Origin of the sequence: Microbacterium sp. UBA7513 (assembly GCF_002478345.1) — a bacterium.
Lineage (GTDB): Bacteria > Actinomycetota > Actinomycetes > Actinomycetales > Microbacteriaceae > Microbacterium.
Map to the genome: position 1 here is coordinate 1 of NZ_DLNJ01000023.1, position 55,322 is coordinate 55,322.

53 protein-coding genes, 1 tRNA gene and 1 other RNA gene (1 of these 55 running past the window's edge) are annotated in these 55,322 nt (G+C 69.7%); 30 read left to right on the forward strand and 25 right to left on the reverse strand.

Going from position 1 to position 55,322, the window contains the following annotated elements; all coding sequences use genetic code 11:
* Both B2W79_RS13190 and B2W79_RS13195 read right to left on the reverse strand, forming a co-directional pair.
* A partial coding sequence (locus B2W79_RS13190) for a sigma-70 family RNA polymerase sigma factor (RefSeq protein WP_292790146.1) occupies nt 1-690 on the reverse strand: 690 nt, incomplete at its 3' end.
* Between the two features lie 167 nt (nt 691-857).
* On the reverse strand, nt 858-1,799 hold the full coding sequence (locus tag B2W79_RS13195) for a proteasome assembly chaperone family protein (RefSeq protein ID WP_071328697.1): 942 nt from the start codon (nt 1,797-1,799) through the stop codon (nt 858-860).
* A gap of 114 nt (nt 1,800-1,913) precedes the next feature.
* On the opposite strand from B2W79_RS13195, the gene B2W79_RS13200 reads away from it, so the two are divergent.
* From B2W79_RS13200 to sucB, 3 genes are all read left to right on the forward strand, one after another.
* Nucleotides 1,914-3,392 carry a leucyl aminopeptidase gene (locus B2W79_RS13200; RefSeq protein WP_292790148.1) on the forward strand — a complete coding sequence of 493 codons (1,479 nt, stop codon included), beginning with the start codon at nt 1,914-1,916 and terminating at the stop codon, nt 3,390-3,392.
* A gap of 5 nt (nt 3,393-3,397) precedes the next feature.
* On the forward strand, nt 3,398-4,771 hold the full coding sequence (gene lpdA / locus B2W79_RS13205) for a dihydrolipoyl dehydrogenase (protein ID WP_071328699.1): 1,374 nt from the start codon (nt 3,398-3,400) through the stop codon (nt 4,769-4,771).
* 66 nt (nt 4,772-4,837) lie between these two features.
* A complete protein-coding gene (sucB, locus tag B2W79_RS13210; RefSeq protein ID WP_292790151.1) occupies nt 4,838-6,613 on the forward strand; it encodes a 2-oxoglutarate dehydrogenase, E2 component, dihydrolipoamide succinyltransferase in 1,776 nt (591 codons plus the stop codon).
* A 15-nt stretch (nt 6,614-6,628) separates the two neighbouring features.
* Here sucB and B2W79_RS13215 read toward each other — a convergent pair whose 3' ends face one another.
* On the reverse strand, nt 6,629-8,011 hold the full coding sequence (locus B2W79_RS13215; RefSeq protein ID WP_292790153.1) for a hypothetical protein: 1,383 nt from the start codon (nt 8,009-8,011) through the stop codon (nt 6,629-6,631).
* Between the two features lie 201 nt (nt 8,012-8,212).
* Here B2W79_RS13215 and B2W79_RS13220 point away from each other — a divergent pair, with 201 nt between their 5' ends.
* Nucleotides 8,213-8,923, forward strand: coding sequence for a DUF4191 family protein (locus B2W79_RS13220; RefSeq protein ID WP_071328700.1), 711 nt, complete (start codon nt 8,213-8,215; stop codon nt 8,921-8,923).
* A 57-nt stretch (nt 8,924-8,980) separates the two neighbouring features.
* Here B2W79_RS13220 and B2W79_RS13225 read toward each other — a convergent pair whose 3' ends face one another.
* Nucleotides 8,981-10,168 carry a RimK family alpha-L-glutamate ligase gene (locus tag B2W79_RS13225; protein ID WP_060923121.1) on the reverse strand — a complete coding sequence of 396 codons (1,188 nt, stop codon included), beginning with the start codon at nt 10,166-10,168 and terminating at the stop codon, nt 8,981-8,983.
* A gap of 18 nt (nt 10,169-10,186) precedes the next feature.
* Between B2W79_RS13225 and B2W79_RS13230 the strand changes: the two genes are divergently transcribed.
* Nucleotides 10,187-10,675 (forward strand): ATP-dependent zinc protease, encoded by a 489-nt coding sequence (locus tag B2W79_RS13230; RefSeq protein WP_292790156.1) that lies wholly within the window; start codon nt 10,187-10,189, stop codon nt 10,673-10,675.
* A 3-nt stretch (nt 10,676-10,678) separates the two neighbouring features.
* Here B2W79_RS13230 and B2W79_RS13235 read toward each other — a convergent pair whose 3' ends face one another.
* Complete coding sequence (locus B2W79_RS13235) at nt 10,679-11,074, reverse strand: RDD family protein (RefSeq protein WP_071328701.1); 396 nt, start codon at nt 11,072-11,074, stop codon at nt 10,679-10,681.
* Between the two features lie 147 nt (nt 11,075-11,221).
* Between B2W79_RS13235 and glnA (B2W79_RS13240) the strand changes: the two genes are divergently transcribed.
* The 6 genes from glnA (B2W79_RS13240) (at nt 11,222) to B2W79_RS13265 (ending at nt 15,863) form a co-directional block, all read left to right on the forward strand.
* Complete coding sequence (gene glnA, locus B2W79_RS13240; protein WP_025103592.1) at nt 11,222-12,646, forward strand: type I glutamate--ammonia ligase; 1,425 nt, start codon at nt 11,222-11,224, stop codon at nt 12,644-12,646.
* Between the two features lie 325 nt (nt 12,647-12,971).
* Nucleotides 12,972-13,139: a hypothetical protein gene (locus B2W79_RS13245; RefSeq protein WP_292790159.1), complete on the forward strand. Its 168-nt coding sequence runs from the start codon at nt 12,972-12,974 to the stop codon at nt 13,137-13,139.
* Nucleotides 13,139-14,428 (forward strand): WXG100 family type VII secretion target, encoded by a 1,290-nt coding sequence (locus B2W79_RS13250; RefSeq protein WP_292790161.1) that lies wholly within the window; start codon nt 13,139-13,141, stop codon nt 14,426-14,428. Before B2W79_RS13245 ends, B2W79_RS13250 begins: the two co-directional genes overlap by 1 nt.
* Nucleotides 14,425-14,922 (forward strand): hypothetical protein, encoded by a 498-nt coding sequence (locus B2W79_RS13255; protein WP_292790162.1) that lies wholly within the window; start codon nt 14,425-14,427, stop codon nt 14,920-14,922. Before B2W79_RS13250 ends, B2W79_RS13255 begins: the two co-directional genes overlap by 4 nt.
* Nucleotides 14,923-15,192: 270 nt before the next feature.
* The gene (locus B2W79_RS13260; protein ID WP_292790164.1) at nt 15,193-15,582 is read left to right on the forward strand and encodes a hypothetical protein; all 390 of its coding nucleotides are present in this window, start codon (nt 15,193-15,195) and stop codon (nt 15,580-15,582) included.
* Complete coding sequence (locus tag B2W79_RS13265) at nt 15,579-15,863, forward strand: WXG100 family type VII secretion target (RefSeq protein ID WP_071329442.1); 285 nt, start codon at nt 15,579-15,581, stop codon at nt 15,861-15,863. The genes B2W79_RS13260 and B2W79_RS13265 overlap by 4 nt, the downstream gene beginning before the upstream one ends.
* Before the next feature lie 23 nt (nt 15,864-15,886).
* Here the strand turns inward: B2W79_RS13265 and B2W79_RS13270 are convergent, their stop codons facing one another.
* Nucleotides 15,887-16,279, reverse strand: a complete 393-nt coding sequence (locus B2W79_RS13270) for a VOC family protein (RefSeq protein ID WP_260040814.1) — start codon at nt 16,277-16,279, stop codon at nt 15,887-15,889.
* A 136-nt stretch (nt 16,280-16,415) separates the two neighbouring features.
* Here B2W79_RS13270 and B2W79_RS13275 point away from each other — a divergent pair, with 136 nt between their 5' ends.
* Together B2W79_RS13275 and B2W79_RS13280 are read left to right on the forward strand one after the other, a co-directional pair.
* Complete coding sequence (locus tag B2W79_RS13275) at nt 16,416-17,798, forward strand: serine/threonine-protein kinase (RefSeq protein WP_292790172.1); 1,383 nt, start codon at nt 16,416-16,418, stop codon at nt 17,796-17,798.
* 103 nt (nt 17,799-17,901) lie between these two features.
* Entirely contained in the window at nt 17,902-19,050 is a 1,149-nt protein-coding gene (locus tag B2W79_RS13280; protein ID WP_292790174.1) for an AI-2E family transporter, read from the forward strand.
* On the opposite strand, the gene B2W79_RS13285 is transcribed toward B2W79_RS13280, so the two are convergent.
* From B2W79_RS13285 to B2W79_RS13300, 4 genes are read right to left on the reverse strand one after another with little or no spacing between them, the layout of a single operon-like run.
* On the reverse strand, nt 19,051-19,971 hold the full coding sequence (locus B2W79_RS13285; RefSeq protein ID WP_292790176.1) for a diacylglycerol/lipid kinase family protein: 921 nt from the start codon (nt 19,969-19,971) through the stop codon (nt 19,051-19,053). It lies immediately after the preceding gene.
* Between the two features lie 48 nt (nt 19,972-20,019).
* Nucleotides 20,020-22,995, reverse strand: coding sequence for a bifunctional [glutamine synthetase] adenylyltransferase/[glutamine synthetase]-adenylyl-L-tyrosine phosphorylase (locus tag B2W79_RS13290; RefSeq protein WP_292790178.1), 2,976 nt, complete (start codon nt 22,993-22,995; stop codon nt 20,020-20,022).
* A 7-nt stretch (nt 22,996-23,002) separates the two neighbouring features.
* Entirely contained in the window at nt 23,003-24,340 is a 1,338-nt protein-coding gene (glnA, locus tag B2W79_RS13295) for a type I glutamate--ammonia ligase (RefSeq protein ID WP_071329447.1), read from the reverse strand.
* Nucleotides 24,341-24,342: 2 nt separating this feature from the next.
* Nucleotides 24,343-24,582, reverse strand: coding sequence for a hypothetical protein (locus B2W79_RS13300; protein WP_025103604.1), 240 nt, complete (start codon nt 24,580-24,582; stop codon nt 24,343-24,345).
* Between the two features lie 81 nt (nt 24,583-24,663).
* Between B2W79_RS13300 and ppgK the strand changes: the two genes are divergently transcribed.
* Entirely contained in the window at nt 24,664-25,410 is a 747-nt protein-coding gene (gene ppgK / locus B2W79_RS13305) for a polyphosphate--glucose phosphotransferase (RefSeq protein ID WP_136052455.1), read from the forward strand.
* Between the two features lie 74 nt (nt 25,411-25,484).
* Here ppgK and rnpB read toward each other — a convergent pair.
* The 4 genes from rnpB to B2W79_RS13325 form a co-directional block, all read right to left on the reverse strand.
* Nucleotides 25,485-25,841, reverse strand: an RNA gene (rnpB, locus tag B2W79_RS13310) — RNase P RNA component class A.
* Between the two features lie 24 nt (nt 25,842-25,865).
* Nucleotides 25,866-27,566, reverse strand: a complete 1,701-nt coding sequence (locus tag B2W79_RS13315) for a bifunctional 3'-5' exonuclease/DNA polymerase (RefSeq protein ID WP_292790183.1) — start codon at nt 27,564-27,566, stop codon at nt 25,866-25,868.
* 22 nt (nt 27,567-27,588) lie between these two features.
* Complete coding sequence (locus tag B2W79_RS13320; RefSeq protein ID WP_136052457.1) at nt 27,589-28,326, reverse strand: zinc ribbon domain-containing protein; 738 nt, start codon at nt 28,324-28,326, stop codon at nt 27,589-27,591.
* 37 nt (nt 28,327-28,363) lie between these two features.
* Nucleotides 28,364-28,747, reverse strand: coding sequence for a YchJ family protein (locus B2W79_RS13325; protein ID WP_292790186.1), 384 nt, complete (start codon nt 28,745-28,747; stop codon nt 28,364-28,366).
* A 100-nt stretch (nt 28,748-28,847) separates the two neighbouring features.
* Here B2W79_RS13325 and B2W79_RS13330 point away from each other — a divergent pair, with 100 nt between their 5' ends.
* A complete protein-coding gene (locus B2W79_RS13330) occupies nt 28,848-29,687 on the forward strand; it encodes an aldo/keto reductase (protein WP_292790188.1) in 840 nt (279 codons plus the stop codon).
* Nucleotides 29,688-29,697: 10 nt separating this feature from the next.
* Here B2W79_RS13330 and B2W79_RS13335 read toward each other — a convergent pair whose 3' ends face one another.
* Nucleotides 29,698-30,534 carry a helix-turn-helix transcriptional regulator gene (locus B2W79_RS13335; protein WP_292790190.1) on the reverse strand — a complete coding sequence of 279 codons (837 nt, stop codon included), beginning with the start codon at nt 30,532-30,534 and terminating at the stop codon, nt 29,698-29,700.
* 100 nt (nt 30,535-30,634) lie between these two features.
* On the opposite strand from B2W79_RS13335, the gene B2W79_RS13340 reads away from it, so the two are divergent.
* On the forward strand, nt 30,635-31,399 hold the full coding sequence (locus B2W79_RS13340) for an SDR family oxidoreductase (protein WP_292790192.1): 765 nt from the start codon (nt 30,635-30,637) through the stop codon (nt 31,397-31,399).
* A 34-nt stretch (nt 31,400-31,433) separates the two neighbouring features.
* Here B2W79_RS13340 and B2W79_RS13345 read toward each other — a convergent pair whose 3' ends face one another.
* The 3 genes from B2W79_RS13345 to B2W79_RS13355 all read right to left on the reverse strand — a co-directional run bounded on the left by B2W79_RS13345 (nt 31,434) and on the right by B2W79_RS13355 (nt 33,439).
* The gene (locus B2W79_RS13345; protein ID WP_292790194.1) at nt 31,434-32,387 is read right to left on the reverse strand and encodes an L-lactate dehydrogenase; all 954 of its coding nucleotides are present in this window, start codon (nt 32,385-32,387) and stop codon (nt 31,434-31,436) included.
* Nucleotides 32,388-32,451: 64 nt separating this feature from the next.
* Nucleotides 32,452-33,339: a TIGR01777 family oxidoreductase gene (locus B2W79_RS13350; protein ID WP_292790196.1), complete on the reverse strand. Its 888-nt coding sequence runs from the start codon at nt 33,337-33,339 to the stop codon at nt 32,452-32,454.
* Nucleotides 33,340-33,366: 27 nt separating this feature from the next.
* A tRNA-Val gene (locus tag B2W79_RS13355) sits at nt 33,367-33,439 on the reverse strand.
* Between the two features lie 153 nt (nt 33,440-33,592).
* Here B2W79_RS13355 and aceE point away from each other — a divergent pair.
* The 6 genes from aceE to B2W79_RS13385 all read left to right on the forward strand — a co-directional run bounded on the left by aceE (nt 33,593) and on the right by B2W79_RS13385 (nt 41,212).
* A complete protein-coding gene (gene aceE / locus B2W79_RS13360; RefSeq protein WP_292790198.1) occupies nt 33,593-36,319 on the forward strand; it encodes a pyruvate dehydrogenase (acetyl-transferring), homodimeric type in 2,727 nt (908 codons plus the stop codon).
* A 31-nt stretch (nt 36,320-36,350) separates the two neighbouring features.
* Nucleotides 36,351-37,547, forward strand: coding sequence for a PucR family transcriptional regulator (locus B2W79_RS13365; RefSeq protein ID WP_025103615.1), 1,197 nt, complete (start codon nt 36,351-36,353; stop codon nt 37,545-37,547).
* A 92-nt stretch (nt 37,548-37,639) separates the two neighbouring features.
* Nucleotides 37,640-38,560: an ACP S-malonyltransferase gene (locus B2W79_RS13370; RefSeq protein ID WP_071329457.1), complete on the forward strand. Its 921-nt coding sequence runs from the start codon at nt 37,640-37,642 to the stop codon at nt 38,558-38,560.
* A complete protein-coding gene (locus B2W79_RS13375; protein WP_292790200.1) occupies nt 38,557-39,558 on the forward strand; it encodes a beta-ketoacyl-ACP synthase III in 1,002 nt (333 codons plus the stop codon). The genes B2W79_RS13370 and B2W79_RS13375 overlap by 4 nt, the downstream gene beginning before the upstream one ends.
* Before the next feature lie 69 nt (nt 39,559-39,627).
* Complete coding sequence (locus B2W79_RS13380; protein WP_017202249.1) at nt 39,628-39,876, forward strand: acyl carrier protein; 249 nt, start codon at nt 39,628-39,630, stop codon at nt 39,874-39,876.
* A gap of 97 nt (nt 39,877-39,973) precedes the next feature.
* Entirely contained in the window at nt 39,974-41,212 is a 1,239-nt protein-coding gene (locus tag B2W79_RS13385) for a beta-ketoacyl-[acyl-carrier-protein] synthase family protein (protein ID WP_060921840.1), read from the forward strand.
* A gap of 87 nt (nt 41,213-41,299) precedes the next feature.
* Here the strand turns inward: B2W79_RS13385 and B2W79_RS13390 are convergent, their stop codons facing one another.
* Nucleotides 41,300-41,977: a YczE/YyaS/YitT family protein gene (locus tag B2W79_RS13390; RefSeq protein ID WP_292790209.1), complete on the reverse strand. Its 678-nt coding sequence runs from the start codon at nt 41,975-41,977 to the stop codon at nt 41,300-41,302.
* Between the two features lie 95 nt (nt 41,978-42,072).
* On the opposite strand from B2W79_RS13390, the gene B2W79_RS13395 reads away from it, so the two are divergent.
* The gene (locus tag B2W79_RS13395; RefSeq protein ID WP_292790211.1) at nt 42,073-43,476 is read left to right on the forward strand and encodes a PLP-dependent aminotransferase family protein; all 1,404 of its coding nucleotides are present in this window, start codon (nt 42,073-42,075) and stop codon (nt 43,474-43,476) included.
* A 138-nt stretch (nt 43,477-43,614) separates the two neighbouring features.
* On the opposite strand, the gene B2W79_RS13400 is transcribed toward B2W79_RS13395, so the two are convergent.
* Nucleotides 43,615-44,118, reverse strand: coding sequence for a DUF3145 domain-containing protein (locus tag B2W79_RS13400; RefSeq protein WP_025103621.1), 504 nt, complete (start codon nt 44,116-44,118; stop codon nt 43,615-43,617).
* A gap of 192 nt (nt 44,119-44,310) precedes the next feature.
* A complete protein-coding gene (locus tag B2W79_RS13405; protein ID WP_025103622.1) occupies nt 44,311-45,084 on the reverse strand; it encodes a hypothetical protein in 774 nt (257 codons plus the stop codon).
* 176 nt (nt 45,085-45,260) lie between these two features.
* On the opposite strand from B2W79_RS13405, the gene B2W79_RS13410 reads away from it, so the two are divergent.
* Genes B2W79_RS13410 through B2W79_RS13420 form a run of 3 tightly spaced genes read left to right on the forward strand, consistent with a single transcriptional unit; the run spans nt 45,261 to nt 48,855 of the window.
* Entirely contained in the window at nt 45,261-47,264 is a 2,004-nt protein-coding gene (locus tag B2W79_RS13410) for a DUF262 domain-containing protein (RefSeq protein WP_292790214.1), read from the forward strand.
* Nucleotides 47,261-48,517 (forward strand): alpha/beta fold hydrolase, encoded by a 1,257-nt coding sequence (locus B2W79_RS13415; RefSeq protein ID WP_292790215.1) that lies wholly within the window; start codon nt 47,261-47,263, stop codon nt 48,515-48,517. The genes B2W79_RS13410 and B2W79_RS13415 overlap by 4 nt, the downstream gene beginning before the upstream one ends.
* A 53-nt stretch (nt 48,518-48,570) precedes the next feature.
* The gene (locus B2W79_RS13420; RefSeq protein ID WP_126893090.1) at nt 48,571-48,855 is read left to right on the forward strand and encodes a hypothetical protein; all 285 of its coding nucleotides are present in this window, start codon (nt 48,571-48,573) and stop codon (nt 48,853-48,855) included.
* A 68-nt stretch (nt 48,856-48,923) separates the two neighbouring features.
* Here the strand turns inward: B2W79_RS13420 and B2W79_RS13425 are convergent, their stop codons facing one another.
* The 3 genes from B2W79_RS13425 to glgA all read right to left on the reverse strand — a co-directional run bounded on the left by B2W79_RS13425 (nt 48,924) and on the right by glgA (nt 51,289).
* Nucleotides 48,924-49,181 carry a type B 50S ribosomal protein L31 gene (locus B2W79_RS13425; RefSeq protein WP_017202258.1) on the reverse strand — a complete coding sequence of 86 codons (258 nt, stop codon included), beginning with the start codon at nt 49,179-49,181 and terminating at the stop codon, nt 48,924-48,926.
* Between the two features lie 120 nt (nt 49,182-49,301).
* On the reverse strand, nt 49,302-50,087 hold the full coding sequence (locus B2W79_RS13430) for an ABC transporter ATP-binding protein (RefSeq protein ID WP_292790218.1): 786 nt from the start codon (nt 50,085-50,087) through the stop codon (nt 49,302-49,304).
* Nucleotides 50,088-50,104: 17 nt separating this feature from the next.
* A complete protein-coding gene (gene glgA / locus B2W79_RS13435) occupies nt 50,105-51,289 on the reverse strand; it encodes a glycogen synthase (RefSeq protein WP_071329465.1) in 1,185 nt (394 codons plus the stop codon).
* 69 nt (nt 51,290-51,358) lie between these two features.
* Here glgA and B2W79_RS13440 point away from each other — a divergent pair, with 69 nt between their 5' ends.
* From B2W79_RS13440 to B2W79_RS13450, 3 genes are read left to right on the forward strand one after another with little or no spacing between them, the layout of a single operon-like run.
* Nucleotides 51,359-52,600, forward strand: a complete 1,242-nt coding sequence (locus B2W79_RS13440) for a glucose-1-phosphate adenylyltransferase (RefSeq protein WP_060921847.1) — start codon at nt 51,359-51,361, stop codon at nt 52,598-52,600.
* 48 nt (nt 52,601-52,648) lie between these two features.
* Entirely contained in the window at nt 52,649-53,284 is a 636-nt protein-coding gene (gene serB, locus B2W79_RS13445; RefSeq protein WP_071329466.1) for a phosphoserine phosphatase SerB, read from the forward strand.
* Nucleotides 53,285-53,322: 38 nt separating this feature from the next.
* Nucleotides 53,323-54,018, forward strand: coding sequence for an alpha/beta fold hydrolase (locus B2W79_RS13450; protein ID WP_292790219.1), 696 nt, complete (start codon nt 53,323-53,325; stop codon nt 54,016-54,018).
* A 15-nt stretch (nt 54,019-54,033) separates the two neighbouring features.
* On the opposite strand, the gene B2W79_RS13455 is transcribed toward B2W79_RS13450, so the two are convergent.
* Nucleotides 54,034-54,744: a beta-ketoacyl-ACP reductase gene (locus B2W79_RS13455; protein WP_060921849.1), complete on the reverse strand. Its 711-nt coding sequence runs from the start codon at nt 54,742-54,744 to the stop codon at nt 54,034-54,036.
* Nucleotides 54,745-54,884: 140 nt separating this feature from the next.
* On the opposite strand from B2W79_RS13455, the gene B2W79_RS13460 reads away from it, so the two are divergent.
* Nucleotides 54,885-55,322, forward strand: partial view of a DUF4190 domain-containing protein gene (locus B2W79_RS13460; protein WP_256209468.1) — the 5' portion only. It continues 36 nt past the right edge of the window; only the first 438 of its 474 coding nucleotides appear in the window; its start codon is at nt 54,885-54,887; its stop codon lies beyond the right edge, outside the window.

Sequence of the window (55,322 nt, forward strand, 5' to 3'; positions counted from 1 at the left end):
GGTGGCGTAGGTCGAGAACTTGAAGCCCTTGGTGTAGTCGAACTTCTCGACCGCGCGGATCAGACCGAGGTTGCCCTCCTGGATCAGGTCCAGGAACTGCATCCCGCGGCCGGTGTACCGCTTGGCGAGCGAGACGACGAGTCGCAGGTTCGCGCCCAGCAGGTGGCTCTTGGCGCGCTGACCGTCACGGGCGACCCACTGCAGGTCGAGACCGAGCTGGCTCGTCTTCTCGGCGGGGGACATCGCGGAGAGCTTCTCCTCCGCGAAGAGACCCGCCTCGATGCGCATCGCGAGCTCGACCTCTTCGGCCGCGTTCAGCAGCGCGACCTTTCCGATCTGCTTCAGGTAGTCCTTGACCGGGTCGGCCGTGGCTCCGGTGATCTGAGTGGAGTAGACCGGGACCTCTTCGTCATCCTTGGAGGAGATGACGATCGCTCCGGTCGGCAGCGGCTCGGTGAAGGTCGGCTTCGCGTCGTCCTCCTCCTCGTCGCCAGCGGCGTCGTCGGTCGCAGCGGCGTCGTCCTCTTCGACGACGTCGTCGGCCTTCTTCTTCTTCGCGGGGGCGCGCTTGGCCGCGGCGCGCTTGGGCGCGGGAGCCGCTTCGGTCGCTTCGACGTCCTCGACCTCGGGATCCGCGGTGATCTGATCGGCCTTCTTCGTCCGCGTGTTCTTCGTCGTGGCAGGAGTCACGTTTCGCCTTTCACGGGGCCGCTGGGAGACCCCGGGACATTTCGGACACTAGTAAGACCCTTGTCAAGTCCAGTGCTCGAAAACACTGATTGACAACGGGTCGGACTCCTAGTATCGCACACGTATGGCGATGAGGACGCATTCGCGCCCGATCCGTGCGGACGGATTCAGCCGCGCCCCGGCTTGTCCTCGTCGCCGGACGGACGCGAGGCGAGATAGCGCTCGAGCTCGGCCGCGAGTTCATCGGCACTGGGCAGGTCTCGTTCACTGAATCCGCCCTCGTCGTACGAGTCGTCCTCGGGGTCACGACCGGCCATGTAGGCGTCGTACCGCCGCTCGAGGTTGTGCACCATCTGCTGGAGTTCGTCGTTCGCGGCGACTTGCTCGTCCACGCGCGCGATGTAGTCCGCACGCCGCTCCTGCACCGCATCCAGCATGAGCACGAGACCGGTCGACGCCATGAGCTTCTCCGCCGCGGCACTGACCGCTTCCGGGTTCTCGGTCTCGGCGAGGTAGTGCGGCACGAGGAGGACGAAGCCGACGACGCGTTCCCCGCGCTCCGCGAAGCGGTACTCGAGTAGGTGACCCGCGGTCGCCGGGACCTGCGTGCGCGGACGCCACACGGAGTGCGACACCACGAGGTCGCGCCGGTTCCCGCTCACCGTCGTCCCGATGGGTCGCGTGTGCGGCACGGGCATCGCGATCGAGTGGACCCAGTGCAGTCCCGAGGCCTCGAACTCCGCAGCAAGATCCAGAACGGTCTCCGCGAAGGCGTTCCAGGCGAAGTCGGGCTCATACCCCGTGAGCAGCAGAAACGGGCGTCCCAGCGCATCCGTGGCGAGGGAGAGCTCGAGGCGGGGCGGGCGGAACTCGGCGAGGTGGTCCTGGTCGAACGAGATGACCGGGCGACGCGCGCGATAGTCGAGGAGCACATCGTTGTCGAAGATCGCGAGCGGCTGCGGCGACGTCGTCTCCCGCAGGTGATCGATGAGCCCAGACACCGCACTGCCGGCGTCGGTGAAACCGGTGAGCAGCATCACGAGAGGCAGGCCGTGGGGCACCGCGGGGGCGTTCGCGACGCGTTCGTGGATCTCTCCGGAGAAGGGCATGTCTCCATGCTACGAGCCGCACCCGGAGCCGGGCTCTGACGTGTCTCGCTGAGAGCGAACACACCCCGGCCGCCGGACCGACGACCCCGGCGCGGAGATCCTAGGATGGAGAGCATGACGCTTCCCGTGCTCTCGCACACCACCGATCAGTTCCCCGGAAGCGCTGCCGATGCCGCAGTGCTCGTCGTCCCCGATCTCTCCGAGTCGGCCGAGTCGCTGGCAGCTCACCCCGGTCTCGCCGATGTCCTGGCGGGCATCGGCTTCACCGGCGCCGCCGGTGCCTTCGCTCGGGTGTACGCACCGGAGCTGACGACCCTCCCATGCGCCGTCGTCGGCGTCGGTTCCACCGTCGACGACGCGTCCGTTCGGAGTGCAGCCGGCGTGGCGCTCCGCTCCCTGACCGGGTTCGACACGGTCGCGCTCGGCCTCGCCGCCGGGCTCGAGGAGCACGCGGGCGCCGCGGCGGAGGGCGCCGTTCTCGGCGGCTACCGCTTCGACGACTACCGCGCCGAGAACGGCAGGAAGAAGCGGGCGACGGCGGTCGTCGTCCACGCCCCGCTCGACGACGAGACGATCGCCCGCGCCCACGCCACCGGCGAGGCTGTCGCCCTCATCAAAGCCCTCGTGAACGTCCCCGCCGAGTGGCAGAGCCCCGCGCAGCTCGCGCAGAGCGCCGCCGACAGCGTCGCGGACCTGGATGTCACCGTGGAGATCCTCGACGAGACCGCTCTCGCGGAACAGGGCTTCGGCGGCATCCTCGGCGTCGGCCAGGGATCCGACCGTCCGCCGCGCCTCGTCCGCCTCGACTACGCGCCGGCGGACGCGCAGCGCCACATCGCCCTCGTCGGCAAGGGGATCACGTTCGACACCGGTGGGCTCTCCCTGAAGCCGGCCGCGTCGATGGTCGGCATGAAGTTCGACATGGCGGGTGCCGCGACCTCCCTCGCCGCGCTCCGCGCCATCGCCGCCCTGCGGCTTCCCGTGCACGTGACCGCCTGGCTCTGCATCACCGACAACATGCCGTCCGGCCGCGCCCTGCGCCCCGGCGACGTCATCCGCATCCTCGACGGCACCACCGTCGAGGTGCTGAACACCGACGCCGAGGGGCGCCTCGTCCTCGCCGACGGGCTCGTCGCGGCGAGCCGGGAGAACCCCGACGTCATCATCGACGTCGCGACCCTGACCGGCGCGATCGTCGCGGCCCTCGGCCACCGCCACACCGGCGTCTTCGGCGACGACGAGACGGTCGCGGAGTTCCTCGCCGCCGCCGCGCGCACGGGAGAGCCGGCGTGGCACATGCCCCTGCCCGCCTACATGGAGGAGACGCTCGACTCCCCCATCGCCGACATGATCAACGCCAACATGGGAGATCGGATGGGCGGCGCGTCCTTCGCCGGTCTCTTCCTGCGGCGCTTCGTCGGACGCACCTCGGAGGAGGACGACGCGCCGCGCATCCCCTGGGTGCACCTGGACATCGCGGGCTCCGGTGAACACGCGGGCGCCCCCTACGGCTTCACCGAGAAGGGCCCCACGGGGGCGATGGTCCGATCGATCATCGCCTTCGCCGAAGCAGCATCCCACCCGGAGGCATGACACCCATGACAACCCACACCTTCGACATCGTCGTCCTGGGCGGCGGCAGCGGCGGGTACGCCGCGGCACTGCGAGCCAGCGAGCTCGGCAAGTCCGTCGCACTGATCGAGAAGGACAAGGTGGGAGGCACGTGCCTCCACCGCGGGTGCATCCCGACCAAGGCGCTGCTGCACGCCGCCGAGGTGGCGGATCACGTGCGTGACGCCTCCTCCGTGGGCGTCACGGCCTCGTTCGGCGGGATCGACCCCGCGGGCGTGCGCACGTACCGCGAGGGCATCGTCGCCAAGAAGTACAAAGGCCTCGAGGGGCTCGTGAAGGCGCGCGGGATCACGACGGTCACCGGGCTCGGCCGCCTGAACGCAGACCGGAGCGTCAGCGTGGGCGACGACGTCTACGTGGGTACGGACGTGATCCTCGCCACGGGCTCCTACAGCCGCTCGCTGCCCGGGCTGGAGATCGGCGGACGCATCCTGACCAGCGAGCAGGCACTCGCCCTGGACGTCATCCCCGAGCGCGTGCTCATCCTGGGCGGCGGCGTGATCGGCGTCGAGTTCGCGAGCGTGTGGCGCTCCTTCGGTGCCGAGGTGACGATCGTGGAGGCGCTGCCCCACCTCGTCCCGAACGAGGACATCGCGATGAGCAAGGGCCTCGAGCGCGCCTTCCGCCGGCGTGGCATCCAGTACTCGCTCGGCGTGCGCTTCCAGACAGCCACCCAGGACGACTCGTCCGTGACCCTCACTCTGGAGGACGGCACGGAGTTCACCGCCGACTACCTCCTCGTCGCCGTCGGCCGCGGCCCCGCCACCGCCGACCTGGGCTTCGAGGAAGCCGGAGTGCGCCTGGACCGCGGGTTCGTGACGGTCGACAACGACCTCCGGACCGATGTCCCCGGCGTGTGGGCGGTCGGCGACATCGTCCCCGGTCTGCAGCTCGCCCACCGCGGGTTCCAGCAGGGGATCGCGGTCGCTGAGCGCATCGCGGGCCTCTCCCCCGTGAACGTGCCTGACGTGCAGATCCCGAAGGTCACCTACTCCAGCCCCGAGGTCGCCTCCGTCGGTCTCACGGAGGAGGCGGCAGTCGCCGCGCACGGTGCCGATGCCGTCCACTCCTACGAGTACAACCTCGCCGGGAACGGGAAGAGCGAGATCATCGGCACGGGCGGCCTCGTCAAGGTCGTCCGTCTCAAGGACGGTCCCGTCCTCGGTGTGCATCTCCTCGGCGACCGCGTCGGCGAACTCATCACCGAGGGGCAGCTCGCGGTCGCGTGGGAAGCCCACCCGGAGGACATCGCGCCGCTCATCCACGCCCACCCGACCCAGAGCGAGGCCCTCGGAGAAGCCTTCCTCGCGCTGGCCGGAAAGCCCCTGCACGCCCTCTGAGCACCAACCGGTGCCCGAGTCACTAAGCTAGACAAGCGTCATACAACTTCTGAAGGAGACTCAGTCATGAGCACATCCGTGGTCCTCCCCGCTCTCGGTGAGAGCGTCACAGAGGGTACGGTCACCCGCTGGCTCAAGCAGGTGGGAGACACCGTCCAGGCGGACGAGGGCCTGCTCGAGATCTCGACCGACAAGGTCGACACCGAGATCCCCTCCCCCGTCACCGGCGTCATCGAGGAGATCCTCGTCGCCGAGGACGAGACCGTCGAGGTCGGTGCTCTGCTAGCCCGCATCGGTGACGGCAGCGGCGCGGCCCCTGCCGACGATGCCCCTGCTGCCGCCGAGGCCGCTCCGGCCGAAGCCGCCGCCCCCGCCGCTCCGGAGCCCGAGGCGGCTCCCGCAGCGGAGCAGCAGGCTCCCGCCGAGTCCGCTCCCGCTGAGGCCGCCCCTGCGGCTCCGTCCGGCGACGCCACCGACATCGTGCTCCCTGAGCTCGGCGAGAGCGTCACCGAGGGCACGGTCACCCGCTGGCTCAAGCAGGTCGGCGACTCGGTCGAGGTCGACGAGGCGCTCCTCGAGATCTCCACCGACAAGGTCGACACCGAGATCCCGTCGCCGGTCGCCGGCGTGCTGCAGGAGATCGTCGCCGGCGAGGACGAGACCGTCGAGGTCGGCGCCGTGCTGGCGCGCGTCGGTTCCGGTGCTGCGCCCGCCGCTCAGCCCGAGGCTCCCGCCGCTCCCGCTCCGCAGGCCGAGGCTCCCGCCGCTCCCGCTCCGCAGGCCGAGGCTCCCGCCGCTCCCGCTCCGCAGGGCGAGGCTCCCGCCGCTCCCGCTCCGCAGGCCGAGGCTCCGGCACAGCCCGCTGCTCCGGCACAGCCCGCAGCTCCGGCCCAGCCCGCTCAGGCCGAGGCTCCGAAGCTGTCGTTGCCGACCGAGAGCGACAACCTATACGTGACCCCGCTCGTCCGCCGTCTGGCTGCGCAGCAGGGTGTCGACCTTGCCACGGTCAAGGGCACCGGTGTCGGAGGCCGTATCCGCAAGGAGGACGTCCTCAAGGCCGCCGAGACGGCGACGGCCGCACCGGCAGCTGCCGCGGCGCCCGCTCCGGCACCGCTCGAGGTGTCGCCGCTGCGTGGGACCACTCAGCCGATGTCGCGCCTGCGCAAGGTCCTCGCCAAGCGCGCGGTGGAGTCGATGCAGCAGACCGCTCAGCTCACCACTGTGGTCGAGGTCGACGTCACTGCTCTCGCGGAGTACCGCGACAGCGTCAAGGCGTCCTTCCTCGAGAAGACGGGCGACAAGCTCTCCTTCCTGCCGTTCTTCGCGCTGGCGGCGGCGGAGGCCCTGCAGGCCTTCCCGATCATCAACGCGACGGTCGACGGCGAGCAGATCGTCTACCCGGCCTCCGAGAACGTCTCGATCGCGGTCGACACCGAGCGCGGCCTGCTCACGCCGGTGCTCCGCGACGCGGCGTCGAAGAACATCGCCGAGATCGCCCACGAGATCGCCGATCTCGCGGCGCGCACGCGTGACAACAAGCTGAAGCCCGATGAGCTCGCGGGCGGCACGTTCACGCTGACCAACACCGGCTCGCGCGGCGCGCTGTTCGACACGCCTGTCGTGTTCCTGCCGCAGTCGGCGATCCTCGGCACGGGCACGGTCGTCAAGCGCCCTGGTCTGGTCAAGGTCGGCGGCACGGACGCGATCGCGGTGCGCTCCTATGTGTACCTGGCCCTGTCGTACGACCACCGCATCATCGACGGCGCCGACGCAGCCCGCTTCCTCGGCGCTGTCAAGGCGCGCCTGGAGGCCGCGCAGTTCAGCGGTCAGCTCGGCGCCTGACTCGACGGCTTCGCCTCATCTCGGCTGGTCCGCGACGCGATATGCGTCGCGGACCAGCCATTTTTCTTCCATACGCGCGAGAACAAGAGTGATCGCACCCTCCGTCCCGTCTTCTACAGCGGACGATGACGGCACTTCGAGCACGGCGATGTCTCCATAGCGATCGATGAGAGCGGCATCCTGGACGCCGGCGGTTCCGGCCACGAGCGGGATGACCTCCGACGGGCTCGCCGCGACCGCGGAACCGCACACCCGGTCCTCCTGAGCTTCGCACTCCTCGATCTGCGCCACGAGCCCCGGCAGGGCGAGTACCGGATCATCGCCCGTCGGCGCCACCGTCGTGCGCGCCGAGGGAGCCGGCGACCGCGACTCTTCGTCCTCAGAGTCGGCTCCCGCACGATGAGACGAGGCGGAGGGCCTGCTCCCCGGGGACCCGACCGCCGGATCATCTCGCTCGTTCGGCCACAGCAAGCCGATAAGCAGCACCACCACCGCACCGGCACCGGCCACGGCGAGAACCCGTGTCCGTCGGGATCCGGTCCCCCACTCCCGTGCGGGCCGGCGCGGCCGATCGGCCTGCTGGCCGATGAGGGCTCGCGTCCTGTCGACGAGGCGGTCGCGCAGAACGAGAAGGTCGGCCGCCATCCGCGTCGAGCGCGGTCCGCCCGGTCTTTCCACCCGCGCCCGGCGGTGCCGCAGCCGCGCACGGGCAACCGGCTCGACCCTGACGCCCCGCAACGCCCCGGCAACACCCGTCTCCGCGGGAGGGGCTGCCCGGTCTTCGGCTGCCTCTTCCAAAGGTCGCGGCGCCGCCATCTCCAGGAGGTCGCTCTCCGCCTCCTCGAGCAGCCGCCGCGGCACCCTGCGCTGTGCCGCGGCCGTGCCGATTCGACCCCGGGCGCGGTCGATAGCCCGGGCCAGCATCTTGTCCGTACACTCCGCGCGCAGCCGGCCCATGATCTCGGAGACGGCAGACACCGCCTCCTGGCCGGGCCCGACCACGAAGAGCGGCCGGCCGCCCTCGGTGAGCCACCATGTTCCCTCCGCCTCGACAGCAGCCGCCGGGCCCAACTCCGCCAGTCCGCGCAGCAGACTCACGACCACCGTGCCGATCTCCCCGGGCGGCAGCCCGCCCCGTGTCCGGAGCCGTCGGTCCAGGTACGACTCCAGGCGCTCCGTGCACCAGGGAAGCAACACGTCATGCCCGTCCATCCGTCGGGCGATGTCGACCGGGGCGGCCACGTGCTGAGAGCCCGCGTACCGCCAGCCCGCCCAGCCGGCGAAGCTCTCGGCGTCGGCGCGCACGAGCGGTCCCTCCGGTGAGGTCACGAGCGCACCGAGGAAGGGCCCTTCGGAGGGATCGAGGAGACGGATCGTCCGGTGCGCTTGTGCGAGCACAGCCGGTTCCTGCAACGGAGTCTCACGCGCTGGTGTCATGTGGTCCATCCCACCCTTTCCGCCGGACCCGCCGTGCCGGTTCGGTGCCGCTGGGATGGGATCCGGTCGCGGTCCGAATTGTGCAGGAACGGTCACCCTCTGCTCTCCGCTGCACGCGAACGGCGGCATCGCAAGGCGCTCGGACTCGGTAGGCTGGTCTCCATGGCAAAGCGTGCTCCCGAACCCGAGAAGCGTCCTGGGTTCTTCTCCCAGATCAAGTCCCTCTTCCGGTTCACGCGCGAGGCCTACCCCTGGCTCCCCTGGGCGCAGGCCGCGATCCTCATCGGCGGCGTGCTGCTCGGTCTCCTGGCCGGCTACCTGATCCCGCCGTTCCAGGTGTGGACGCTCGTCCTCTGGGCGATCACCGGTCTCATGCTCGGTGTGCTCGGCGCCCTCTTCCTCATGACCCGGCTCTCGACGTCGGCCATGTACACGAAGATCGACGGCATGCCCGGTGCGACGGGTCACGTGCTCAGCACCAGCCTCGGCCGCCGGTGGCAGGCCTCCGAGACCCCGGTGGGCATCAACCCGAAGACGCAGGAGGCCGTGTACCGGACGGTCGGCCGTGGCGGCATCGTCGTCGTCGGCGAGGGCGCCCGCGGACGCCTCACGCGACTGGTGAACGAGGAGCGCAGCCGGGCGCAGCGCGTCGCCCACGGCGTGCCGATCACGGTGCTCTACGTCGGGCACGGTGAGGACGAGGTGCCGATCGCAGACCTCGCGAAGACCATCAAGAAGCTTCCGAAGGCCATCGACAAGGCCACGATGGCGGCCGTCATCCGCCGCATCGACTCGGTGTCGCAGTCGCTGTCGTCGCTTCCCATCCCGAAGGGGATCGACCCGACGAAGGTGCGGGCGCAGCGTCCGCGCTGACCCGCTCTCCGGAATCGCGAAGCGCGGCCGTCCTCACCGAGGGCGGCCGCGCTTCTCTCATTCCGAGAGCGGCTGCTTGGGGAGGCGGCGCACCTTCGCCCGCCGGCGACGACGCTCGGGGATCATCGAGCGCATCTCATCGAGCTTGCCGAAGCAGAACAGGCGGTCGTCGGGTTCGAGGACCACGTGCTTGCGCGGGTTCGGGATCACGCTCACCCCGCGGTGCAGCGTGAGCACTGTGATGTCGCGTTCCCACAGGCCCGCCTCTCCCAGCGTCTTGCCGACGAGATCCGCGGCGCCGTGGACCATGAGCTCGGCCACGCCGTATCCGGTGGAGACCGTGAGGCGCTGCCGCACGTCGATCTCCGGGAAGGCCACCTGACCGGCGATGTAGTCGATGATGGCGCCCGCGACGTCGAGCTTGGTCGCGGTCTCGATGCCCTGCAGGCCCGGAGATGAGTTGACCTCCATCACCAGGGGTCCCTCGTCACCCTCCAGCATGTCCACGCCGGCGACGCGGAGCCCCATGATCTGGGCCGACCGCACGGCGGCCCGCTCGTAGACCGGGTCGAGTTCGATCGCCTCGACCGAGCCGCCACGGTGCACGTTCGAGCGGAACTCGTCTCCGGCCGCCGAGCGCCGCATCGCCGCGACCACGCGGTCCCCGACGACGAGCGCGCGGATGTCGCGCCCCCGGCTCTCGGCGATGAACTTCTGGATGAGCACGTTCTGCTTGGTGGAGTGCAGCGTCTCGATGATGGCCTCGGCCACCTTCACCTGAGGCGCGAGGATGACGCCGATGCCCTGGGTGCCCTCGAGCAGCTTGATCACCACGGGAGCGCCGCCGACGCGCTCGATCGCCGGTCGCACGTCGGCGCGGTTGCGCACGAAGGCGGTCGGCGGCATCGCGATGTTGTGCCGGGAAAGGATCTGGTTCGCCCGGAGCTTGTCGCGCGCGCTGGAGATGCCGTTCGCCGTGTTCGGGGTGTAGACGTCCATCTGCTCGAACTGCCGTACCACGGCGGTGCCGAAGTACGTGATCGAGTTGCCGATGCGGGGCAGGATCGCGTCGTAGTCGCTGAGCTGCCGGCCCCGGTAGTGCAGGTCGGGCTCGTCGGAGGTCAGATCGATCGCGAAGCGCAGCGTGTTGAGCACCTTCACGTTGTGGCCACGCTGCAGTGCGGCCGCGCGGAGGCGTTGGGTGGAGTACGCCTGCGGCGCACGGGACAGCACTGCGATCTTCACGGGGGATTTCCTGCCAGGATGTATCAGGTGAGTAGGTCTACCCATTCAAACACCCTTACGGGGTGGCGCGAGTGGGTGAGCCTGCCCGATCTCGGCGTCGACTGGATCAAGGCCAAGATCGACACCGGCGCCCGCACCTCGTCCCTGCATGCATTCGACATCCAGGAGTTCGAGCGCGACGGCGAGGCCTGGGTGCGTTTCCGCGTGAAGCCCTGGCAGGACAGCCAGGAAGACGCTGTCGTGGTGGAGTCCCCCATCCACGACCGCCGGGCCGTCCGGAGCTCGTCCGGGCACGCGCAGGAGCGTCTCGTCGTGCAGCTGATGATCCGGCTCGTTGACCACGAGGTGATGGCCGAGGTGACCCTGAGCAACCGGGACGAGATGGGTTTCCGCATGCTGATCGGCCGCGAAGCGCTGCGCCGCGGCTACGTCGTGGATCCGGCGCGCTCCTTCCTCGGCGGCCGTGCACCCCGTGAGGCACGCCGGCGCAACCGCGGCCGCGCCTGAGCGTCAGGCGCGGATGAGGACCGTTCCCACGGCCTTGTCGTGCAGACCGCGCTGATCCGGATCCCACACCACGGCCGGGATCACGATCAGGAGCAGCAGCGTGCGCACGATCGGGCGCCACAGACCGATCCATCCGCCGTCGAGACGGACGACGCGCATGCCGAGGATGCGGTGCCCGGGGCTGCCGCCCGCGGTCGGGATGAAGAGGATCTGCACGACGCCGAAGATGAGCAGCGTGGCGAACGGGTCGTACTGGAAGAACGCGACGGAGAGGATGACGGCTGCCGTCCAGTCGATCGCGAGGGCGCCGATCCGGCGTCCGGGGCGGCCGATGCTCCCCGGTCCGGACTCCGGGAGTCCGAGTCGCTCACCGGGGTACGTGTTCACAGCATCCGTCACCCCTCCAGCCTACCGAGGCTGTGGATGCCCTCCGATCCTGCTCACGCTGTAACACGGACGAAACAAAGCGGATACCGTGGAGAAATCCCCCGTCCGTACTGTGCAAAGTGGCCCCGAAGCCATCGATCCGCATCACAGGAGTCGTACATGTTCAAAGATTCGTCCGAGGTACTGGCCTACATCAAGGAGAACGACGTCAAATTCCTTGACATCCGTTTCACCGACCTCCCTGGTGTGCAGCAGCACTTCAACATCCCTGCGGCGACGGTCGACGAGGCCTTCTTCACGGACGGACAGCTGTTCGACGGCTCCTCCATCCGGGGCTTCGCCAGCATCCACGAGTCGGACATGCAGCTCATCCCCGATGTGACGACGGCGTACATCGACCCCTTCCGCGAGGCGAGCACCCTCGTGATGATCTTCGACATCTACAACCCGCGCACCGGCGAGATCTACTCGAAGGACCCGCGTCAGGTCGCGAAGAAGGCGGAGAAGTACCTCACCTCCACCGGCATCGCCGACACCGCGTTCTTCGCCCCCGAGGCCGAGTTCTACATCTTCGACGACGTGCGCTACTCCGTGACCGCCGGCGAGAGCTTCTACAAGGTCGACTCCGAGGAGGCCGCGTGGAACACCGGCCGCGAGGAGGAGGGCGGAAACCTCGCCAACAAGACCCCCTACAAGGGCGGCTACTTCCCCGTCAGCCCGGTCGACAAGACGGCCGACCTGCGCGACGACATCACCCTCAAGCTCATCGATGCGGGCTTCATCCTCGAGCGCTCCCACCACGAGGTGGGCACGGCCGGCCAGCAGGAGATCAACTACCGCTTCGACACCATGGTGCACGCGGCCGACGACATCCTGAAGTTCAAGTACATCGTCAAGAACACCGCCGAGGAGTGGGGCAAGGTCGCCACCTTCATGCCGAAGCCGCTGTACGGCGACAACGGCTCGGGTATGCACACCCACCAGTCGCTGTGGAACGACGGCAAGCCGCTGTTCTACGACGAGGCCGGATACGGTCAGCTCAGCGACATCGCGCGGTGGTACATCGGCGGCATCCTGGCGCACGCGCCGGCACTGCTCGCCTTCACCAACCCGACGCTGAACAGCTACCACCGTCTGGTCAAGGGCTTCGAGGCTCCGGTCAACCTGGTCTACTCGGCCGGCAACCGCTCCGCCGCGATCCGCATCCCGATCACGGGCTCGAACCCGAAGGCCAAGCGCATCGAGTTCCGCGCCCCCGACGCCTCGGGCAACCCGTACCTCGCCTTCGCCGCGCAGCTCATGGCGGGCCTCGACGGCATCAAGAACCGCATCGAGCCGCACGAGCCCGTCGACAAGGACCTCTACGAGCTTCCGCCCGAGGAGGCCAAGAACATCCCGCAGGTGCCGAACTCCCTGCTGGACTCGCTCGAGGCGCTCCGCGCCGACCACCAGTTCCTCCTCGAGGGCGGCGTGTTCACCGAGGAACTCATCGAGACCTGGATCTCCTACAAGTACGAGAACGAGATCCTGCCGATCGCTCAGCGCCCGCACCCGTTCGAGTACGAGCTGTACTTCGGAGTCTGAGCCGACCGCGGATCGCGACAGAGCCCGTCCCCATCTGGGGGCGGGCTCTTTCGCCGTCCGGGGCCGGGAGATGACGCCACCCCTACCCCTCCGTACTCGTTCGAGGTGATTTCATTCACGAATCCAGACATATCGCTGTCTTCTGACCCTGTCTTCACCTATGCTCGATCCCGCAGCCGGGGGGCTCGCAGGAAGAGGGCGGCATGTCGCAGGACTATGAGGTCGACACGGACGTGTTGCGGGCAGGGCGGCGAAGACGCGACGCATCATCGCCGACGTCGGCTCGACCGACCTCGCCCCGCCGACGAGCGCCGGCCACGAGTGGGTGGTCGCAGCCTCTGAGCGGTTCGCCGATGCCTGGTCTGCGGGCCTCGCAGCCCGGGTGACGGACTCCGACGACTTCTCCGAGCGTTTGGCGACGACGGCCCGGGTCTTCGACGAGGGGACGGATGCCGCGAAGGCCGAGGTCGACGCGATGATCTGGGAAGAGTGATGGAGCTCGGGCAGACCCGATCCGCCACGGCCCTCATCCCCGGCTCCCCCGGCGAGGTCAGGGCGACGGCCGAGGCATGGAAGGCACACGGCGTGGCTGCGGCACGGGTGCACGACCAGCTCGCGACGCTCGACGATGAGGGCACCTGGACCGGCGAGGCCTACGACGCCTACCTGACGCGCTTCGACCGTCAGCTGCTGCACTGGTCGAACGCGGGCGACGGGCTCCGCGAGGGCGCTCAGGCCCTGTTCACCTGGGCGGATGCGCTGGAGTGGGCGCAGGAGGAGGCCGCGCGCGCCATCACCCTGTGGGACGAGGCCGAGCAGCAGGCCGCCAGGGCACTGGCCGCGCACCGCGCTTACGTCCGCGAGCTTCGGGTCGGGCGGGGCCTCCGGCACCCGGAGGTGGAGGTGCCGTTCGTCGACCCGTCCGGTGCGGCGCATGAACAGGCCAGAGAGGTGCTGTTCAACGCCCGGGCGACGCTGGAGGTCTTCGCCCGGGACTGCGCAGTCCGATTGGACCAGGCTGCAGAGGCCGCGCGCATGCCGCTCACCGAGGCTGAGGTCGCAACCGCAGCCCAGCATGCCGTCACCGAGGCGGTGTTCACTCTCGCTGTCGTGCAGCCGTTCCAGGCCACGATGGACATGCTCGCCGTCTCCGCACAGACGCTGTGGGAGCACCCGGACATCATCCACGAACTCCTCGGCGGAGCCGCCCTGGTCATCGGCGGCGGGGCCATGATGGGCGGCGGCGGAGCGGTCGCCGTAACCGGCGTCGGCGCCGTCCCTGGGGGTGGTCTGGCCTGGGCTGGCGCCGGCGTAGCCGCGGCCGGCCTGACCGCAGCCGGACACGCTGCCGGCAGGTGGGCGAACGAGTCCGCTCAGAATCCTCCTGAGCGCCCCGCCCCACACCCCACGCACGGCGGACGGAACGTGCTCGGCCAGTACAACGGCGACGGCCAACGCCCCTGGGTCGACACAGAAAAGACCGGACTCGATCGTGTCGCCGAGGACACCGGCAAGGATGTTATCCGCAACAAGATCCGCGCGACCATCCAGGGGTATCACCACAATCCCCAAGCGACCTCAGACCAAGTTCGCTATTACGATGGCTTCATCGAGAACGCCGACGGGACGTACACCGGCATCGAGATCAAGGGCGGCACGGGCAGCCGCGATGCAGCCCAACGTGGCTTCGATGCCACCGTGAGCCCCGAACGACCAGCGACCGCCACCCTGAATGGGGAGAGAATCACAATCACTCGAGTAATTCTGGAGACCGTGAATTGAGTCAACCGACACATATCCGTCAGATCAATGACGATACTCGCGGCGCACTGGTCGATTACTTCCGGCCGTACCAGGAACAGATCCAGTTCTCGCTGCGTCAGCTCAACGGGTCCTCAACATGGGCATGGAGCCTGTGGCGCGCCCCGGAGGGCGCGGACCTTCTGGACAGCATCCCCTTCAGCGAGGAGTACATTCAGTGTGCCGGGACAGCGGAAGCCCTCACGATCGAGGTCCGTTATGTCGATCCGGACGGCACCGCGCATCAGTATGTCGTCGGGCGTCCGGGCGCGGACATGTCCGGCGAGCCCACCGAGGTCATCCACTGGGATGACGGACGGTACTCCACCACCGTGCATCCCAACGAGGTGTTCACAGCAGACGAAGCCGCGGTGATCTTCTATACCTACTTCCTCACCGACAAAGTCGCCCAGCCCTATACGCTCCGCGAGATCGATATGAGCGTCCCCGTCCCCACCGAGGACGAGGCGCCGTGAGAGCTGCGGTCCCTCACGCCGCCATCGACGACACCGTCCCGCGTCTCGCCCTCACCGTTTGGCAATTCGAGGACGAACTCGATGGCGGGGACGGACGAGACTACGGGGGCAAATACGCAACGTTCAAGAGAACAAGCCGTGGGTCGACAAGGAGAAGATCGAAGTGAGGTACGTTCCTTGACCCTTTATGGGCCCTTCGCGAAGACAACCCCGCGAGGGATGACCGGATGGATCAGCGACCGTCGCCGGCCCATCCCGGATCATCTGCGCATGATGCTCGGGCACCTCGACGGGCAAGAAAAGTTCACTTACGTAATCTGGCGAGCCCCGAACCCCGAGAGCATCATCGTCACTCCGCAAGATGGCGGAGACGGGTTCATGCAGGCGGCGGGTTCAGCCGATCAGGTGACCGTGGAGGTCCGGTTGGCAGGGCCTGACGGTGAGACCCGCCTGTACACGGTAGGGCGTCCCGAGCCTGCCGACGAGACGACGCTGATCCCCATCAGTCAGACCCGTGCGGTGCGCGTGTTCTCGAACGAGGTGTTCACCGCTGACGAGGCCGCGGTCATTTTCTACACGTACTACCTCACCGACGCCGTCGCTCAGCCGTACGTCCTCCGCGAGCTCGACCTCAGCCAGGAGCTGTCGGAGCAACGATGAGAATAGCGGTCCACCACGACGCCATTAGCGACACGGTTGCGCGTCTCGCCCTCACCGTCCGGCAGTTCCAGGAGCAGCTCGACACCCTCGACGCGGAGGCCGCTCGACTTCGATCCTCATGGTCCGGTGAGGCGCAGGCGGCATACGACCGCGCCCACCACGACTGGGACACCGCCATCCGCCGTATGAAGGCCGCCCTCGCCGAAGCCAACCGACGACTCATCACCGCCAACGCCATCTCCAGGGAGACCGCCAGCACCGCCGCCCGCCTCTGGCGGTAAGGGTGCTTTGGGCATGGCCCGCGTCAGGGCTCGTCGGCGACGATCTCGGCCTTGAACCCCGCGGAGTTCTCCAGCCATCCGGCGTAGTGATCCGGCCCACCGGCGTGCGGGTAGCGCTCCGCGTACAAAGGCCGCCAGCCGTGCTCGGGTGCCGCCGCGATGATCGCGTCCACTCGGCTCGGCGGGCCTGCCGCAAACGCGAGGTGGTTCACGCCAGGGGCGCGACGATCGTGTTCACTGCCGCTGAGGTTCGGGGATGTCGTGAGGGTGACATACGCGCCACCCGCCTCCCAGGACTCGCCCTCGGGCCACGCGCTGGCGCGGACGAAACCCACCGCACCGAGCAGCCACCCCCACTCCGCTCGCGACGACACGAGGTCGGCGACCCAGACCTCCACGTGGTGAATCCCTGCCATCCGTCCAGTCTCTCAGCTCCCCGTGGATCCGCCGTTGCAGGTGTCGGGCTCCACGTCAACCCCAACGCAGTGTTTTCTCTGCGCGGATACGGTGAAGACATCGTCGGGATACCCGGTCCCGCCAGTGGAGGACGCCGTGATCACCCAGGAAGCCCCGCCCACCGCCGCGCTTCTGGACGGCCGCTATCGTCTGGCGGAGGCCGTCGGCATGGGCGGGATGGCGACCGTGTACCGCGCGGAGGACATCGCGCTCGAACGCACCGTCGCGGTGAAGATGTTCCGCGAGTCCGACGATGCCGTGCTGTCCGTGGAGCGCGTGCATTCGGAGAAGGCGCTCCTCGCGGGCCTCAACCACCCGGGCCTCGTCACGCTCCTCGACGCGCACCTCGAGCCCGGACGACCGAAATACCTCGTGATGGAATACGTGCCGGGACCGACGCTGAGCAAGCGCATGGCCCGCGCAACGGTCACTCCGCGCGAGATCGCCACGATCGGGGCGGACATCGCCTCCGCACTCCACGCCGTGCATAGCGCCGGCATCGTGCACCGCGACATCAAGCCCTCGAATGTCCTCCTCACGCCGCCCCTCGACACGAACGGCCGCTGGAGCGCGAAGCTTGCCGACTTCGGGATCGCCTGCGCCATCGACATGTCCCGTGTCACCACCCCTGGCATCGTCCTCGGGACGCTGACCTACATGGCACCCGAGCAGCTGCGGAACGGCGACATCCGTCCCGCGGTCGACATCTACGCGCTCGGACTCGTCCTGTTGGAGGCCCTCACCGGCAAGCCCGGCTTCGCCCCCACCGTCAGCGTCGAATCCGCCCTCGCCCGTCTCCACGTCGCGCCGGAGATCCCCGCAGAGCTGGGATCGGAGTGGGCCGCGCTGCTCGGCGCGATGACGGCGATCGACCCCGACGCACGACCGCACGCTCTGGAGGTCGAGAGCGAACTGCGCCGTCTGATCGACCGCCCTTCGACCGAAGAGGCGACCACGGACCTCACCGTGCCGCTTCCCGCGCCGACCGCAAGCACCCTCCCCCGGACGCGCGCCGAGGCTCGCGCCCGCCGTCGCGCCGCCTCGGCGCACCCCGCGGCGTTCCCGGCACGGCGTACGCGCCGTCGTCGCGAGTCTCTCCTCATCGCCGCGGTGGTCGTGCTCGGCGCGGTGACCACCGGCTCCGCAGCACTGCTCGGACACGGCGAGCAGGCTCTCGCCAGCTCGGGCGCCGTCTCCGATGGCGCGTCGAGGATCGTCGAGGACCTCGTGCCGGTCGAGCCGGCTCCCGCGGACACCGTCGTCGACTCGGAGCCGACAGAGATCGTCGCCGTCGAGCCGGTGGCCGCCACCCCGGTGGCCCCGACCGCACCGCTCACCGAGTCGGTCGCCGAGGAGAGCCTGCCCGAGAACGCCGCACCGCAGGCGCAGGAGAACCGAGGCAAGAGCCCCGGCCGCGACGGCAACAACGGCAAGGGCAACAGCGCCGGCAACAGCGGCAAGGGCAGCAGCAGCCACTGACTCGACGCACCTGACGCCCGCCGAGCCGGCGGGTGTCGCTGAGCAGCGCACGGGACCGCGTGGAGGATGATCGAGTGTCGAGTATCGGCAGAGGGAGGGGACCATGCGTCGCAGGAAGTTGATCGCACCGCCGGATCCGGCACCCAGCGTGTCCGCACAGCGACGGTCGCCGTCGAGCGTGGTCGCCGGCGCCAGGGCAAACCCGTTCATGTTCGGTCTCCTCGGTGCCCTCGGGGTGCTCGTCGCGCTCATGATCGGCGGCATCGTCGGCCAGCTCGCCACCGTGCTGGTCTACATCGGCGTCGCGCTCTTCCTGGCGCTCGGCCTCGATCCGATCGTGCGGTTCATCGAGCGCAAGCTCCCCCGCCCGGCGGCGGTCGCCGTGGTCGTGATCGGCGTCCTCCTCGCCTTCGCCGGGATCATCCTCGCCATCGTCCCCACCCTCGTGGAGCAGATCGGGAACCTGATCAAAGACGGTCCGAAGATGATCAAGGACTTCACGAACAGCGCCTGGTTCCAGGACGTCAGCGGACAGTTCGGCGGCACGATCAAGGACGCAGTGGATGGCGTGCTCGGCTTCGTGCAGAACCCGGACAACTTCCTCGACATCGGCGGCGGTGTCTTCGCCGTCGGCGCCGGGATCGCCGGCGGCCTGACAGGCATCACGATCGTGGTCATCCTCACGCTGTACTTCATGGCGTCGCTGCGCAGCATGAAGCGGGTGGCTGCCCGGTTCGTCCCGGCGTACCAGCGCGACACGTTCAGCGAGCTCCTGGAGGACGTCTCGAGTGCCGTCGGTCGCTACGTCATCGGTCAGGCGAGTCTCGCGCTCACCAACGGCATCCTGAGCCTCATCTTCCTGACCATCATCGGAGCGCCGGTGCCGGCGCTGCTCGCACTGATCGCCTTCATCGGCTCGATGATCCCGCTCGTCGGCACGCTTTCGGCGTCGATCGTCATCTCGCTCATCTGCCTGTTCGTCTCGCCGACGACCGCGCTGATCGCGATCATCTACTACCTGATCTACATGCAGATCGAGGCGTACGTGCTCTCTCCGCGGATCATGAACAAGGCCGTCGACGTCCCGGGCGCGCTGGTCGTCATCGCCGCCGTGGCCGGCGGCGCGCTCGGCGGGATCCTGGGGGCGCTCGTCGCCATTCCGGTGGCCGCGAGCATCATCATCATCGTGCAGAAGGTCGTCTTCCCCAATCAGGACAGGAAGAAGACGCCGCCCGCGGTGACCGTCGCCTGATCAGCGGACGAGCACGGCTCCCGGCTGCACACGGACGGTGAAGGCGTCGATCTCGCCGACCTCCTCGCCGTCGATCTCGAACATCTGCGGCGCGGCGAGCTGTACGCGGATCCGCTCTGCCGAGACGTGCGTGGTCGAGTCCGTGCTGACCGCCTGATCGACGTTCCCGATCATGCGACGGATGCCGTTGTCCCAGACGACCGAACGGACGGTGTCGAGCCACTGCAGCGCGCCGTCGGAGCTGATGAGCAGCATGTCCAGGAGGCCGTCGTCGAGAACGGCGTCCGGAAGCAGCCGGATGCCGCCCTGGAGCATGCCGCAGTTGCCGACGAGCAGCGTGTGCCCGCGCACCTCCTCCGGCTCGTGGTCGTCAAGCTGCAGCGTGATGTCCGTCATCTCGGTACCGGCGAGTGCTCGCCCCATCGCCTCCACGTACGCGAGCCAGCCGGCGCGATCCTTGAGGTCGTCGTTGGTCTCCACGAGCATCTGCGCATCGACCCCGAAGCCGACCATGACGGAGAAGGCGTGCTCCTCGCCGTCGAACTCCACCCAGCCGAGGTCGATGCGGTGGGGCTCCGAGTCGCGGATGTGCTCGAGCGCCGGCAGCACGCCCTCGAGCGGCACGCCGAGGTTGCGCGCCAGGAGATTGCCGGTGCCCTGCGGCACGATCCCGAGGGCGACATCGGTGCCGACCAGAGCTTCGGCGACGGCGCGGATCGTGCCGTCGCCGCCGACCGCGATGACGAGAGCGCAGCCTTCCTCCACGACCTTCGCGGCGACGCCGCGACCGGGGTCGTCCGGGGTGGTCTCCCCCCAGCGCACATCCGCTTCCTCGCCGAACGCGAGGGTGACGGCCTCCTCGAGGACATCCCGGTCGGACTTCGTCGGGTTCCAGATCACGCCGATGCGAGGAGAGGTCATACGCTCACTCTGAGCGACGGAGGACGATCGTGCAACTCGACCGGCCGTCTAGCCGTAGAAGAGCTGCTCGAAGGTCCGTCGCGCGCGCCGCGTGACCGCCAGGTAGTCCTCCTCGAGCGGTGTCGCCGACCGGGGCGGATAGCCCAGCAGACGGGCCAGGGCATCCAGCTGACGGCGGTCGGCAGGCAGGACGTCGCTCGTCTGCCCCGTGAGCAGGGTGATGCCCGAACGGAGACGGCTCGACAGCAGCCAGGCCGCCCGCAAGCGCTCGGCGTCGTCCTCCTCGACGAGCCCGGCCTCGACCGTGGCGTCCAGCGCCCGCAGCGTGGATGTCGTGCGGAGGCCCGGCACGTCGGTCGCGTGCTGAAGCTGGAGGAGCTGCACGAGCCACTCCACGTCGCTGAGTGTCCCCGGCCCGAGCTTGAGATGACGACGCGGGTCCGTGCCCTGCGGCAGCCGCTCCCCCTCCACGCGCGCCTTGATCCGCTTGATCTCCCGGAGACCCTGGAGGTCGACCGTCTCGGGATACCGGATGCTGTCCGCGAGCTCCATGAACCGCCCGATGAGCTTCGTGCTCCCGGCGACACCGCGCGCCCGCAGCAGCGCCTGGGCCTCCCACGACAGCGACCAGCGGCGGTAGTAGGCCGCGTAGGCGTCGAGCGACCGCACGATCGGACCGTTGCGCCCCTCCGGCCGCAGACCCGCGTCGAGGTCGAGAGGCAGGCGATGATCGGTGAGGTGTTCACGGAGTCCCGCCACGATCCTCGTCGCGAGCTTCTCTGCTCGGCCCGGGTCCACGCCGTTCGCGTCGTACACGTACAAGACGTCGGCATCGGACCCGAAGCCGAGCTCGGCACCGCCGAACCTCCCCATGCCGATGACCGCGAAGTCGAGCGCTGCGTCCTCGGGCGGCACGACCTCGCGGAGGACGGCGCGGAGGCCGGCCTGGATCGTCGCATCCGTGATGTCGGTGAGCGCGGTGGCCACCTCCTCGATGGTGACGACGTCGAGGACGGCCGCCATCGCGGTGCGCAGGAGCTCGCGACGCCGCAGGGCCCGCACGGCTCGCAGCGCATCGGCGACCGTCTCATGGCGCGTCTGGATCGCTCGGGCCTCGTCGTCGAGCGCCTGCGCGCTCCGCGGACGCAGCCGCTCAGCGCTGTCCAGCCACGCCACCGACTCCGGGATCCACTCCAGCAGCTCGCCGATGTACCGCGAGGACGACAGCAGTCGGGTGAGGCTCTCCGCGGCGCCGGACGAGTCCCGCAGCATGCGCAGGAACCACGAGGTGTCCCCCAGCCGTTCGCTGATGCGGCGGAACGCGAGGAGACCGTAGTCGGGGTCGCTGCCGTCCGCGAACCAGCGCACCATGACGGGCATGAGATGCCGCTGGATCGTCGCCTTGCGGCTCAGCCCGCGTGTCAGCGCGCCGATATGCCGCAGCGCTCCCGCAGGGTCGCGGAACCCGATCGCGGCGAGCCGGTCGTGAGCCTGCTCCGCGGAGAGGGTGCGCTCCTCCTCGGGCAGTCCGGCCACGGCGCTCAGCAGCGGGCGGTAGAAGAGGCGGGTATGGATGTCGCGCACCTCGCGACGGACGCTCTCCCACCGCGCCCAGACGCCCTCCCCGGTCTCCGCCAGCTTCGTGCTGCGCGCCAGGATGCGCAGGCCGGCCGGCGTCTCGGGCATGAGGTGGGTGCGGCTGAGGTCGCGCAGCTGCAGACGGTGCTCCATGAGCCGCAGCACCCGATAGTCGTCCGCGAAGGTGCCCGCATCCGCCCGACCGATGTAGCCGCCGGCGACCAGGGCGTCCAGGCTCTCCAGCGTGCCACGCGTGCGCAGCGACTCGTCGGTGAGACCGTGGACGAGCTGCAGGAGCTGCACCGTGAACTCGATGTCGCGTAGCCCGCCCGCGCCGAGCTTGAGCTGGTACGGGGCGTCCTCCGGGTCGATGTGCTCCATGACCCGCTCGCGCATGCGCTGGACGCTCTCGACGAACTCCTCCCTGGCGGCACTCGACCACACGCGCGGCTGCACCGCGGCGATGTAGGCGGCGCCCAGGTCGGGATCCCCGGCCAGCGGACGAGCCTTCAACAGAGCCTGGAACTCCCAGCTCTTCGCCCACCGGTCGTAGTACGCGACGTGTGAGGCGAGGGAACGCACGAGCGCGCCCTGCTTGCCTTCCGGGCGCAGCGCCGCGTCGACCTCCCAGAGCGGCGGCTCGACCTCGATGGCGCTGAGGTGGCGCATGGTGTCCCTGGCCAGACGCGTGGCGATGTCGATCGCCTGCGGCTCGGACAGCACCTCCTCGTCCGTGGTGCCGCCGACGAAGATCACATCGACGTCGCTGACGTAGTTGAGCTCCCGCGCGCCGGCCTTCCCCATGCCGATCACGGCCAGCTGGGTGGCAGCGACGGCATCGCGACCGGCGGACGGCGCCTGGCGGGTGCGGGCGATCGCGAGCGAGGCCTCGAGGGCTGCTCCGGCGAGATCCGCGAGGGAAGCGGCGACCGCGGCGACGACTTCTTCGGGGCGCGGGTGACCGAGGTCGAAGGCGGCGATCTCCGCGAGGTTCCGCCGATACGCGACGCGGAGCGCGACGATCGTCCCGTCCTCCGCCGAGTCGGCGAACCCGTCCTGCGCTCCGACCGCAGCGAGGAGCCGATCACGCCACACGTCCGCCGCGGGGAGCACGTCGACCGCTGCCGCCAGCACGTCCAGCTCGTCGGGATGCCGCAGGAAGAACTCCGCCAGTCCCACGGAGGCACCGAAGACGCGCCAGACGCGCCGGCGCGTCTCCTCGTCGCCGACGAGCGCTCGCAGCGGGGACGGGTCTCGTCGAGCGACCCGCAGCATCCCGCGGACCGCCGCATCCGGATCCGCGGCGACGGCCGCCTCGAGCAGCATGGCGCGCGGCACGCCGAGCAGGCTCTCGAGCTCCGCCAGCGCCGCCGCGGCCTCGCTCAGCTCGGCGAATCCGAGCCGGGCGAGGGCCGAGAGAGAGACGGAGGCGTCGGGGCGAGCCATGCCGCGCTCAGAGGAGCTCGAGGTTGTTCTTCAGCTCCAGCGGCGTGACCTGGCCGCGGTACGCCTCCCACTCCTTGCGCTTGTTGAGCAGCACGTAGTTGAACACCTGCTCCCCCAGCGTCTCCGCGACGAGCTCGGAGGCTTCCATGTACTCCAGGGCGTGGTCGAGGCTGGCAGGAAGCGCGGAATACCCCAGCGCCCGGCGCTCGGCGTCGCTGAGCGCCCAGACGTTGTCCTCCGCCTCCGGCGGGAGCTCGTACCCCTCCTCGATGCCCTTGAGACCGGCGGCGAGCATGAGCGCGTAGGCCAGGTAGGGGTTCGCCGCGGAATCGAGCGCGCGGTACTCGACGCGCGACGATTGCCCCTTGTTGGGCTTGTACATCGGGACGCGGACCAGGGCGGAGCGGTTGTTGTGGCCCCACGTGATGAAGCTCGGCGCCTCGTCGCCGCCCCAGAGCCTCTTGTACGAGTTCACGAACTGGTTCGTCACGGCGGAGATCTCGTTGGCGTGCTTGAGCAGACCCGCGATGAAGTGACGTCCGGTCTTGGAGAGCTGGTACTTCGCACCCTCCTCGTAGAAGGCGTTCTGATCGCCCTCGAACAGCGACATGTGCGTGTGCATGCCGCTGCCGGGCTGGCCGCTGAGCGGCTTCGGCATGAACGTGGCGTACACGCCCTGCTCGATCGCGACCTCCTTGATGACCGTGCGGAAGGTCATCACGTTGTCCGCGGTGGTGAGGGCGTCGGCGTAGCGCAGGTCGATCTCGTTCTGGCCGGGGCCGCCTTCGTGGTGGCTGAACTCCACGGAGATGCCGAGGTCTTCCAGCATGCGGACCGAACGGCGACGGAAGTCGTGCGCCGTGCCCCCGGGCACGTTGTCGAAGTAGCCGGCGGAGTCGACGGGGACGGGTCCCTCAGGACCGAACGACGACGACTTGAGCAGGTAGAACTCGATCTCCGGGTGCGTGTAGAACGTGAAGCCCGCATCGGCGGCCTTCGCGAGCGTCCGCTTCAGTACGTGACGGGGATCGGCCACCGCGGGCTGTCCGTCCGGCGTGGTGAGATCGCAGAACATGCGGGCGGTCGGGTCGATCTCCCCGCGCCACGGCAGCGTCTGGAAGGTCGTCGGGTCGGGCTGGGCGAGCAGATCGGACTCGTACGTGCGGGTCAGCCCCTCGATCGCGGAGCCGTCGAACCCGATGCCCTCGGCGAAGGCGCCCTCGACCTCGGCCGGCGCGATGGCGACGGACTTGAGCGTGCCGATCACGTCGGTGAACCACAGGCGCACGAACTTGACGCCGCGCTCCTCGATCGTCCGGAGGACGAAGTCCCTCTGCTTGTCCATGGCTACTCTGCGCCCTGGCCCTTCTCCGCACCGAAGCCACTGGACGGCTTCGCGTCCCAGCCCTGCTCCGCGGCCTCTTCCTCGGCCCAGGCGCGCGACCGCTCCTTGAGCACCTCGGGGGCACGGCGCGCCTCGGCCTCGGTGTCGAACGGACCGATGCGATCGATGGACGGCGACAGCATGCCGAACTCGACCTCGCCCGTGACGGAGTTGTACCAGTACTTGTGATCGCCGTCGGTCATGGCTGCTCCTTCTTCCCGCGAGCGGTTGGGGTGATGTCATCGATCCTACTGGCGTGCACCGTGGTCGCTAAGCTATCGGCCATGGCAAAAGCGATCGGCGTCGACATCGGCGGCACGGGCATCAAAGCGGGAATCGTCGACCTCGAGCACGGCACCATGGCCTCGGATCGGGTGCGCGTGCCCACTCCGGCCGGTGCGGCACCGGAAGACGTCCTCGTCGCAGTGCAGACCGTCCTGAAGACGCTCGACGTGCATGAGTCGACCCTGCCGCTCGGCGTGGCGTTCCCCGCGATCGTCAAGCGCGGCAAGACGCTCTCCGCGGCCAACGTCTCGAAGGAGTGGATCGACTTCGACGCCGAGCGCTTCTTCCGCGACGGCCTCGGCCGCAACATCGTCTTCGTGAACGACGCCGACGCCGCCGGCGTCGCGGAGGCACGCCACGGAGCCGCCCGCGATGTGCTCGGCTTCACGCTCCTGACCACGCTCGGCACCGGGATCGGCTCCGCGTTCCTGTACGACGGCGTGCTGCTGCCGAACACGGAGCTCGGCCACCTGAACTTCCGCGAGTACGAGTCCGTCGAGACCTATGCGGCTACCTCGGCACGCGAGCGCGAGGGCCTGAGCTGGGCGGAATGGGCCGAGCGCCTGCAGGCGTTCTACTCGCACATCGAGTTCCTGTTCAGCCCCGACCTGTTCGTGGTCGGGGGCGGTGTGTCGAAGAACGCGGGCGACTTCCTTCCCCTGCTCGATCTGAAGACGCCGATCGTCCCGGCGATCCACCGCAACAACTCGGGCATCATCGGCGCAGCCTCGCTCGCCGGCGACTGACCCTTCGACAGGCTCAGCGACCCAACGGGGAAGGCCCCGATGACGGGAGTCATCGGGGCCTTCGGCGTTCGAGGCGAATGGGCCGACCTGTACGCCGGGTTCTGTTCCGGGGTTCTTCGCCCCTTCGACGGCCATCTCTCTCGGCGACACGTTGCCGTGCCGCTCCAGCGGTCTACCCGAGGACTCGGCGGGCCGCGTCATCATCCTCTGTCTGACCTTGCTCCGGGCGAGGTTTACCTGGCGGGCCGTGTCACCACGGCCCCCGGTGGTCTCTTACACCACCCTTTCACCCTTACCCCTCGCGGGGCGGTCTGCTCTCTGTGGCACTGTCTCGCGGATCACTCCGGGTGGGTGTTACCCACCGCCCTGCCCTGTGGAGCCCGGACGTTCCTCGGTGCGGTTGCCCGCCACGCGACCGTCCAGTCGACCCATTCGCTCCTCCAGTCTACGGGGCCTCACTTCTCTGCGGAGTCCGCGATGCGCAGGTCGAGCGGAACGTCGATCGGGAAGGTGCCGAACAGGCGGGTGGTGGCGACGGCAGCGGCATCGCGCACCGCCTCGGCCGCAGCCTCCGCGTGCTCCTGCGGCGTGTGCAGGATGACCTCGTCGTGCAGGAAGAACGCCAGGTGCGGCTCCCGGGCGAACGGCCCCGATGCCTCGGCGGCACCGAAGACCTCGGGGAGCTGTGCCAGACGGTGACGGATCTCGGCGAGCCAGATGAGCGACCACTCCGCCGCGGTGCCTTGGACGACGAAGTTCCGGGTGAAGCGCCCCCACTCCCGCGCGCGGCGGCGGGCGAGGGAGACGACGGCGGGGTCGGCGTCGGCGCCCGTGGCATCGGCCTGCAGCCGCATCCACTCCGTGGACGGACGCGGCGAGGAGCGACCGAGCCAGGTCGAGACGATGCCGCCGTCCTCCCCGACACGCGCCGCGTCGTCGACGAGCGCCATGGCGCGGGGATAGACCTTCCGCAGCCGGGGAACGAGTCGCCCGCTGTCGCCGCTGGTGGCGCCGTACATCGCACCAAGCACCGCGTACTTCGCCTCCTCGCGGGTCGCGACGGCACCCGACGCGACGACCCCCGCGTAGAGGTCCCCGCCGCGCGCCGCGGCTGCCATCGCCTCGTCGGCCGCCATGGCCGCGAGCATCCGCGGCTCGAGCTGGGCGACGTCCGCCACGACGAGGGCCCAGCCCGGATCCGCGCGTACCGCTGGGCGGAGGTTGCGCGGCAGCTGGAGGGCACCGCCGCCGGCCGACGCCCACCGTCCGGTCACGACGCCCCCGGGGATGTACACCGGGCGGAAACGACCGTCCTGCACCCACTCCGACAGCCAGGTCCAGCCGTTCGCGCTGAGCAGTCGAGACAGCTTCTTGTAGGCGAGGAGCGGTTCGATCACGGGGTGATCGTGCGCGGACAGCTCCCACTTGCTCGTCGACTCCACCGACACCCCCACGCGGTGCAGCGCCCGCAGCAGCTTCGGCTGGCTGTCCAGGTGCAGCGTGGGGTCGTCGAGCAGGGCCCGCACCTCGTCGCCGCGCTCCACCATCCGTCGAGGCAGCCCGCCCGATGCGGGACGAGCCCCCAAGGTCTCGGTGAGGATCGCATCGTGCACCCCGGCGTCCCACGGGAGCCCCGCGACGCGCATCTCCTCCGCGATCAGCCCGCCGGCCGACTCGGCGGCGCACAGCAGCGTCAGGCGCCCGTCCGCCGCCTCCGCCATCACGGTCCGCTGCGCGCGGTACTGCTCGAGTGCCGCGGCGATCGCGTCCTCACCGGACTCCTCGTCGAGGACCTCGAACAGGGAGGGGGTGGTGTCGACCGGGTCGCGGCGCTCCCACGCCGCGGCGGGTGCCAGCGGCGTGGACACCATGGCCGTGTCGCGCAGGATCGCGTGGCAGAGCACGAGATCATGGCTGCGTGTGATCCTCACGCCTTCGGTCAGGAGCAGCGCGTAGATCTCGGCCGCGCTGCGGATGATCCACCGCGGGGCGTCGGCGGCTTCGACCGCGGCCACCCAGTCGGCGAGTTCCGCTCCGGGTAGGAGCGTGCGCTGCTGCTCCTCGTCGTGTTCGTCCAGCTCGATCGCGGCGTACTCCCCCGCACCGAGGCCGACCAGCGCGAGGCGTCGCTCCGGGCCCGAGGCCGGCGCCGTCACGGGCGGTGCAGGCCGGATGCGCTCATGAAGAGAGTCCCGACTCCTCGGTGCGCACGAGGATGCAGCCGCACTCGGGGCACGAGACGACCTCGTCCTCGGGCGCGCGACGGATCTCGTTGAGATCGGTGCCGGGGAGCATCATGCGGCAGCCTTCGCAGGTCCCGCGGGTGAGGAGCGCCGCTCCGGCGCTGTTCGCGGCGCGGCGATCGTACTCCGCGAGAAGAGGCGCGGGAACGGTGGCGGCGACCGCCTCCCGGTCGCGGGCCAGCTGGGCGCCGAGCTCGGTCGCCGCAGCGACGTCGGCCTTGCCCTGCGCGGTGAGGGCACTCCCCTCCGCGGTCGTCGCATCCAGCAGCGCCTGCTGCGCGGCCACGGCGGCGTCGGCTTCCTCGACCCGGCCCATGACGTCGAGCTCCGCATCCTCCAGGTCGCTCAGACGCTTGGCGAGGCTGGCGAGCTCGTGCTCCAGAGCCTGCGCCTCCTTCGGGTTCGTGGCCGCCGCGAGGCGCTGGGCGTCGCGGTCGCGCCGCTGCTCGGCCAGCGCGACGTCGGACTCCAGCCGCGAGAGCTCGGTGCGGGCGTCGTCCCTGGCGCCGGTCAGGACGGTGAGCTCGCGGAGCTGCTCCTGACGGATGGCGACGAGCTCGGCGATCCGGCCCGCCTGGCTCGGCTGCGTGCGGGCACGCTCCGCCTGCGCAATGCGCCGGTCGAGGTCCGCGATGTCGAGCAGGGTGCGCTGGTTCTCCGGGGTGGCGTTCACGCTCTCAAATCTAGTCGCTGCCAGGCCGAGCGCTGTATCACCGGATGTCGCCGTCCACGTAGAACCACGTCCGGTCCTCACGGACGAAGCGGCTGCGCTCGTGCAGCGATCCGCGCGTGCCGCCCTGCCGCCAGAACGCCTCGAACTCGACCACGCCCTCCGTGTCGAAGGGGCCGCCCGCCACGCGGTCCACGATCAGCAGGCGTCGCCACTCCAGGTCGTGCTCGAAGGTGATCCTCTCCGGTCGCGTGTCCGGGTACCAGGTGCGGAGCAGGTACGCCCCGTCTTCCCGCACGAACGCGGTGTACCGGGAGCGCATCAGCCGCTCGGCAGTCGGGGCAGGAGCGCCGTCGAGGAGGGGCCCGCAGCACGCGGCGAAGGCGTCCCCCGAAGCGCAGGGGCAGCGGAAGAACGCCGTCATGAGGTCGCGACGATCAGGATCATGCCTGCCAGCATCGCGCGGAGGGCCGTGCGGCGCCAACTCGCCCTACGCTGGAAGCACGCCAACGCCAGGAGCATCGATGACCGCTGTCCCCACCTTCCGCGCCCACAACGGCTTCGCCTTGCCGGCACTCGGTCTCGGCACGTACCGGCTGAACGGCGACGCCGGAGCCGACGCGGTCGCCCAGGCCCTCCGTGCGGGCTACCGCCTCGTGGACTCGGCGTTCAACTATGAGAACGAGGGCTCCGTCGGGCGCGGCGTCGCGGCCTCCGGCGTCCCCCGCTCCGAGGTCATCGTGACGACGAAGCTCCCCGGACGGCACCATGCCCACGCGACGGCGACCGCCAGCATCGAGGAGAGCCGCTCCCGCCTCGGCCTCGACGCGACCGATCTGCACCTCATCCACTGGCCGAACCCGAGCCAGGACGAGTACGTCGAGGCGTGGGAGGCGCTCGTGGACGCCCAGGCGCGGGGCGTCGTCCGCCAGATCGGCGTCTCGAACTTCCTCCCCGAGCATCTCGAGCGCATCGAACGGGAGACCGGGGTCCGGCCGGTCGTGAACCAGATCGAGGTGCACCCGTACTTCCCGCAGGAGGAGCAGCTGGCCTACCACCGGGAGCACGGCATCCTCACCGAGGCCTGGAGCCCGCTGGGGCGTGCGCAGGCCCTCCTCGACGAGGCCGTCGTCCGCGAGGTGGCCGCCGCTCACGACATCACGACCGCGCAGACCGTCCTCGCCTGGCACGTGGCCAGGGAGACGGTCGCGATCCCGAAGGCGTCGTCCGCGGATCACCAGGCGGCGAACCTCGCGGCCGCCGCCGTCGTGCTCGACGACGCGGAGGTCGCCGCGATCACCGCACTCGGACGCGCGGACGGGCGCCTGTTCGACGGCGATCCCGCCGTGCACGAGGAGTCCTGAGCGCGAGGGCTCAGACGCTCTGCGTGCCGAGCACGCGCAGGAACTCCAGCTTCCCGGCGGCCTCGCTCCCGGGTTGCGCTGTGAGAACGATGAGCGCCTGCGACTCGTCCTCGGTGAACAGCGCCTGGCAGTCCACCTCGATCTCCCCCAGCTCCGGATGGACGATCACCTTGTGCTGCTCGAAGCGACGGGCGACCTCGTGGGCCGCCCAGAGCCGCACGAACTCGGGGCTCCGCTCCGACAGATCCGCCACGATCTCCCCCGCCCGTGACCGCGCTCCCATGGTGCCGTACGCTGCACGCAACGCCGCCACCAGCGCCCGTGACTGCCGGGGGTGATCGACCTCCCGATATCGCCGCCGTTCCTCCTCCGGTCGCGCGAACCAGCGATGGATGCCGCTCCGGTCGAGTCCGGTCAGCCCGCTCGCGTCCCCGATCAGCGCCCGGGAGGCGTCGTTCTGCACCAGCACCTCGTCGAGTGCCGAGACCACGAACGCCGGGGTGTCGTGCAGACGGTCGAGCACGCGGAGGATGCCGGGACGGACGTAGTCGGTGATCACCGCCCGATCGGGAGCGCTGAGTCCGCTGAGGCGATAGAGGTAGTCGCGCTCGTCCGAGGACAGCCGCAGCGCACGGGCGAGGGCGGCGAGGATCTGGGCGCTCGGATGCGGGCCCCGGCGCTGCTCGAGACGCGTGTAGTAGTCCGTCGACATGGTCGCCAGCTGCGCGACCTCCTCCCGCCGCAGTCCCGCCGTCCGTCGACGCGGCCCCTCAGGCAGACCCACATCGGCGGGACGGAGCGCCTCCCGACGGCGCAGGAGGAAGTCGGCCAGGGCATCGCGATCCATCCGTGCAGTATCCCCCGGACACGGGACGGGATCCAGGGACCGCCGATCCCCCGATCAGCCGTCTCTGGAACGGCGCCGGTGCAGCACCGAGGCTGGGGTCATGGACATCACCGGAAACACCATCTTCATCCCCGGCGCGACGAGCGGGATCGGCCTGGCGCTGGCCCTCCGACTGCAGGAGCGCGGCAACACCGTGATCGTCGGCGGACGCCGAGAGGACCGGCTGGCCGCGATCACCGCCGCGCATCCCGCGCTCCACACCGTCCGCGTCGACACCGCGGACCCGGCGAGCATCAGCGAGGCCGCGGCCGCGGTCCTCGCCGCGCATCCGACTCTGAACGTGCTGATCACGATGGCGGGCATCATGCGCACGGAGGACTGGACCACGCAGGCCGGCTTCCTGTCCACCGCGGAGGAGACCGTCACGACGAACATCCTCGGCCCGATCCGTCTCATCGCCGCCTTCATCGAGCACCTGCGGGCCCAGCCCGCCGCGACCATCATGACCGTCTCCTCCGGTCTCGCCTTCGCACCCCTGAAGGTCACGCCCACGTACAACGCGAGCAAGGCGGCGATCCACATGCTCAGCGAGTCGCTGCGGCTGCAGCTCACCGGCACGACCGTCGCCGTGCAGGAGCTCGAACCGCCCGCCGTGCGCACGGACCTCATGCCCGGGCATGCGGAGAACGAGGCCGCTCTGCCGCTGGACGCGTTCATCGACGAGGTCATGACGCTCATCGAGACCCAGCCGGACGCGACCGAGATCCAGGTCGAGCGGGTGAAGTTCCTCCGCTACGGCGAGGCGCGCGGCGACTACGACGACGTCGTCGTGATGCTCAACCGCACCGATCCGCACGGCCGGTGAACCCCGGTGGGGCGGACCGCCGCCCCACCAGCCGTCACTCCTGCAGGGATGCGGCGACCGCGGTGAGCGCGTCGGCGGACTGCCGCAGCAGGTCGAGCTCGCGATCCGAGAACGCCGTCGTGCGGATCGGCACGGCCCCGGCGGCGCTGACGATGGACGGCACGGACAGGGCGACGCCGTCGATCCCGTGGAAGTCGCGGAGAACCGTGCTCACGGGCATCACCGCGTGCTCGTCTCGGAGGATCGCTTCGACGATGCGCGCGCTGGAGAGCCCGATCGCGTAGTTCGTGGCGCCCTTCCCCTGGATCACCTTGTAGGCGGCGTCCCGGACGTCGACGGCGATCTCGTCCAGCTCCTCCAGGGTGAAGCGCGGGTGCTCCGGGGTCTCCCAGTCGAGGATCGGGACCGTGCCGATCGTCGCCCGCGACCAGAGCGGGAACTCGGTGTCGCCGTGCTCCCCGATGATATGGGCGTGCACGCTGGCCGTGGACACGCCCGCCCGCTCCCCCAGCTTCCAGCGCAGCCGGGAGGTGTCGAGGACCGTTCCGGAGGCGAAGATGCGCTCCGGGGGCAGGCCCGTCTCCTGCTGAGCGATGACGGTGAGCACGTCGCACGGGTTCGTGACGATGACATAGACCGCGTTCGGCGCGACGGACAGCAGCTCCGGCATCATGCGCCGGATGATGCCGGCGTTCACGCCGGCGAGCTCGGTGCGCGTCTGCCCCGGGTTCTGCTTCGCTCCCGCGGTGATGACCACGACGTGGGAACCGGCCGCCACCGAGATATCGCTGCCGCCGATGATGTCGCTGCTGCCGGTGAACTGCGTGCCGTGCGCGAGGTCGAGTACCTCCGCCTCGACCTTCTCCGTCGCGATGTCGTACAGGGCGACGTGGCGGGCCGATCCCCGGATCAGAGCCGCATAGGCCACGCTCGATCCGACGCTTCCGGCGCCGACGACGGTGAGCTTCGAGTTCTCGATGATCTCCATGCGCCCATCCTGACAGCGCGAGCGCTGCGACGGCAGGGGTCTCGCCGGGAGAATCGCGGGCTCGTCAGATCGCGGCGGCGACCGCTTCGGCTGCTGTGGAATGGGTGAATCGGAAGCCGGACTGCTGCAGCGCCTCGGGGCGCACGTCGGCGTCCGGGAGCAGCAACGAGTCGGCGGCATCGCCGAGGGCGAGGCGCAGGGCCCGCCGGGGAGCGGGCAGCCAGAACGGCCGGTGCATCCGCTGCGCGAGCGCGCGACCGATGTCGTTCGCGGACGCCCGGGTCGGCCCGGTGAGGTTGACGGGTCCCGCGAGCTTCTCTTCGAGGACATGGCGGATGCCACGCACCTCGTCGTCCAACGAGATCCACGGCCAGATCTGCGTACCCGGCCCCAGCGGGCCGGCGACGCCGAGCTTCGTCAGCGTGATCATGGGCCGCAGCACACCCCGGCGGTGGATCACCGGTGCCGTCCGCAGCAGGGCGACCCGCGTGTGGTCCTCCGCTCGTCGCGCTGCCGTCTCCCAGCGCACGGTGAGGTCGGCCAGGAAGGTACTCCCCGGGCCGGAGTGCTCGGTGAGCACCTCGCCGGGCGCCGATCCGTAGTAGCCCACGGCGGAAGCGGAGAGGAAGGCGGGCGCGTCGGTACGCAGGGCGCGCAGAGCGGTGGTGAGCGTGTTCGTCGCGTCGAGCCGTGATTCGACGAGCTGGCGGCGGTACCCACGCGTCCACGGCAGCCGGCCGACGCTCGCACCCCCGAGGGCGACGACGGCCTCCGCCCCGGCGAGTGCGTCGGGATCCAGGGACGCCTCACCCGGAGCCCACTCGATCTCGCCCTCCGCCTGCGGGGGACGTCGCACGAGGGTGGTCACCTCGATGCCGTCCGCCCGCAGAGAGGCGGCGAGAGCGGAACCGATGAGGCCTGATGCCCCGCTGATGACGATGCGTCGCGTCATTGCGCTCCCCGCTGCAAACGTTACGGGTGGGCCCTGCCGGGATCGAACCGACGACATCCACGGTGTAAACGTGGCGCTCTACCAGCTGAGCTAAAGGCCCTGGTGCGCTCAGTCTATCCGGGTGCGGATGCGCACCCGTGTCGTGGAAGAGGGATAGGCTGAGGTCGGCGCGCGTTGTGCACGGCCGACAAGGCTGCCCGTGTCGCTTCCCGTTTCCTTGGCATGACCTGCCAGCTTGACGAAAGGTTCCCCCGTGACCGTCCACGACCAGGATCCGTACTCTCAGGGCCCCCTCGACAGCGATCCGGAAGAGACCGGTGAGTGGCAGCAGTCGCTCGACGAGCTGGTGGACGCCAAGGGCCACGGCCGCGGGCGCGAGATCATGCTCAGCCTGCTCAAGCGCTCCAAGGAACTGCACCTGAACGTGCCGATGGTTCCGACCACCGACTACATCAACACCATCGCCCCGGAGAACGAGCCCGAGTTCCCCGGTGACGAGGAGATCGAGCGGCGTTACCGCGCCTGGATCCGCTGGAACGCCGCCGTCACGGTGCACCGTGCCCAGCGCCCCGGCATCGGCGTCGGCGGTCACATCTCCACCTACGCCTCCTCGGCGGCGCTGTACGAGGTGGGCTTCAACCACTTCTTCAAGGGGGCGGACCACCCCGGTGGCGCCGACCAGATCTTCATCCAGGGTCACGCCTCCCCCGGCACCTACGCACGCTCCTTCCTCGAGGGGCGCCTCACGGAGGACCAGCTCGACGGCTTCCGCCAGGAGAAGTCGCATGCGCCGAACGGCATCCCGTCGTACCCGCACCCGCGCCTCATGCCGGAGTACTGGCAGTTCCCGACGGTGTCGATGGGTCTCGGCCCGATCAACGCCATCTACCAGGCGATGTCGAACAAGTACCTCGAGAACCGCGGCATCAAGGACACCTCGCAGTCGCACGTCTGGGCGTTCCTCGGCGACGGCGAGATGGACGAGGTCGAGAGCCGCGGACAGCTCCAGGTCGCGGCGAACGAGGGCCTCGACAACCTCACCTTCGTCGTGAACTGCAACCTGCAGCGTCTCGACGGCCCGGTGCGCGGCAACGGCAAGATCGTCCAGGAGCTGGAGTCGTTCTTCCGCGGCGCCGGCTGGAACGTCATCAAGGTGGTCTGGGGCCGCGAGTGGGACGACCTGCTCGCCCGTGACACCGAGGGCGCACTGCTCAACCTCATGAACGTCACGCCCGACGGCGACTACCAGACGTACAAGGCCGAGTCCGGCGCCTACATCCGCGAGCACTTCTTCGGCCGCGACGAGCGCGCCGCCGCGCTCGTCAAGGACTACTCCGACGACGACATCTGGAACCTCAAGCGGGGTGGCCACGACTACCGCAAGGTCTACGCCGCGTTCAAGGCCGCGACCGAGCACAAGGGCAAGCCGACCGTCATCCTCGCGAAGACCGTCAAGGGCTACGGGCTCGGCCCGCAGTTCGAGGGCCGCAACGCGACCCACCAGATGAAGAAGATGACGCTGGACAACCTCAAGACGTTCCGCGACGCGATGCACATCCCGATCACGGACGCGCAGCTCGAGGAGAACCCGTACCTGCCCCCGTACTACAACCCGGGACCGCAGGACGAGACGATCCAGTACATGCTCGAGCGCCGCAAGGCCCTCGGCGGCTTCCTCCCGGAGCGCCGTTCGACGCACGTCGGCCTCTCCCTCCCCGAGGAGAACGCGTATGCGCTGCCGAAGAAGGGCTCCGGCACGCAGGAGATCGCCACGACCATGGCGTTCGTCCGCCTCCTGAAGGACCTGCTGCGCTCGAAGGAGTTCGGCCACCGCATCGTGCCGATCATCCCCGACGAGGCGCGCACGTTCGGCATGGACGCGTACTTCCCGACGGCGAAGATCTACAACCCCAACGGCCAGCACTACACGTCGGTCGACCGGGAGCTGCTGCTCGCCTACAAGGAGAGCCCGCAGGGCCAGATCGTCCACGTCGGCATCAATGAGGCCGGCGCCCTTGCGGCGTTCACCGCCGCGGGTACGTCCTACGCGACGCACGGCGAGCCGCTGATCCCGATCTACATCTTCTACTCGATGTTCGGGTTCCAGCGCACTGGCGACGCCCAGTGGGCCGCCGGCGACCAGATGGCCCGCGGCTTCATCATCGGCGCCACCGCCGGCCGCACGACCCTCACGGGTGAAGGCCTCCAGCACGCCGACGGGCACTCGCACCTGCTCTCCTCGACCAACCCGGCGACGGTCTCCTACGACCCCGCGTACGGCTACGAGATCGCGCACATCATGCGTTCCGGTCTCGAGCGGATGTACGGCGGTCAGCACGAAGACCCGAACGTCATGTACTACCTCACGGTGTACAACGAGCCGATGGTGCAGCCCGCGGAGCCTGCCGACGTGGATGTGGACGGCATCGTCCGCGGCATCCACCGCGTCGCCGTCGGCGAGGGCGACGGCCCCCGCGCGCAGCTCTTCGCCTCCGGCGTGGGTCTGCCGTGGGCACTCGAGGCCCAGGAGCTGCTGAAGAAGGACTGGGGCGTCGTCGCCGACGTGTGGTCGGTCACCTCGTGGACCGAGCTGCGCCGCGACGGCCTCGCCGCCGACGAGCACAACTTCCTCCACCCGGAGCAGGAGCCGCGCACCGCGTACCTCACGCAGAAGCTCCAGGGCGCCGAAGGTCCCGTCGTCGCAGTGAGCGACTTCATGCACGCCGTGCAGGACCAGATCCGCCCGTGGGTCCCGAACCCCTTCGCCACCCTCGGTGCCGACGGCTTCGGCTTCTCGGACACCCGTGCCGCGGCCCGCCGCTTCTTCAAGATCGACGGCCCGTCGATCGTCGTGCGCACCCTGCAGGCACTGGCCGAGGAGGGCAAGGTCGACCGCGGCCTCTCCGCTCAGGCCATCGAGAAGTACCGCCTGCACGACGTGAACGCCGGCACGAGCGGCAACGCAGGCGGCGAAAGCTGAGCCCTCGGTGACACCCACCTCCGCCGCCGGCATGGACAAGGCCGCCACGCTCACCTGGCTGCGCCGGATCTCCGGCGACATCGCCACGGTGACCATCAAGCGGCTGGAGGACACCCTCCCCTGGTACGCCGACATGCCACCAGCCCGCCGCTCCGCGGTCGGGCTGGTGGCGCAGGCGGGCATCACGTCGTTCATCCAGTGGTACGACGACCCGACGTCCACCCCGTGGATCGCCGCGGACATCTTCGCCGCCGCTCCCCGTGAGCTGCTGCGCAGCGTGAGTCTGCAGCAGACGCTCCAGCTCATCCGCGTCACCGTCGAGGTGACCGAGGAGCGGGTGGCGGGCAAGGGCGAGCACCTCCGCGAAGCCATCCTGCTCTACTCGCGGGATGTGGCGTTCGCCGCCGCCGACGTCTACGCCCGCGCCGCCGAGGCCCGCGGTCTGTGGGACGCGCGGCTCGAGGCGCTCGTCGTCGACTCGATCCTCACGGGCGAGGCCGACGAGGAGCTGCCCAGCCGGATCGCCGCGCTCGGGTGGCACGGCCATGGAGAGGTCGCGGTCCTGGTCGGCACCACACCCCCGCAGTTCGACGTCGACCTCGTGCGTCGGACGGCGCGCAAGCTCGCGGTCGACGTCCTCATCGGCGTGCAGGGCTCGCGCCTCGTGCTCGTGCTCGGACGCGCGCGCGTCGAGGGCCAGGAGGGCGAGGACGAGGAGCTCGGGTTCCAGGAGATCGCGGCCCGTCTGGAGCCGTCCTTCGGCCCGGGGTTCGTCGTGCTGGGGCCGGCGGTGGCCGCCCTCGTCGATGCCAGCCAGAGCGCGCGTGCAGCGCTGGCCGGATTCGCGGTGGCCCGCGCGTGGCGGAGCGCACCGCGGCCCGTCGAAGCCGACGACCTGCTTCCGGAGCGCGCCCTCGCCGGCGACCCTCTCGCGAAGCAGACCCTCATCGAGCGCATCTACCGCCCGCTGCAGGCGCACTCGACCGACCTCGTCACGACGCTCTGGAGCTATCTCGACAACGGCCGGTCCCTCGAGGCGACGGCCCGCGAGCTCTTCGTGCATCCGAACACCGTCCGCTACCGCCTCAAGCGGGTGAGCGAGGTCATCGGGTGGGACGCGACCGGACCCCGCGAGGCCCTCATCCTGCAGACCGCGCTCATCCTCGGCTCCATCGGGGCGGCCGAGCAGGTGCGTCGCCGTCCGCCGCTCCGTCGCCCTCCGCGCTGAGCCGCGCGATCTGTGCGCCACACACAAGGGTTTCACGCAATCTTGTGATGGATCATCCACCGTTCTGCCGCGATCGTTGGCAGACTGGGTGGGTGATTGTCGTCGTCTGCCCTGGACAGGGCTCGCAGACCCCCGGATTCCTCGCCCCCTGGCTCGAGCTCGACGGAGTGGAAGAGCGTCTCGCCGCCTACTCCGAGGCCGCACAGCTCGATCTCCGCGCGCACGGCACCGAGTCGGACGCGGACACCATCCGTGACACCCGCGTCGCCCAACCGCTGATCGTGGCCGCCTCCCTCGTGGCCGGTGATGCCCTCGTGGCCGCCGCCGGTCGCCGCGCGGATGGCATCGCCGGGCACTCCGTCGGGGAGATCGCGGCGCTCGTCGGCAGCGGCGTGCTGGACGCCGAGACGGGCATGCGCCTCGTCGGCATCCGCGGGAGGGCGATGGCCGATGCCGCCGCCCAGACCCCGACGGGGATGAGCGCGGTGCTCGGCGGCGATGAGGAGGCTCTCCTCGCCCGACTCGCCGAGCTCGGCCTCGCGCCGGCGAACTTCAACGGCGGCGGGCAGATCGTCGTCGCCGGTCCCCTTCCGGCCCTGGCGGCTCTCGCCGAGGAGCCAGTCAAGGGCACGCGCGTGGTGCCGCTCCAGGTCGCCGGCGCATTCCACACCGACTACATGGCCTCCGCCGTCTCGACCCTCCGCGACGCGGTCGCCGATGTGCAGCCGGGCGACCCCGAGATCACGCTCTGGACCAACCGCGACGGCTCGGTCGTGACCGACGGCAGGACGGCGCTCGACTACCTCGTCGACCAAGTCTCCTCCCCCGTCCGGTGGGACCTCTGCATGGCTTCGTTCGCCGACGCCGGCGTGACCGGCGTGATCGAGCTCGCCCCCGCGGGCGCCCTCGTCGGTCTCGCCAAGCGCGGCCTGCGCGGCGTGCCGACGGTCGCCGTGAAGACCCCCGAAGACCTCGAAGCCGCCGTCGCGCTGCTGAACGGAGAAGCCGCATGACCGCCTCCCTCGCCCAGATCGCCGGGCCCGCCTACACCCGCATCTACGCGTTCGGCGCGGCTCGCGGCGAGAACGCGGTGCCCAACGAAGACCTCATCGGGCCGATCGACTCCAGCGATGAGTGGATCCGTCAGCGCACCGGCATCATCACGCGGGCGCGGGCCGACAAGGACACCGACGCCATCGACCTCGCGACCGCGGCGGCAGCCGAGGCCATCGAGAAGTCGGGCGTCCCGGCCGACCAGGTCGACCTCGTGATCGTCGCGACCATCAGCAACCCGAAGCAGACGCCGTCCGTCTCCGCGATCGTCGCGGACCGCGTCGGGGCCAACCCGGCCGCGGCCTACGACATCAACGCGGCCTGTGCGGGCTACGCCTACGCCGTGGCGCAGGCCGACGCGCTCATCAAGGCGGGTGCGGCCCGCCACGCGCTCGTGATCGGTACGGAGAAGCTCTCCGATGTCGTCGACCCGACCGACCGCAGCATCTCCTTCCTCCTCGGCGACGGCGCCGGCGCCGCGCTCATCGGCCCCAGCGAGACGCCGGGCATCGCCCCCGCTGTGTGGGGCAGCGACGGCTCGAAAGCAGACGCCGTGGGCATGAACGCCACCCTCACGGATTTCCGCGACGGCGTCGTGCCGTGGCCGACGCTCCGCCAGGAGGGCCCGACGGTCTTCCGCTGGGCCGTCTGGGAGATGGCGAAGGTCGCACGTGAGGCGCTGGAGAAGGCCGGGATCGAGGCCTCCGACCTCGCCGCCTTCATCCCGCACCAGGCCAACATGCGCATCATCGACGAGTTCGCCAAGCAGCTCGGCCTGCCGGAGACCACCGTCATCGCCCGCGACATCGAGACCACCGGCAACACGTCGGCCGCCTCGATCCCCCTCGCCAGCCACCGCCTCATGGCCGAGCACCCGGAGCTCTCCGGCGGACTCGCCCTGCAGATCGGCTTCGGCGCCGGCCTCGTCTTCGCAGCCCAGGTCGTCGTCCTTCCCTGAAGACGCGTCGACCTTCCCTAGACTGTTCCACGGTTCCGAATACAACCCGCAAGAAAGAGGAAGACCACCATGGCTTTCACCAACGATGAGGTCCTCGCCGGCCTCGCAGAGCTGATCACCGACGAGACCGGCATCAACGCCAGCGAGGTCGCCCTGGAGAAGTCGTTCACGGACGACCTCGACATCGACTCGATCTCGATGATGACGATCGTCGTCAACGCCGAGGAGAAGTTCGGCGTCACCATCCCCGACGACGAGGTCAAGAACCTGAAGACCGTCGGCGACGCCGTCAACTTCATCGTCGCGGGCCAGGAGTAATCCCGGAAGGATGCCACCCTCGCCCCGGGTGAGGAGTGGCATCCTCCGTCCCTGCCCATCCCCCGCACGACCTCGTTTCGACAAGGAACCACACCTCATGACCAAGCGCATCGTCGTCACCGGCATCGGCGCCACCTCCGCCATCGGCGGGACGGCCCCGGAGAACTGGGACAACCTTCTCGCCGGTGCCTCCGGCGCCCGCACGATCGAGCACGACTGGGTGCAGGAGTACGACCTGCCCGTCACGTTCGCCGCCTCCGCGAGCGTCCGTCCGGAAGAGGTGCTGCCCCGCCACGAGGCGAAGCGTCTCGACCCGTCTTCACAGTTCGCCCTCATCGCGGCCCGTGAGGCCTGGGCGGACGCGGGCTCGCCCGAGGTCGCTCCCGAGCGCCTCGGCGTCGACTTCGCGACCGGGATCGGCGGCCTCTGGACGCTGCTCGACGCCTGGGACACGCTGCGCGAGAAGGGCCCCCGCCGGGTCATGCCGCTGACCGTGCCGATGCTGATGCCGAATGCGGCCGCCGGCAACCTGTCGCTGCAGTTCGAGGCCCGCGCCTACGCACAGACGGTCGTCAGTGCCTGCGCCTCCAGCACCGAGTCGATCATCCACGCCTTCCACCACCTGCAGGAGGGCCTGGCCGACGTCGTCATCGCCGGCGGCACGGAGTCGGCGATCCACCCGATCACCATGGCCGCGTTCGCCTCCGCGCAGGCGCTGTCGCGTCGCAACGACGACCCTGCCCACGCCTCCCGACCCGGCGCGATCGACCGCGACGGCTTCGTGATGGGCGAGGGCGCAGCGGCCCTCATCCTCGAGACAGAGGAGCACGCCAAGGCCCGCGGCGCGAAGATCTACGGCTACGTCCTCGGCGGTGGAGTGACCGCCGACGCCTACCACATCACCGGCAACGACCCCGAGGGCAAGGGGGCGGCCCGTGCCGTCGTCCAGGCACTCGAGGAGGCCGGCATCACCCCCGACCAGGTGACGCACATCAACGCCCACGCGACCTCGACGCCGGTCGGCGACCCCAACGAGTACGTCGCGCTGAAGAACGTCTTCGGCGACCGGATCGATGAGATCCCGGTGTCGGCGACCAAGGCGTCCACCGGACACCTCCTGGGCGGGACCGGCGCGCTGGAGGCGATCTTCTCGCTCCTCGCGCTGCGGGACCGCGTGGCCCCGCCGACGATCAACATGACCGAGCCGGACCCGGAGGTGCCGTTCCGTCTGTCTGGAGAGGCGGCTCCGCTCGGCGACGGCCCGCAGATCGCCATCAGCAACTCGTTCGGCTTCGGCGGACACAACGCCGTGCTCGTGCTCGGCGGCGTCGACTGACCGCTTCCGCATCCGCGACGAAGGCCCCCGGGATCATCTTCCCGGGGGCCTTCGTCATGCGCAGTCCGCTCTCACCCTTCGACAGGCTCAGGGACCCAGGTGCGCGCTCGCCCGGACGGCGAGGAGCTGCGAACGCTGCCGACGGCGGCGCTCGATCCGCGGGAGGAACCAGCCGATCAACGGACCGACGCCGAACGCGAACAGCACGGTGCCGACGCCCACCGGACCGCCGAGGAGGAAGCCGACGAGCAGCACGGAGCCTTCGATGACCGTCCGCGCCAGCCAGACCGGCCACCGGGTCACCCGGACGAGCCCCGTCATGAGTCCGTCGCGCGGTCCGGGGCCGAAGTCCGCCGCGATGTAGAGACCGGTGGCGAATGCCAGCAGCACGAGTCCGAACACGAACATGGGGGCCCCGACCCACACGGACGGCGGAGCAGGCAGCACGAGGAGCGTGAGATCGGCGAACGGGCCGATGAGCAGCGCGTTGAGCAAGGTGCCGAGGCCCACCCGTTGACGGAGCGGGATCCACAGCAGCAGGACGATGATCGAGATCAGCACCGTGACGACCCCGTACCCGAGTCCCGTCCAGCGTGCGACACCCAGCGACAGGACGTCCCAGGGCGCGACGCCGATGCCGCCGCGCACCATGAAGCCGAGCGCGACGCCGTAGAGGAAGAGCCCGCCCACGAGCTGCGCCAGCCGCTCGACCAGGTCTCGACGGCTGGTCGCGGTGAAGGGCAGGAAGACGGCACGGAAGAGCATCTCCCCATCGTGGCCCGCGCGAAGGCGTGACGAGGCCGACCACTGAGCGAAAAGTGGCCTGCACATGGAAGGCCACTTTGCGGCAGGCTGGACGCATGGCCTCCCGTCTCGTCACCCAGCTCGGCACCCAGGACATCGATGACGCCTCGGCCTCGGGCCTGGCCGACCGCATCAGGGCCCTCATCCTCGACGGACGCCTCACGGTCGGCGAGAGACTGCCGAGCGAACGGGCACTCGCCCTCGAACTCAGGCGATCACGCTCGACCGTCACCCGCACCTACGGCGTTCTGGAGGCCGGCGGCTACGTGTCCCGGCATCATGGCGGAAGCACCAGAGTGACCCTCCCGCACGGCCCGTCGGCCGCCGCCCTCGACGCGGACGACGAGGCGATCGACCTGTCGATCGCCTCGATGGACTCGACCCCCGGCCTGTACGACGCGACCGTGCGGTCCCTCCCCCGGCTCGCGGCCCTGCGCGGGACGAGCGGCTATTCGCTGCAGGGCCTTCCCGAGTTGCGCGATGCCGTGGCCCGCCGATTCACCGAGCGCGGCGCGGTGACCTCGGCGGACGAGATCATGATCACCTCCGGCGCCCTCAACGCCGTCAACCTCATCCTCACGGCGCTCGGCCGCCGGGGCGAACGCGCCCTCGTGGAGCAGCCGACCTTCCCGCACGCGCTCGAGGCTCTGCACCGGCACGGCTACCGGCTGCTCCCGACGCCGGTCGACACCGACGGCTGGGACGCCCGGCACCTCACCGACACCCTGCTGTCCGCACGCCCGCACGTCGCGTACCTCATCCCCGACTTCCACAACCCCACCGGAGCGACGCTGCCGCAGGAGGAGCGGTCTCGGATCGCGACGACGGCCCGCAACACCGGCACGCACCTGATCGTCGACGAGACGACGGCAGAGCTCGACATCGACCGGGGACGGGCACCGGCGCCGATGGCGGCCGAGGGCCCGAACGTGATCACGGTGGGATCGATGTCGAAGATCGCGTGGGGAGGCCTGCGCATCGGCTGGATCCGCGCCGAGCGCTCGGTCATCGCCCGGCTCCTGGCCGTCCGACCCTCGTTCGAGCTCGGCACGGCCCTCCTCGAGCAGTGCATCGCCGTGGAGCTGCTCGACGACGTCCCCGCGCTCACCCATCACGTGCGGCGCCGCCTGAGCGCCGGGCGGAACGCGGTGGCCGCGGCGATCGCCGAGATCCCGGGGATGCGGATGCCGGAGACGCCCGGCGGCCTCTCCGCCTGGATCGATCTCGGCGCCCCGTTGTCGACCACGCTCTCCCTCGCTGCACGCGAGCGGGGACTCATCCTCCCGCCCGGGCCGCGCTTCACCACCGGCGGAGTGTTGGAGCGGCGACTCCGGGTTCCCATCACGCTCCCGCCCGAGCGCGCGGCGGAGGCGATGACGCGTCTGGCGCAGGCCTGGGCGGACGTGCGCGGCGGTGGTGTGAACGCGGTCGACGACCTCGCGCACGCGGCCGTGATCTGATCTGCGCAGACGAAGACCCCGCCCGGTCGCCCGGGGCGGGGTCTTCGTCGAGCGGAGCGGGGATTCGTCTTCTCAGCGTCCGGGATCAGTCACCGGCATCCGATACTCACGCCTCAGCGCTCCCGGTATCGGGGTCGGTCAGCCGACCTTGTGGAGCCAGACGACGCGCGCGTCGTCGCTGGCGTGACGGAAGGGCTCCAGCTCCTCGTCCCAGGCGGACCCCAGGGCGATGTCGAGCTCGCGCTGCAGCTCGACGGCGTTGCCCGCGGCGATCTCCATCGCGTAGCGGATGCGATCCTCTCCGATGACGATGTTGCCGGCGGCATCGGTCTGGGCGTAGTGGATGCCGAGGTCGGGCGTGTGCAGCCACCGACCGCCGTCGCTGCGGGGCGTCGGGTCTTCGGTCACCTCGAACCGGAGGTGCTCCCAGCCCCGGATCGCGGTCGCGAGGGCAGCACCGGTACCGACGGGACCATCCCAGTAGAACTCGGCGCGGCGTGCGCCGGTCAGCACAGGCTGCTCGGTCCAGTCGAAGTTCACCGCACGCCCGATAGCGCGACCCACCGCCCATTCCAGGTGCGGGCAGAGCGCGCGAGGCGCCGAGTGGATGAACACCACTCCGCGTGCGTAAGCCGTCGCCATGATCTCTCCGTTTCATCAGGTGCGTCTTCCCCTACGACCTGAACCACGAAGTGGCGAGAGTATGCGGTTGTGCGCCCATTCTCGCCGAGTTCCCGCGAAATCACAAGCATGTGATTCGACGACGAAGGCCCCGGTCCGTGGACCGGGGCCTTCGGGCGCTTCGATGAGCTCAGCGACCCAGTATGGGGACGCTCAGGCCTCGCTCATGGCCTGCTTGACCTGCTGGCCCTTCGCGGCGTAGTAGGCCGCGCGAGCGGCATCCTTGCGGGCCTGCTCGGCGTAGCCGAACTCGAGCACGTCCTGCGGGACCTCGACGTTCGGGACGTCGTCGGTGCCGTGGTACTTCTCGATGTAGGCGTCGAGCTCGGGACCGGAGGTCCACGAGGTGATGAGGCAGTAGCGCGGGTCGGTGCCGTTGTGGGTGGCCGCGTGCCACAGACGCTGGGTGTCGACGATGAGCTGCGCACCGGCCGGCAGGGCGATGCGGTACTCGATGCTGGGGTCCGTGCGGTTCTCACGCAGGACGAAGTAGCTGTCCTTGTCGTCCGTCAGGTTGAAGAACCCGCGCACGACCCAGCCGGTGCCGTCCGGGTTCAGGCGGTTGTTGTCGTCCTGGTGGAGGTTGTAGAGGCAGTCGCCGTAGGGGGTCGGCTGCAGCTCGATGACGCGGCAGCGCCCGACGTTCGCGCCCGGCTCCTGCGCACGGCGCGTGAGGTTCGGTGCCTTGGCGGTCTGCTCGTCGATCCAGACGCCGTCCTTGTCGGTGCGCGGCGGCTTGTGGTTCCAGAAGCCGTTGCACTCGATGTCGCCGAAGGCGCTGGCGAGGGGTGCGAACCGGGTGTCGCCCGAGGACTTCCAGTCGACGTACTCGATGTCGAGCCACTCCTTGGGGTCGGCCTCCTGGTCGTAGCTGTCGAGGACGACGAAGCCCTTCTCCTCCAGCGCTGCGGACTTGATGTATCCCATGATCGAGTCATGTTCCTTTCATCGGGGGCCAGCACGTTTTAACAGGCCCTGATAAGGCAAGGCTAACAGCGGGACCTGGCGCTCCCCCGGAGGGTCGCCGTGGATAAGCGAATAGACTGGGCGGGGCACCCGGCGCGTCCGTGGCGCCTGTCGCTACGGGAGGACGAGACACCAGCATGAGCACCGCGACCAACGTCGAGGCGACGGCAGTCAACACGATCGAATGGCTCGCGGCGGGACGCACGACCATCGTCGTCCCCGTCTACCAGCGGCAGTACCGCTGGGACATCGGCGGCTGCGAGCGGCTCCTCTCCGACGTCAGGGCGGTCGCCGCGGAAGACGACGCGCATCGCCACTTCATCGGCTCGATCCTCTCCGCCGAGGACGGCTCCGGCCCGGACGCCGACCTCATCCTCATCGACGGGCAGCAGCGCCTCACCACGCTCATGCTCCTCGTCGCGGCGCTGCATCACTCGGTGCGTGAGCGCGATCCGGAGCTCGCCGCCGATCTCGCCCGCGTGCTGGTCCGCCCCGACGACCCCGAGCGCACGAAGCTGCGTCCGCACGAGGCCTGGGCCGATCTCTACGAATCGGTCGTGCTCGATCGCCGCGACGACCTCGACCGCGAGTCGCGCTTCGACGACAACTACGCGTTCTTCCGCAGCCAGATCCATGCCGACGAGGCACCGTCGATCTGGCGGGGACTGCAGCGACTCGAACACGTGTCGATCACGCTCGGCGCCCAGGCCAACGCGCAGCAGATCTTCGAGAGCCTGAACTCCACCGGCGAGCCGCTGCGGGATCACGAGCTGATCCACAACTACATCCTCATGGGGCTGAACCACGCCGAGCAGATGGACGTGGAAGCGCGGTTCTGGCTGCCGATCGAGCACCACACGGGCGAGGCGATCGGGGCGTTCTGGCGTCACTACCTCGTGCTCGTGACGGGGCGAGAGGTGGCGGCGAACGGGGAGCACGGCGTGTACAGCGCCTTCCGCCGGTCGTTCCCGCGCGTCGACGTCGCCCACCTCCAGGCTGACGCCGAGACGTGGCGGCACTATGCGGAGATCTACGGCATCCTCCTCGATCCGACGAAGGAGCAGGACCCCGAGGTCGCGCGGCAACTGCGGTACGTCAACACGTTCGGACGCTCCTCCTACCCGCTGGTCATGAGCGCCTACAGCGATCACGCGCGTGGCCGCATCGACCGGGGTCAGCTCCTCGAGACGCTCGAGTGGCTGCAGGCGATGTTCCTCCGTCGCGCGCTCGTGAACCTTCCCGCCGAACGCCTCATCGCCCGGCTCTGCCGTGCGCGTCGCGACGGACACGACGCCCTCGCCCGCGCCATCGCGCGCATCACTCCGTCGGACGAGCGGGTCAGCGCCGTGCTCAAGTACAGCGAGCTGCCGTACCCGGCCTATGTGCTCGGCCGGCTCGAGGGCGTCGACGACGTGGACGGCTTCGATGTCGAGCACATCGTGCCCGCCGTGCCCGGCGACGCCTGGTCTGGCGACGGCGTGCGCCCCTGGAGCGAGTACTCCGAGGACGAGCAGAACAGCCACCGCGCCCTCGCACCCACTCTCGGCAACCTCACGCTGCTGGAACAGGGGCTGACGGAGCGGGTCTTCGGTGCCTCGTTCCCCGTCAAGCGCGATGAGGCCTATGCCCGCAGCGCCGTGCCGGCGCCCCGTGCCCTCGCTGCCCAGGAGTCCTGGGGCACGGCGGCCATCACCGCACGCACGGTGGGCCTGACGGCCGACCTCGTCCGCGTGTGGGCACGACCCGCACTGCCCGAGATCGACGACGACGGCCTCACCCCGATCCTGGACGCCGTCCGCCGCCGCGGCTGGCCCGCGGGGTGGGAACGCGAGTTCGACTACGTGGAGTATCGGGGCGAGCGGTGGGAGGTGTACGACGTCAAGCACCTGTTCAACCGCGTGTTCCGTCGCGCGTGGACCGACACGACCGAGGCCGCTCTGGCCTACTGCGCGACCCACGGCGGACCGATCTACCGCGACAAGGCATGGAAGGGGCAGTGGGACGACCTCGACGACACGCACTTCCTCTACATGGGCTGGGACTCGAACTACATGATGACGGCCGTCCAGGGAGTCCTCGACGAGTCCGGAATCGCCGCCGAGGTCTTCGTGAAGTACTCCTACATCGGGAATGTGATGTGACCATGACCACTGTCCTCCGCCGCCGCCTGCTCGACCTCGCCGTCGAGGAGCACACGCTCACGGTCCCCCTCGTCTGGGACGACCCGGCAGACACCCGCACCATCGACGTGTTCGCCCGCGTGGTCGCACGGGAGGGAGGCGAGGCCCTCCCCTATCTGGTGTTCCTGCAGGGCGGGCCGGGCCACGAGGCGCCGCGCCCCTTCCACTCCTCCACCGCGCCGGCGTGGCTGGACCAGGCCCTCGCGCACTATCGACTCGTCCTGCTCGATCAGCGCGGCACCGGGCTGTCCTCCCCTGTCGGCGACGGCGACCTCGTGCGGGGCGCCGAAGCCGTCGCCGAGCATCTGACGCACCTGCGCGCCGATGCCATCGTGCGCGACTGCGAGGCGCTGCGGGAGCACCTGGGGGCGCCGACGTGGAGCGTCCTCGGGCAGTCCTTCGGCGGGTTCACGACGCTGGCCTACCTGTCGACCCACGCGGCTTCGCTCGACGACGTCTTCATCACCGGAGGCCTCAGCACGGTCGAGCGCGACCCGGACGAGGTCTACGCCCTCTGCTACGACAAGATGCGCACGGCGTCCGAGCGGTACTACCGACGCTTCCCGGAGCACCGCGACGTCATGCGACGCCTGATCGATCTTGCGGACGCCGGTGAGATCGTCCTCCCCGACGGCGAGGTCGTGTCGCGTTCCCGCCTGCGCTCGGTCGGCTCCGCTCTCGGCACCGACGACGGCTGGCAGACGGTCTGGTCGCTGCTGGAACGGGATCCCGCATCCAACGCCTTCCGGCACGACCTCCAGCACGCCATGCCCTTCGGCGGCCGCAACCCGCTGTACTACGCCTTCCACGAGTCGAGCTATGCGAACGGACACACCACGCGGTGGTCCGCCGAGCGCGTCGAGCCGACCGATTTCCGCGACGATCCGACGCTGTTCACGGGCGAGCACGTCCGTCGCGAGTGGGCCGACACCGTCCCGGCGCTGCAGCCCTGGAGCGAGGTGACGTCGATCCTGGCGGACCACCCCTGGCCGCGGATCTACGACGCCGCTGCTCTCGCCGCCTCCGAAGCGACGGGCGCCGCCGCCGTCTACGTGAACGACGTCTATGTGCCCCTGGAGTTCTCGCTGGAGACCGCCCGTCTCCTCCCCGGCGTGACACCCTGGGTGACGAGCGAGCACGAGCACAACGGCCTGCGGACGGGGCCCGTACTGGAACGGCTGATCGACCTCGCCCACGGACGCCGCATCCGCTGACCTCCGGAGCGCGACGGGTGCCGTCGGCGCGCTCCGCGATCTATCCTGGGGCCATGGAGCATCTGCTCGGATGGACCACGATCGTCCTCGTGCTCGGCACGGGACCGGTGCTGTTCTTCGTGGGCATCCGGCATTCCCTCTCCCGTCGTCCGGTCGAGGAGAAGTACGAGCAAGCCGGGTCCGGAGGGCTGGTCGGTGTCTTCGACGCGGTGTGGTCGCCCACCGCGCACGAGGCCGGCCAGGAGCGGGATCGGCAGACCCGGCGCACGGCCCCGGCGCCGACCCCCGGAGATCCACCGGGCCGCATCGAGCGCGGACGCATCGTCATCGACGTCTGAGCGACCGCCCGGCCCGGGCATGACGAAGGCCCCACACTCCGAGGAGTGCGGGGCCTTCGTGGGCGGTCTTACTTGGAGGAGCCGCCGAAGCCCTTGAAGCGCTGGTTGAACTTCTCGACGCGGCCGGCCGAGTCCATGATGCGCTGCTTACCCGTGTAGAAGGGGTGCGAGGCCGAGGAGATCTCGACGTCGATCACCGGGTACTCCACGCCGTCCAGCTCGATGGTCTTGTCGCTGGTGACGGTGGAACGGGTGAGGAAGGTCTCGCCCGAGCCCAGGTCGCGGAACACGACAGCCTTGTAGTCGGGGTGAATGTCAGTCTTCATGGGATTCCTTTGTTGCTGCCCTGGATTGTGCCAGGGACGAGGGAAGTCTGCGGTGCCGAGCGCACCAAGGATCGATTCTACCAGTACTTCGACGGGCGCAGTAACCCATCAGAACCGAGGTCAGGAGGCGGCGCGGGCGGAGTAGCGCCCGTCCTCGCTGCTGAGCGTGATCGGCATCCCGAAGGTCTCGCCCAGGGCATCCGCGGTGAGCGTCTCGGCGATCGGCCCCGCCGCCACCACGGCGCCGTCACGGATCAGGAGCACATGGGTGAACCCGACCGGGATCTCCTCGACGTGATGCGTCACCATGAGCATCGCGGGCGTCGTCGGTGCGGACGCGTAGCCGCCCAGCAGCGCGAGGAGCTCCTCGCGCGAGCCGAGGTCGAGCGAGGCGGTCGGCTCATCGAGGAGCAGCAGCTCCGGGTCGGTCATGACCGCCCGGGCGATCTGCACACGCTTCTGCTCACCGTCGCTCAGCGTGCCGAACGTGCGGTCGGCGAGGTGCGCGAGGCGCCAGTCGCCCAGAACGCGCAGCGCACGCCGCTCGTCGATGTCCTCGTAGCTCTCGTTCCAGCGTCCGAGCACGGAGTAGGCCGCCGTGAGGACGGTGTTGAGCACCGTCTCATCGCGCGGGATGCGCTTGGCCATGGCCGACGACGCGAACCCGATCCGCGGACGGATCTCGAAGACGTCCGCGCGTCCGAGCGTCTCGCCGAGAACCGTCACCGTGCCCGAGGTGGGGTGCATCAGCGTGTCGGCGAGCTGCAGCAGGGTCGTCTTGCCGGCACCGTTCGGCCCGAGGATCACCCATCGCTGATCGTCCGAGACCTGCCAGGTCACGTGATCGATGATGTTGCGCCCCTCTCGGCGCACGACGACGTCGGTGAACTCCAGAGCGATCGGCATACCGAAAGCCTATCGGCTCACGCGGTCAGCTCCGCGTAGAGCGCGCGGGTCTCATCGGCGATCGCGGCCCAGCTGAACTGCGTGCGGGCCCGCTCCCGGCCGGCTTCCCCGTACTCCCGGGCCCTCTCCGGATCCGTGGCCACCTCGGTGAGGACCGCGGCGAGATCGGCGACGAAGCGCTCGGGGTCGGTCGGCGTGCCCGTCCCGTCCTGCACCTGCTCGATCGGGACCAGTCGGCCGGTCACGCCGTCGTCCACCACCTCGGGGATCCCGCCGGTCGCTGTCCCGACGACGGCGGCTCCGCAGGCCATCGCCTCGAGGTTCACGATCCCGAGCGGCTCGTAGACGGACGGGCAGACGAAGGTGGTCGCCGCGGCCAGGATCGCCGACAGCTCGTCCCGCGGCAGCATCCGCTCGATCCACACCACGCCCTTGCGGGTCTGCTGCAGCAGCCGCACCCCCTCCTGGACCTCCGCCATGATCTCCGGCGTGTCCGGAGCACCAGCGCAGAGGATGAGCTGGACCTCGGGCGGCAGCAGCCGTGCCGCCTGCAGGAGGTAGGGCAGCCCCTTCTGCCGTGTGATGCGTCCGACGAAGACGACCGAGGGCCGGTCCGGGTCCATGCCGATCGAGGAGAGGAACGCGGGGTCCTGGACAGGACGCCAGCGCTCCACGTCGATGCCGTTGTGGATCACCCGGACCCGCGCGGGGTCGACCTGCGGGTAGCTGCGGAGGATGTCCGCACGCATGCCGGCACTCACCGCGATCACCGCGGCGGCGTTCTCGTAGGCGAGCTTCTCGATCCCGCTCGACACGGCGTAGCCGCCCCCGAGCTGCTCGGCTTTCCACGGCCGCAGCGGTTCGAGGCTGTGCGCCGTGAGCACGTGCGGGATCCCGTGGAGCTGGGAGGCGAGATGACCGGCGAAGTTCGCGTACCAGGTGTGACTGTGCACGACGTCGGCGCCCGCGATCGCGGACACGATCTCCAGGTCCGTGCCGAGCGTCTGCAGCGCCGGATTGGCGCCGGCGAGACTCTCCGGTGCCCGGTAGGCGAAGGTGCCCTCCTCGTCGCGCGGCGCACCGAACGCGCGCACCGTCACGTCGATGTCCCGACGCAGCGCGGACACGAGCTCGGCGACGTGCACACCCGCGCCTCCGTAGATCTCCGGCGGATACTCCTTGGTGATCATCTCGACTCGCATTCCTAGACGCTATCGAGCGGGTTGTCCAGATGCTAGTTCCCCGCGCCGAACGGGATCTATGGTGGAGCCATGTCCGCTCCAAAGAAGGTCTTCGGGATCATCCTCGCCGGCGGCGAGGGCAAGCGACTCATGCCGCTGACGGCCGACCGCGCGAAACCCGCCGTCCCGTTCGGCGGCCAGTACCGCCTGATCGACTTCGCCATCTCGAACCTCATCAACTCCGGGCTGAGACAGATCGTCGTGCTCACGCAGTACAAGTCGCACAGCCTCGACCGGCACATCTCCCAGACCTGGCGCATGTCGGCCCTGCTCGATTCGTATGTGACCTCGGTCCCCGCCCAGCAGCGCCTGGGCAAGCGCTGGTTCTCCGGCTCCGCGGACGCGATCCTGCAGAGCATGAACCTGATCAACGACGAGAAGCCCGACATCGTCGTCGTCATCGGCGCCGACCACGTCTATCGGATGGACTTCCGCCAGATGCTCGAGGCGCACATCGAGTCCGGGGCGAAGGCGACGGTGGCGGGCATCCGTCAGCCGCTCGCCCTGGCGTCCCAGTTCGGGGTCATCGACGCCGATCCGGAATCCGGACGGATCCGGCAGTTCCTGGAGAAGCCGACCGACGCCACGGGTCTCGCGGACTCCCCGCACGAGGTCCTGGCCTCGATGGGCAACTACATCTTCGACACCGACGCCCTGATCGCGGCGGTCGAGGCCGACGGGGAGCTGCCCACGTCGAGCCACGACATGGGCGGCGACATCGTCCCGTACTTCGTCGACCGCGGCGAAGCCGGCTACTACGACATGAAGCAGAACGAGGTCCCCGGGTCGTCGCCGCGCGACCGCTCGTACTGGCGCGACGTGGGGACGATCGACTCGTTCTTCGACGCGCACCGGGACCTGATCTCGACCCTCCCGATCTTCAACCTCTACAACATGGAGTGGCCGATCCACTCGCAGGCGGTCAACTCCCCGCCGGCGAAGTTCGTCCGAGACTCGGTGGGGCGGATCGGCAACGCCATCGACTCGATCGTGTCGCTGGGATCGGTGCTGTCCGGCACGCACCTCGAACGCAGCGTCGTGGGCCCGTGGACGCTCGCCGGCGGCGGCTCGACCATCACGGACTCCGTGGTGTTCGATCACGTGCACGTCGGTCAGGGTGCCCGCGTGCACCGCGCGATCCTCGACAAGAACGTCGTCCTCGCCGACGGCGCGACGGTCGGAGTCGACCGCGAACGGGATCTCGCCCGCGGGTTCACTGTCACGGAGTCGGGGATCACGGTCGTCGGCAAGGGCGTGTTCATCGAACGCTGACGCGTCATGCGGCACGGGCTCCGGTCCCTCGGTCGCTAGGCTCGGTGGGTGACCACCGCGCGATTCCTCGTCGTCCTCGATGCCGACTCCACGCTCATCCGGAACGAGGTGATCGAGCTCCTCGCCGAGGAGGCCGGGCGTCGGGCCGAGGTGCAGGCGGCCACCGAAGCTGCGATGCGCGGCGAGATCGATTTCGCGACGAGCCTCCGCTCTCGTGTCGGCGCTCTCGCGGGCGTTCCCGTCGAGGCGTTCGCCCGCGTTCGCGCCCGCGTGGAGCCGACCCCGGGCGTCCGCGACCTCACCGCCGCCGTGCACGCTCGGGGCGGAATCGTCGGCGTCGTCTCGGGAGGGTTCCACGAGATCCTCGACGACGTCGCACCGGGACTCGGCGTGGACCGCTGGCGCGCGAACCGCCTCGAGGTCGCCGACGGCGCGCTCACGGGCCGGGTGGACGGTGACATCGTCGACGGTGCGGCCAAGGCCTTCTGGCTGCGTACCTGGGCGGAGGAGCTCCACGTGGCGCCGCACGCGACCATCGCGATCGGCGACGGCGCCAACGATCTTCCGATGATGGCGGTCGCCGGGCTGGGGCTCGCCTTCAACGCCAAGCCCGCCGTCCGCGAGTCCGCGAGCCTGGTCATCGGTCCGGTCGACCTCGGAACGGTCATCCCGCTCCTCCCCTGACGCTGGCCGATGTCCGGGGCCGGGTCTACCGTCAGATCATGGACATCATCCTCATCCCCGGCCTCTGGCTCGACGCCTCCAGCTGGGACGACGTCGTGCCCGCCCTCGTGCGCGCCGGCCACCGCTCTCGTCCGCTGACCATGCCCGGGCTCGACGCGTCTGCGGAGACAGCGGCGGGTATCGGGATCGACGACTGGGTCGCGGCCGCGGTCGCCGCCGTCGATGCCGCGGAGGGCGACGTAGTGGTCGTCGGACACAGTGGCGGAGGCAATGTCGCCTGGGGCGTCGCCGACGCACGACCTGACCGCGTGGCCAGGGTCGTCTTCGTCGACACCGTGCCCCCGCCCTCGGGTTCGGGCATCAGCGAGTTCCCGGTGCAGGACGGCGTCGTCCCGTTTCCGGGCTGGAGCTTCTTCCCGGACGAGGACGTGCACGATCTGGACGACGAGACCCGCACGAGGACCGTCCCGCTCACCCACAGCGTGCCCGCGCGGGTGCCGACGGACGAGCTCGCTCTGAGCGACCCGGCACGGTACCGCATCCCGGTCACCCTGCTGATGGGAGGGCTGGATCAGGAGGCTTTCGATGCGGTGATCAGCCAGTGGGGTCCGTACGCGGAGGAGTATCGGGCGATCGACGACGCCGAGGTCGTCCGGATCGGCTCCGCGCACTGGCCGCAGTTCTCGGCGCCCGAGCGTCTCGCCGAGCTCCTCGTGCGGGCGATCGATCGCTGACGGGGAGAGCCGGGGTCAGTGCCCCATGCCGAGACCGCCGTCGACCGGGATGACGGCTCCCGAGATGTAGCCGGCGTCGTCGCTCGCCAGCCAGGTCACGACGCCCGCGACCTCATCCGGCGTCGCGAAACGCCCGGCGGGGATGTTCGCCTTGTACTGCTTCTGCGTCTCCTCGGGGAGTTCCGCGGTCATGTCGGTCTCGATGAAGCCGGGTGCCACCACGTTGGCGGTGATGCCGCGTCCGCCGAGCTCGCGCGTGAGCGAGCGGGCGAAACCGACCAGCGCGCTCTTGGAGGCGGCGTAGTTCGTCTGCCCCGCCGAGCCGTAGAGGCCCACGACGCTGGAGATGAGGATGACCCGTCCGAACCGCGCGCGCAGCATCCCCTTCGAGGCCCGCTTGACGACGCGGAAGGTGCCGCCGAGGTTCGTCGCCACGACGCTGTCGAAGTCGTCCTCGCTCATGCGCATGAGCAGGGTGTCCTTGGTGATGCCGGCGTTGGCGACGACGATCTCCACCGGGCCGAGCTGCTGCTCCACCTCGGTGAAGGCCGCGTCGAGAGCGGCGGCGTCGGTGACGTCGGCGCGCACCGTCAGGGTGCCCTCCGGGCCCTCGCCGCTGCGCGCGGTCACCGCCACCCGGTATCCCTCGCGTACGAAGCGCTCGGCGATGGCGCGGCCGATGCCGCGGTTGCCTCCGGTGACGAGGACGACGCGCTCCGCGCTCATGGGACACTCCTGGGTCTGGGGTCGAGGGCCGGGAATCCGAACCGTGATCGATCCTAGCGACGTTGCCCTCTCGCCTTCGCGACGCCTGTTTGACAGACGAGGAGCGTACTGGGACTCTGAGGGCGACGAAAGGCATCAGAGTGAGCGATCCCCGTATCTCCGGTCCGTCGGGTGAGCAGCCGCCGGCCGCCGGCTCCCCGCCTGCGTATCCGGGATTCCCGCAGTCTCCCCCGGCGCACGCCGCCCCGCCGCAGTACGCGGCCCCTCAGCAGTACGCCGCACCGCAGCAGTATGCAGCCCCGCAGCAGTACGCGGCAGCGCCCGCCCGCCCGACCAGCGGTCTCGCCGTCGCCGCGCTCGTCTGCGGCATCGCGGGTGTGGTGCTGTTCTGGGCCCTCCTGCCGATGCTCGCCTCCATCGCCGCCGTGATCACCGGCCACATGGCCCTCGGGCAGATCCGTCGCACCCCGGGCCTCGGCGGGCGCGGCATGGCGATCGCCGGGCTCGTCATGGGGTATCTCATGATCGGCGTCCTCGTCTTCACGATCGTCTCGACGATCATCGGACTGGTCGTCTTC

What these genes read in the sequence shown, in the direction of transcription:
- B2W79_RS13195 (WP_071328697.1), bottom strand. Translation starts at nt 1,799, where the DNA reads ATGCCCTTCTCCGGAGAGATCCACGAACGCGTCGCGAACGCCCCCGCG.
- B2W79_RS13200 (WP_292790148.1), top strand. Translation starts at nt 1,914, where the DNA reads ATGACGCTTCCCGTGCTCTCGCACACCACCGATCAGTTCCCCGGAAGC.
- lpdA (WP_071328699.1), top strand. Translation starts at nt 3,398, where the DNA reads ATGACAACCCACACCTTCGACATCGTCGTCCTGGGCGGCGGCAGCGGC.
- sucB (WP_292790151.1), top strand. Translation starts at nt 4,838, where the DNA reads ATGAGCACATCCGTGGTCCTCCCCGCTCTCGGTGAGAGCGTCACAGAG.
- B2W79_RS13220 (WP_071328700.1), top strand. Translation starts at nt 8,213, where the DNA reads ATGGCAAAGCGTGCTCCCGAACCCGAGAAGCGTCCTGGGTTCTTCTCC.
- B2W79_RS13230 (WP_292790156.1), top strand. Translation starts at nt 10,187, where the DNA reads ATGTATCAGGTGAGTAGGTCTACCCATTCAAACACCCTTACGGGGTGG.
- glnA (WP_025103592.1), top strand. Translation starts at nt 11,222, where the DNA reads ATGTTCAAAGATTCGTCCGAGGTACTGGCCTACATCAAGGAGAACGAC.
- B2W79_RS13250 (WP_292790161.1), top strand. Translation starts at nt 13,139, where the DNA reads ATGGAGCTCGGGCAGACCCGATCCGCCACGGCCCTCATCCCCGGCTCC.
- B2W79_RS13260 (WP_292790164.1), top strand. Translation starts at nt 15,193, where the DNA reads ATGATGCTCGGGCACCTCGACGGGCAAGAAAAGTTCACTTACGTAATC.
- B2W79_RS13265 (WP_071329442.1), top strand. Translation starts at nt 15,579, where the DNA reads ATGAGAATAGCGGTCCACCACGACGCCATTAGCGACACGGTTGCGCGT.
- B2W79_RS13270 (WP_260040814.1), bottom strand. Translation starts at nt 16,279, where the DNA reads ATGGCAGGGATTCACCACGTGGAGGTCTGGGTCGCCGACCTCGTGTCG.
- B2W79_RS13280 (WP_292790174.1), top strand. Translation starts at nt 17,902, where the DNA reads ATGCGTCGCAGGAAGTTGATCGCACCGCCGGATCCGGCACCCAGCGTG.
- B2W79_RS13285 (WP_292790176.1), bottom strand. Translation starts at nt 19,971, where the DNA reads ATGACCTCTCCTCGCATCGGCGTGATCTGGAACCCGACGAAGTCCGAC.
- B2W79_RS13290 (WP_292790178.1), bottom strand. Translation starts at nt 22,995, where the DNA reads ATGGCTCGCCCCGACGCCTCCGTCTCTCTCTCGGCCCTCGCCCGGCTC.
- glnA (WP_071329447.1), bottom strand. Translation starts at nt 24,340, where the DNA reads ATGGACAAGCAGAGGGACTTCGTCCTCCGGACGATCGAGGAGCGCGGC.
- B2W79_RS13300 (WP_025103604.1), bottom strand. Translation starts at nt 24,582, where the DNA reads ATGACCGACGGCGATCACAAGTACTGGTACAACTCCGTCACGGGCGAG.
- ppgK (WP_136052455.1), top strand. Translation starts at nt 24,664, where the DNA reads ATGGCAAAAGCGATCGGCGTCGACATCGGCGGCACGGGCATCAAAGCG.
- B2W79_RS13325 (WP_292790186.1), bottom strand. Translation starts at nt 28,747, where the DNA reads ATGACGGCGTTCTTCCGCTGCCCCTGCGCTTCGGGGGACGCCTTCGCC.
- B2W79_RS13330 (WP_292790188.1), top strand. Translation starts at nt 28,848, where the DNA reads ATGACCGCTGTCCCCACCTTCCGCGCCCACAACGGCTTCGCCTTGCCG.
- B2W79_RS13335 (WP_292790190.1), bottom strand. Translation starts at nt 30,534, where the DNA reads ATGGATCGCGATGCCCTGGCCGACTTCCTCCTGCGCCGTCGGGAGGCG.
- B2W79_RS13340 (WP_292790192.1), top strand. Translation starts at nt 30,635, where the DNA reads ATGGACATCACCGGAAACACCATCTTCATCCCCGGCGCGACGAGCGGG.
- B2W79_RS13345 (WP_292790194.1), bottom strand. Translation starts at nt 32,387, where the DNA reads ATGGAGATCATCGAGAACTCGAAGCTCACCGTCGTCGGCGCCGGAAGC.
- B2W79_RS13350 (WP_292790196.1), bottom strand. Translation starts at nt 33,339, where the DNA reads ATGACGCGACGCATCGTCATCAGCGGGGCATCAGGCCTCATCGGTTCC.
- B2W79_RS13365 (WP_025103615.1), top strand. Translation starts at nt 36,351, where the DNA reads ATGGACAAGGCCGCCACGCTCACCTGGCTGCGCCGGATCTCCGGCGAC.
- B2W79_RS13375 (WP_292790200.1), top strand. Translation starts at nt 38,557, where the DNA reads ATGACCGCCTCCCTCGCCCAGATCGCCGGGCCCGCCTACACCCGCATC.
- B2W79_RS13380 (WP_017202249.1), top strand. Translation starts at nt 39,628, where the DNA reads ATGGCTTTCACCAACGATGAGGTCCTCGCCGGCCTCGCAGAGCTGATC.
- B2W79_RS13385 (WP_060921840.1), top strand. Translation starts at nt 39,974, where the DNA reads ATGACCAAGCGCATCGTCGTCACCGGCATCGGCGCCACCTCCGCCATC.
- B2W79_RS13390 (WP_292790209.1), bottom strand. Translation starts at nt 41,977, where the DNA reads ATGCTCTTCCGTGCCGTCTTCCTGCCCTTCACCGCGACCAGCCGTCGA.
- B2W79_RS13395 (WP_292790211.1), top strand. Translation starts at nt 42,073, where the DNA reads ATGGCCTCCCGTCTCGTCACCCAGCTCGGCACCCAGGACATCGATGAC.
- B2W79_RS13400 (WP_025103621.1), bottom strand. Translation starts at nt 44,118, where the DNA reads ATGGCGACGGCTTACGCACGCGGAGTGGTGTTCATCCACTCGGCGCCT.
- B2W79_RS13405 (WP_025103622.1), bottom strand. Translation starts at nt 45,084, where the DNA reads ATGGGATACATCAAGTCCGCAGCGCTGGAGGAGAAGGGCTTCGTCGTC.
- B2W79_RS13410 (WP_292790214.1), top strand. Translation starts at nt 45,261, where the DNA reads ATGAGCACCGCGACCAACGTCGAGGCGACGGCAGTCAACACGATCGAA.
- B2W79_RS13420 (WP_126893090.1), top strand. Translation starts at nt 48,571, where the DNA reads ATGGAGCATCTGCTCGGATGGACCACGATCGTCCTCGTGCTCGGCACG.
- B2W79_RS13425 (WP_017202258.1), bottom strand. Translation starts at nt 49,181, where the DNA reads ATGAAGACTGACATTCACCCCGACTACAAGGCTGTCGTGTTCCGCGAC.
- B2W79_RS13430 (WP_292790218.1), bottom strand. Translation starts at nt 50,087, where the DNA reads ATGCCGATCGCTCTGGAGTTCACCGACGTCGTCGTGCGCCGAGAGGGG.
- glgA (WP_071329465.1), bottom strand. Translation starts at nt 51,289, where the DNA reads ATGCGAGTCGAGATGATCACCAAGGAGTATCCGCCGGAGATCTACGGA.
- B2W79_RS13440 (WP_060921847.1), top strand. Translation starts at nt 51,359, where the DNA reads ATGTCCGCTCCAAAGAAGGTCTTCGGGATCATCCTCGCCGGCGGCGAG.
- B2W79_RS13450 (WP_292790219.1), top strand. Translation starts at nt 53,323, where the DNA reads ATGGACATCATCCTCATCCCCGGCCTCTGGCTCGACGCCTCCAGCTGG.
- B2W79_RS13455 (WP_060921849.1), bottom strand. Translation starts at nt 54,744, where the DNA reads ATGAGCGCGGAGCGCGTCGTCCTCGTCACCGGAGGCAACCGCGGCATC.